Genomic DNA, 42,506 nt, shown 5'->3' with positions numbered 1-42,506 from the left:
AATAGGAGGTAATTGACTAATATAATCAGCATAATAAAATTAGAAAGTATTTTTCCACTTCTATCTTATATTTATAAATAGTATAGAAGAGAAATAGAAATGAGTACAACCCTATCGAATACTACAGCATTTATACTTGTTTTACAATTAATTAATTAGTATTCACTGTCTTTATATTAAAAACGTTATGTACATTATTAATTCTTCGTTTATATTTAATGAAAGGTACTATTGTATTTTTACACGCCATTTATATTATGGCAGAAAAGCAACAATTATTTAAGCGAAAAAACACAAAGACACAAATTATTCATAATTTATTCGAAAATTATTCACAAAAAACCATTGAAGTGTGATTTAATATACAGAGGAAGATGTCTTTTTCATGATATTTAATTAACAGTATTATTACAATTACAATAGTAGAAAACTATTGAGGTTGTCATCATATTGGAAATGCTCTTCGTTTTTTATTGCAAATATAGCATTGTCAGCTAGAATGCTTTATAGTAGTTGTAGTATCATTGTCGTATTTGTGATAAGGGATAAAGGAGGAAAAAATATGTCTAACTCGAGGGCCTTTGTTAATGCTCGTTTAGAAAACAGCAGTGGGAGCCTAGAGAATGAAGTGCCAAGGACAACAGTTTGGAAGGATTTTTTATCACTGATTAAGATAGGAATTGTAAACTCGAATCTAATAACAACCTTCACTGGTTTATGGCTTGCACTTCACTTTACAGGAAAAGGCTTTTTGAATAATTTGGATATTGTTCTCTATACTGTAATAGGATCATCACTAATTATAGCTGGCTCCTGTGCCCTAAATAATTATATTGATCGAGATATAGATCCTTATATGGAAAGAACGAAGAATAGGCCAACCGTAACTGGAAGGGTTTCACCAGCCAGAGTGGCGATATTAAGCTTTTTGTTAATCGGAATTGGTACAGGATTGCTTCTGCTCACTACTGTAACTGCCGCTTTGCTCGGTTTAGTAGGAGTATTTAGCTATATTGTTCTATATACAATCTGGTCAAAACGGAGATACGTTTCTAACACTATTATAGGAAGTATTTCTGGTGCAGCACCTCCGCTTATCGGCTGGGCTGCAGTTGATGCTAATCTTGACATTATGGCATGGGGATTATTCTTAATTATGTTTTTTTGGCAGCCTCCTCATTTTTATGCGCTTGCTATGAGAAGGTGTGAAGAATATCGTGCTGCTAATGTACCAATGCTTCCTGTTGTTAAAGGATTTAAAAGAACAAAAACCTCTATTTACTTATGGGTGGCAGGGTTATTGCCTCTTCCGTTTTTGCTTCCAGAATTAGGAATTCCTTTTCTGGTTCTCGCAACAATTTTGAACATAGGCTGGATTGCAACAGGGATTTATGCAAGAAAGTTTAAAGACGATATAAAATGGGCTACTTTAATGTTTGTATATTCACTACAATATCTGACAATTATGTTTGTAGCTATGGTTATTATCACATTAATATAAAATAGTTTTAGGGGGGGACTACATGGCTTTTTTTTATTGCTTGTGCTCCAACCCTATCAAAAAAAAACAGATATCATAATATTAGTTTCCTTTATTTAGGCATACTACATAATAATCTTTGTTAGGAAATTCTTTCTTTTCCTATATCTTAGAAAGAATTTATATATAATTTTTTCGATCAAACATTTCAAACAGAAATTATACGAAAGAGGGGTTTGATTAAGCTATGAAAAGGCTTGCAAAATGGCGTCTGGCTTCGTTGTTCGCGATTCTGGCGCTCATACTATCTGCATGTGGTAATGCGAATTTATCTACTTTACAGCCTGCAGGTGAGGTTGCACAAGAACAATATGATTTGATGGTGCTAAGTACTGCAATTATGGTAGGGGTAATTGCAATTGTAGCAGTGATTTTCATTATCGTTTTGGTGAAATTCCGTCGTAAGGACGAAAAAATTCCAAAGCAAGTAGAAGGAAGTCACGCATTAGAAATTATCTGGACAGTCATTCCGATTTTACTTGTTCTTGTTTTAGCTGTTCCAACAGTTTCAGCTACTTTTAAATTAGCTGATGTGTCTCCTATGGAAAAGAAAAATGAAGATGGCAAAACAGATGCTCTTGTAGTAAATGTACGCGCCAATTTATATTGGTGGGAATTTGAATATCCAAACGAAGAAATTATTACAAGCCAAGATCTTGTTGTACCAACCGATGAAAGGGTCTACTTTAACCTAATCGCTTCAGATGTTAAGCATTCATTCTGGATTCCAGCTGTTGGTGGAAAGTTAGATACTAACACGGATAACGTGAATAAATTCTGGCTGGAATTTAATGATGAAAAATCATCGGACGTCAATAATGTATTCTACGGGAAATGTGCTGAGCTTTGTGGTCCGTCACATGCTCTAATGGATTTTAAAGTGAAAGCAGTTCCACGGGCTGAATTCGACCAATGGGTAAGTGATATGCAAAGTGTTAAAGAGCCAATTAAGGCTACTACTGCTTCTGCACAGCAAGGGCAGGAAATCTTTAATCAAAGCTGTATCGGATGTCATGCAGTAACTCCTGCAAACACAACTCCAGAGGCAGCAAGACTAGCACCAAACTTAACAAACTTTGGTGAGCGTGAGAAGATTGCCGGCATCTTGGATCATACAGAAGAGGACTTAAAGAATTGGTTAGCTGATCCTGAAAAATATAAGCCAGCTAATAAAATGACTGGTACGTATACTGGTTCTGGTCCTAATGGTGAATTAACAGATGATGAATTAAATGCCTTAACTGAATATTTGATGGGATTAAAAGTTCAGGGGAAATAGTGTAATTGCTAAAGGGAGGTAAAATTGTGAGTACCATTGCTCAAAAGAAAGGTTTTGGTGCGGTTCTTTGGGATTATCTAACAACTGTAGACCATAAGAAAATTGCACACCTTTATCTTTTTGCTGGCGGATTCTTCTTCCTTCTCGGTGGAATAGAAGCTATGATTATCCGTATTCAGCTAATAAAACCAAATAATGATTTTGTCAGTGCTGGATTATTTAATGAAATGCTAACAATGCACGGAACAACGATGATATTTCTCGCCGCGATGCCATTGTTATTAGGATTTATGAATGCCGTCATGCCACTCCAAATTGGAGCCCGTGACGTAGCATTCCCTTTCCTTAATTCTTTAGGATTTTGGTTATTCTTCTTTGGGGGAGTATTCTTAAACCTTTCATGGTTTTTAGGAGGAGCTCCTGATGCTGGATGGACTTCCTATGCATCCTTATCGCTTGCATCTGAAGGACATGGAATAGACTTCTATGTACTTGGATTGCAAATTTCAGGTTTTGGTACGTTAATGGGTGGAATTAACTTCCTTGTAACCATTATTAATATGCGTGCACCGGGAATGACTTATATGCGTATGCCAATGTTTACATGGACGACTTTTGTTGCTTCATCGTTAATTCTATTTGCATTCCCTCCATTAACAGTAAGTATCTTTTTACTAATGTTTGACCGAATGTTCGGTTCGAATTTCTTTGATGCTTCAATGGGTGGAAATACAATCATTTGGGAGCACTTCTTCTGGATATTCGGACATCCTGAAGTTTATATCTTAATTTTACCGGCATTTGGTATTTTTTCTGAGATTATGGCAGTATTCGCAAGAAAGCGTCTTTTCGGATACTCTTCAATGGTATTCGCAACCGTACTAATCGGTTTCTTAGGATTCATGGTTTGGGCTCACCATATGTTTACAACAGGTTTAGGCCCAATTGCTAATGCGATCTTTGCCGTAGCTACAATGGCAATTGCAGTACCGACAGGAATTAAAATTTTCAACTGGTTGTTTACGCTTTGGGGTGGAAGTATTTCATTTACAACACCAATGCTGTATGCCGTGGCATTTATTCCTTCCTTCTTAATGGGTGGGGTAACTGGGGTAATGCTTGGTGCTGCCGCAGCGGATTATCAGTATCATGATACTTATTTCGTTGTTGCTCACTTCCACTATGTAATTGTAGGTGGGGTTGTGTTTGCTTTGCTTGCGGGAACACATTTTTACTGGCCTAAAATGTTTGGTACAATGCTAAATGAATTCCTTGGAAAAATTACATTCGTATTATTCTTTATTGGTTTCCATTTAACATTCTTTATCCAGCATTTCTTAGGATTATGGGGAATGCCACGACGCATTTTCACATTCCTTCCAGGTCAAGGTCTTGAAACTGGAAACTTTGTAAGTACAATTGGGGCATTCTTTATGGCTGTAGCAGTTGTAATTATGCTAATCAACATTGTTATGACAAGTGTGAAAAATGTTAAGGTTGGCAATGATCCTTGGGGTGACGGCCGAACACTTGAGTGGGCAATTTCATCTCCGCCTCCATTCTATAACTTTAAGCAACTTCCACTAGTACGTGGTCTAGATGCATACTGGATCGAGAAAATGGAAGGCAAAAAAGGCATGGTGCCTGCTGAGCCGCTAGGTGATATTCATATGCCGAATAATTCATTTATTCCTTTCGTTATCTCACTAGGCTTATTCATTGCCGCATTTGGTGCAATGTATCATGGTGATGAAGGAAATACGTGGGGTATTCCAGTATTAATTCTTGGTTTAGTGATTACTTTTGGTTCGATGCTAACACGTTCTATAAAAGATGATCATGGGTACCATATTCATAAAGAAGATTTAATGGATGATATGGATGACGATAATAAGGGGGTTAAGGCATAATGCACGCAGAAGAAAAAATGACGGTTGAAAAATGGCCTGCTTCGCCTGAACTGCAAACCCTCGAGGGGAAAAATAAGTTTTTAGGTTTTTGGTTATTCCTAGGTGGAGAGACTGTTCTCTTCGCCTCCCTCTTTGCAACATATCTTGCATTAAAAGATTCAGTCCCTAGCAGTGATATGAAATTAGCAAAGGATCTATTTGAGATTCCACTTGTTTTTGCGATGACAATGATTCTATTGACTAGTTCATTAACAAGTGTTTATGCAATGTACCATATGAAAAACTTTAATTTTAAGAAAATGCAATTATGGCTTGGCATTACAGTATTGCTTGGCTTTGCATTCTTAGGATTAGAGATTTATGAATTTAATCATTATGTTCATGAATTTGATCATAAATTTACAAGCAGTGCGTTCGGATCAGCATTCTATACATTAGTAGGGTTCCACGGAGCTCACGTTGCCTTTGGATTAGGTTGGATTATTTCATTAATGATCCGTAACAGCAAACGTGGATTAAGCCTTTACAATGCACCAAAGTTTTATGTAGCTAGTTTATACTGGCACTTCATTGATGTAGTTTGGGTATTTATTTTTACAGTTGTATATTTAATGGGAATGGTGGGATAAACTGATGACAAATGAACAATTAAACTCAGGCAACCCTCGAGTAGACATTGAATATCGCCGCAGAAAAAGTGCTGAAGAAATGAAGCATCATATTATATCTTTCTCATTAATGATTTTCTTAACGCTCGTTGCCTTCGTGGCGGTTGGGTATGAAGGATTTTCTGGATGGTTTATTGTTCCTTTCATTTTAATCCTTGCATGTGTTCAAGTAATTTTCCAGTTATATTACTTCATGCATATGAGCAATGAAGGTCATGAAGCACCAAAATTGTTTATGTATTCTGGTATGCTTATTGCTTTTGTAACAATTCTTTGCTATACGACAATTATTTGGTGGTAATAAATAGAAGGGAAATCGGCTGTCAGCCGGTTTTCTTTTTATGTTAACGAAATAGTACTAATATTAGGACTTCTTTCGAAGGGGTGATTATGCAGTGGCGATACAAATATTTGGTTTTCGAGCATTATGGAGCCCATACTATTTTATTTTTTTAGCACTTGTGCTAGTTGGTTATTTTTTAGTAACAATTAAATTTAGAAAGAAATTTGCTGACAGCGAACCGTTAAGGATAGGCCAAGCTATTCACTTTTCTATAGCTATTGTCCTTTTATATATAATAAAAGGCTCTCCAATTGATTTAATGGGTCATCTTATGTTTTATGCACATATGATTCAGATGGCAATCCTTTGCCTAGTTATCCCACAATTTATTATTTTGGGAGTACCAGCCTGGATTTGGCGTTATTTGTTTAAAAGATCAGCATTAAAAAATGTTTTTACATTTCTGACAAAGCCTGTTGTAGCCCTATTATTATTTAATGGGATATTCTCCATCTATCATATTCCTCTAGTGTTTGATTTAGTTAAAACAAGTTTTTGGCTTCACGCAGCCTATACTAGTTTATTGTTTGTTATGGGGATCATTTTTTGGTGGCCAATTGACAATAAACTTGAAGATCGTCAATCTTTAAGCGGCCTTAAGAAAGTAGGATATATATTCGCAGGCAGTGCCTTATTATTACCAGCATGTGCTTTGATCATTTTTGCTGATACTCCATTATACTCTTCTTTTTCTGATCCAGATGCTTGGGCGAAATCATTAGAGCTTTGTGTACCTGCTTCCACACTGGCAGGCTTAACTTTAAGCGGGCCAGAGATGTTTAGTTCCATGACCTTATTAAACGATCAGCAGCTAGGCGGGATTATTATGAAAATCATTCAAGAAGTTGTTTACGGTGTGGCGTTAGCGCAAATTTTCTTTAGCTGGTATCGTAAAGAGCAAGAAGAAACCGAACTTGAAAAACAGCATTCCCTTAACCCTCACATCATTGAATGATTTATGCCTCATCTATTTGGATGAGGTTTTTTAATATGTCTGTATAAATAATCACGCTACTCTATATAATATTTGAACAAATTAGGAACTTTTGCGAAAAGGGGTCTATGTTTGTTGATTATGGAGCAGAACTTTAATAGAATTAACGTTGTGAACCATTCTTATTATTAAGAGACTTTCTTAAATTTAGGTGGATGAGAATAGGGAGAATAGAAAGGAAGTTATTATGAATTATTCACTGCCAATTTTACCAACAATAAGCACGACATTTATTGTTTTGAGTGCCATTGCAGTTGCAATCGGATGGGCGCAGATCCGTCAAAGAAAAATAGAAAGCCATAAAAAGACGATGATGTTAGCCGCAGTATTCGCAATAATATTTTTTATTATTTATGCTAGCAGAACAATATTTATTGGAAATACTGCCTTCGGTGGACCTGACGAAATAAAGATATATTATACTATATTCCTAATTTTCCACATAACTCTCGCGACTATAGGCGCTGTATTAGGCATTGTAACTCTTTATACTGGTTACAAAAATAAGTTGAGTAAACATAGAAGGCTAGGACCGGTTACTAGTATCGTATGGTTTTTTACTGCCATTACCGGTGTTGCCGTTTACTTGTTATTATATGTTATTTATCATGGAGGCGAAACAACCTCTGCTATTAAAGCCATTCTAGGTTTTTGATAACAATTTTTGTAGATAATGAAAAACGGACACATGGTTGCCATGAGTCCGTTTTTCATTATTTTGCAAACTTTTCTATCTCTGAATTAAGTTCACTAAGGATTTTTTCACATTGATTTACGAGTGACTTAGGGAAAACCTCATCTTCGCCATATTCAACACCGTGAGGATAATAATATTTACCCAGCACTGGTGTCTTTAATTGAATAACGGCTTTGAAAGTGTCAACATCCCCTTCAACTGCTTGACCAAATACACGTAAATAGAAGGTTCCTTCTTTTAAATCAAATCTACGATCATATGTGACCCTTTCATAGTCCCATTGACCCTCACGGACAAGACCTTTTGAATTCATGACTTCATCTAAGCGAACTAGGTCCGCTTTCTTTTTTTCAATCCCCGTATTTTCAAACTTCATATGTATCCCTCCTAAAACAATCCATTATTAGCTGACTATAGCTAATATTAAGTCAAAATTAACAACAATTACTATCCAAATCTTATAATAGTAGAAATAGCTAGAAGATGCAATGTATACATGAAGAAAACAAATGAAATTCATCTTTTATTCACTATTTTGCATTTACAATGACTAAACAGGAAATTTTTCCTGCAGTTTTGGAGAACATAATGATTGAAAGAGAAGGAGGTTATGAATGAAGAGGATCATTAAATATTTTATTTGCCTATGTCTATTCCTTTATTATGCTCCTATGGGCAATGCTGAGGCAGAAACACAATATGTAGTTAATCGTGGGGATACCCTTTGGAAAATTGCTTTAATTAATGGAATTGAGCTTAAAACAATCATTCAAAGCAACCCACAAGTATCAAATCCGCATTTAATTTTTCCAGGACAAATAATAACAATTCCGGACCTAAAGAGAATAGAAAAGAGGATCTCATTATCTTCTTCCGAAAGAAGTCTTTTGGAGCTTACAAACACGAAGAGGGCAAATGCAGGACTGAAGCCCTTAATAGTTGATTATAACTTGACTAAAGCAGCGAGAAGAAAAGCTCTGGATATGATGGAAAAAGAATATGTGTCGCATATTTCACCAAGCTATGGAGATTCTTCAAATATGTTAAAAGCCTTTCAAATTCCATTTGAAAAGGTCCAAGAAAGTATTGGTGCAGGATATAGTTCACCAGAAAAGATTTTCACACTATGGATGAATTCTTCCGTTAACCAGTCAAAGCTATTAGATAAACTGTCTACCCATATAGGTGTTGGTCATGCAGAAGGTGGTCTTCATGGCCATTATTGGACAGTACTAATTATTCAAAGAGTAGAAGGAGGAAGTTAGATGGAGAAGATCCGTGATATTATGACTGATAAAGTTGATAGTTGTTCATTGTTAGACAATGTATTTGAAGTCGCTGTTAAAATGAAGGAATTAAATGTTGGTGCAATTCCAATTGTTGATAATGAAAAACTTGTTGGGATGATCACTGACCGGGATATCGTATTACGGTGTGTGGCTGAGAAAAATCCGCCATCTTCAAAGGTTGAAAAAATCATGAGTAAAGACTTAATAACTGTTACAAAAGATATGGATGCTCATGAGGCAGCTAGTTTAATGGCAAAGCACCAAATTAGACGATTACCTGTAGTTGAAGGAAACAAATTAGTTGGAATTGTTTCTTTAGGTGATTTTGCTGTGCACCATTTAACTGACCAAAAGGCAGGGGAAGCCCTTACTGAAATTTCCGAAGCAAGCAATGAAATTCAGCATTAAAGCATGGAACACCTTATTAGGGTGTTCTTTTTTAATATAGTAACAACTAGGAAATGAATGACGACAAAAGCAAAGTATTTTATATATAAGGACAGAGAATTATTATCCAAAATTCGTGAAATTTATTAGAATTTTCTGCCCTTTATATTAAAAAGAATGTAAATGATGTTATACTAATAATTGAGAGTTATCATATATATATAATATAAAATACAGGAAGGAGGCAAGCCTCTGAGGACCTTAATTAGGATTTTAATTATTATTTCCATTCTTCTTGCAGTAGGACTTTACTTAAATAATGATACAGTTCCTAATAATGATATTTTATTAAATGAAGTTAGTACCCAGCCAAAAGTTGATCATGATTTAGGAGAAATAGGTTCTGAAAATACCTCCGTTCTTAAGATGCCAAACGAAGGGCTAGTTAGTTTAATGGGAAAGCCCACCAGTAATATTATTAATAAGCTGGGCAAGCCTGCAAGAATTGATCCATCATTGTATGGGTTTGATTGGTGGATTTACCCTATTAATTATCATAAATATATTCAGGCTGGCATCAAAGATGATGTAATAGTTACTATTTTTGCAACTGGTACAGACATTCAAATCCCGCCATTCAAAATTGGACAGCCAGTGGCAGAACTTTATTCCTCTACAGTGTTTGATACAAATATTAGTCTTGAATATAATAATAGTTCTTATAAATTTGAACTCTCTGAAGATGATTTGAATACGCGTCCGCTAATTATGATTGGAAATGTTTATGCACAGCTTTATTTGGACAAATTTAGCGGCACTCTTTCCAGCATTCGCCTACTAGATACTGAAACTTTGATAAAACAGCATCCATACGAAATGGTCTATAGAGGAGAACTGCTTGAGGGATTTCAGGAAACGAACATAAATGAGGAAGCAGTGGAGAGAGGGAAAGAAAGACAGGTTTTTGATATTACTAATGTATTTCGAGTACGTAATGAATTGGAACCATTGGAATGGGATGAACAAACGGCTGAGGTAGCACTTGCACATAGTAAGGATATGTATGAAAGTCAGCAGTTTTCCCATATTTCAGAGGAATTTGGGGATTTGACAGATCGTTTGGAAGCAGGAAATGTCTTTTATCAAATAGCAGGGGAGAATATTGCTGCTAATTATATGGATGCACCCGCTGCTGTAGAAGGCTGGCTAAATAGTAAGGGACATCGTGAAAGTTTATTAAATGAACAGTTTACCCACTTGGGAGTAGGCGTTTATAAAAAGCATTATACGCAAAACTTTATTGAGAAATGGCAGGAATAAGCAATCATAATTTTATATTATTAGAAAGAGCTTGTTCCGAATGAACAAGCTCTTTTTATTCCATTGAATAAATTGAAAAACGATTCAACCTAATTGTTCAATTCTACTTACGAGAAAATAATCTTCCTTCCAGTTACCGAACACTCGAATCATTTCGCCTTTATTGAGTTGGGGAATGATCGACTCTTTATCAATTGGAATCATTCTTTTAACATCCCAATAAGAATGGTCTGATTTAATTTTTATATCCATTACATAAACATAGCGGTAATAAGAAAATCTTTGTTTGCTTTCATTCAAATTGACGATGGTTCCCGAAATGATTGCTTCTTCAGGGACATTTTTTAACTTAAGCCACTTTTCGTTACTTTCACGTAATTCCTTTTTTGTTAGCCAGTAAAAATAAATACAAATAATTGGAATAACAATGGCAGTAACCATTAGAACACCACCTGTTTATTTATTTCGTATAATAAAAAAACTTCCGGTAGCATGTGCAATTTTCTTGCCGTCTGATCGATATACATATGCTGACAAAACCATTGTTTTCGTGCCTTTATGATCAAGATGAGCTTTGCACTGAAGATAATCCCCTTTACCGACAGCTAAATAATGAATATTCAATTGGGTTGTTACAGCACCATAGCCATCTGGCAATAATGAATTTGCCAATGTTCCCATTGCCGTATCGATAATAGTGGCTGTAATTCCACCATGTACGATCCCAAATGAATTATATAGAAGAGGGCTAATTGGGACAGTTATTTCGCAAAGCTCGTTCGTCACCGTTTTTTCCATATGTATTAAACCGTCAACATATGAGTTGTTTATTTTCTGTTGTTTCTTTTGAAAACCGCGCAATAAATCCGTTAGAATATTTAATTCATCTGGTGTTATATTTTCTAAGCAGTCTTCTACAATCTCTCTTACTTGGTTTTTCATTTCATATTCACCTTTCAAGCATTATATTCTGTATACATATTATCATTTTTGTCTGAAGTTGAATATTTTGATTTTTAAATTGTCCTTTCACCTTTTATTCAATCTAACATAAAATAAGATAGGCATTTGTAACAAACCGAGGTGAATGAGGCAAATGACTAAAAAAAAGCTCCACCCTTCCGTTGAAAAATTCAAAGAATTCGTGAAAAGAAATCCAAAAATTGTTCAAGAAGTTCGAAAAGGAAATAAAACTTGGCAGGAGTTATATGAAGACTGGTATTTATTGGGTGAAGATGATCCGAAATGGGAAAATGTGCGATCAGAAGAGAAAGTGAAAAGCACAACAGAAGAAAAAAAATCTGATTGGATGTCCCAAATGGTAGGCTCATTGAAGAAAATGGATTCAAACCAGGTACAAGGGTATATTCAAAATCTTAATCAGGCATTAGCAGCAGTTCAAGGTGTTCTATCACAATTTCAGGGAGGCAGCCCACAGAATAAATTGACCAATTCAAATCAACCGCCTCCAAACCCATTTAAGTTTAAAAAAGACTAGGTAAAAGGGGTCCGAGATGAGAAAAGAGGTTATGGAGCATGTCAGTCAAAATAAGGATTTACAAAGGTTTTTGAGAGAGCAGCCTTTATGGTATAGGCGATTATCACGTAATCCTAATGATATCCAAGCACTTGAAATAGCCGCATTACATTATTATCAAAGAACAATCCCGCATCAAGTTGAAAAATTTACAAATAGTGTACAAATGGCCTCTATGATGATGAGTATGTTCCAAGCAATGAAATCACAAACTTAAAGAAAGCTTTCTCGTAAAACTGAGAGAGCTTTTTATTTTTGTACGTTAAGAAAGTATAAATTGTCAGCGCATAAGTTGATTCAACGTAGTTGCCAATTTTAGGAATTAAGTATAAGTGCAACTACGCATCTGTCTTCACCTTTTCAAGGCTCGCCAATCAGCGAGTTTTCTTTATAAAAAGACATGACAGGAAAGAGTAAAAATAGCTAATGAAGCAAACAATAATTCCATATGAAAGGCTTTTTTAATAAAGGGGTGTTACTCGAAGTGAAACGATTTATTTATTTATATATACTATGTTTATTCGTGGGATTAGCTGGTTGCCAAAATGACAAGCCAAAGCCAGAAACAAAGTTAAAGATTCAGCCAGTTAACATATCTAATTTTAATCATGATGTCCCTGTGTTAGCTTTAACTACAAGCAATAAGGATTTATTTTATGTTAACCATCAGGTGAAAGGAAAAAATATCTTTATTGAATGTGTAGTTCCAGGTATTACTTTTAGGGAATCAAACAATGCAAATAAAGGCTCGATTATTTTATATGTAGATGGGAAAAAGAAAGAGAAAATTTCATCAGCAGCTTTTATCGTTAAGGGAGTACCTACAGGTACACACCGAATAAAGTTAGAGGTAGTGAAGGATAATCATAAGAAGCCAATCATGAAAAAGGAGTTTTATGTAACAATCCCATAACTTTTGATTTCCGCTGTTTCGTGGTAAAATATGAAACGGAGGTGAACTGATGCTTGCTACAACTGAAAGAGTAGAAATTCTTGAGTCTGCCGAACAAATTGCTTTTATGATCATTCATTCAGTGGAGGCGGAAAGGTACCGTCAATGTTTATATAGATTAAAGACAAGCAAGGAAACACAAAGAAAAATTCGTGAGTTTGTAAATATGAAAGAGCATTACGAAGAAGTTCAGCGATTTGGAAAGTATCATCCTGAATATAAATCTGTCATGAAATCGATCCGGGAATTAAAAAGAGAGATGGATATGGATGAACATGTTTCTGAGTTTAGGAAGGCTGAAAATGACCTTCAATTTATTCTAGATGACGTAAGTGTAATAATAGGACATGCCGTTTCCGAACAGATAAAAGTCCCAACCGGAAATCCCTTTTTTGACAGCATGTCTAGCTGTGGCGGAGGCTGCGGATCGGGAGGAAGCTGTGGCTGCTCTTAATGTACATACGGCATTGGATTACTCCGATGCCGTTTTTCTTTTTTATTACAGTCATTTAGCAAATATGGCAAAGATTTTGTATTCCTATTCAAGCCCATTGAAAGATCATGTTTTTTTGTGCTAGACTTATGAAAATAGTTGTTTTTGAAGGGGAAGAAATTATGCTGGGTCAGCGGCAAGGGATTATTGTCTGGCTTTATTCTTTAAAACAGGCAAAAATGTTAAGAAGATTCGGAAATGTTCATTATGTTTCTAAAAGATTAAAATATGTAGTGTTATATTGTAATCTTGACGAAACAGAGGAAATAATGGCAAAAATAAGTGCTTTTTCATTTGTAAAAAAGGTTGAACCATCGTATAAACCTTTCTTGAAGTTGGAATTTGAGAATTCAAAGCCAGATAAAGCAAAGGAATACGATTATAAGATGGGCATATAAAAGGTGAGGGCATTAGTCCTTGCCTTTTTCAATTTTTCCATTACATGCTATTAACTGTTTTAACCTAAATAAACAGATCGAAGAAAAAAACTATTTTTTCGTCATATTTATACAAAATTCATGTACTGATGCACTCGGATTTGCTATGGTTATTATTAGGAAAGTTAGTGAAGGGGATTAGTATGTGGAAAACATTTGTTCTAATTTCTATCGTGTTAACAACAGTTATCGGAGGTATGTTGTTTTGGCAATGGAAGGCATATTCAAAGCAAAACGAATTCACAAATGAAACTTTTGAGAGAGCAGTCCAAGAAATAACTGTTAAATCGAACGCAAATGAGCTGTCTATCACACAAAAGATAACAGGACTTACAGCCGGGAATGAATATAAGGTTGAAAAGCCTGAAAGCCTTTTTCGCTGGTCATGTATCAATATTAATAATAAACCTTGCGAATCAAAGGAGGATCAGGCATTAATTTTAATCCCTGAACAGAATCAGCTCGTATTTGAATATATAATCCCGATTACAAAGGATAGTAAGGCCTTTTTACTTGAAGATTGGACCACATCTTTGTCTGAGGTTGCTGTAACAAGATCATCTATTATTATTGTTGATTCTGTTAAAAAAGGCGGTACATGGGCAGCAGGGGCAATGCTGAAGGGATTCAAAGAAATGGATTTAATTGATTATTATTATTTTGAGGGAATCGGAAGCGCTCCTGCTGTTTATTGGCAGTCTGAACCTCTCCTAGCTACAGAAAGCAAAAATGGGCTGGTTACTTATTTTAGCAATCAAGAAATTAACAATACTATTATTAAGGAGATTCAAAGTCTAAAAGATTTTCCTTACATATCTGTCATTTTTACGAATCAAATTAATGAACAGTCTAGCAAAGGTCTTTTAATTTCAAAACCAGATATTAAAGAAGATGCTTTTAAACGGAAAATATTTAACTATTTTTATGAGAAAAAATTAAAAAATCTCCCAAATGAAGAAAATTGGGTCATTGATGTTCTTACTTCCTATTCGGCTAATTTACAAGCGGGCACTGCAAAGGGCAATCAAGTTTTACTTGAAATGAAGAATAAGCTGACAGAAGAGGAAATAGGGGATTTCTTTACTGCTATTAATAGTAGTTCTAAACCTTTAACCTTACAAAATTTAGATAACTTTGTTTCTGAAATCCGAGGTTTAAGTACCCGATTTTTCACATTGAATGAAGGGAAAGTCGACTCTCTTGTTCCTCTTTATTTTTACGATTCTCGAAAAGTTGTTGTAAATGGTACTGCTAATGAAGGATTAGAGGTTATTTTTGAAGAAGGAAATAGTATGTTTCCTTTTATTAATACAATGATAGCATTAGATTATGAAGCAGAAGTTCTTACTGATAAGGAAACTATTCTTCTAAAGAAAGGGTCAAATACATACCGTTTTTTTCTAAACAGAAATATTTTTATATATAACGAAGATGATTATGGTTTATTAGAAAGACCATTAGCGGTCATTAATGGAAATATATATATGAGCGGGCAATGGATTGAAACATTGTTTAAGGTTACGATTGAAGAAGAGGATGATGAAATTATTTTTTCTTATTAAGATAACAGGTTTGGAAAAAATAAAAAACCCTGCAGAAATTCTGCAGGGTCCTTCTATATCCTCATTAAGGATAGAAGGCAAAGGGAGAGGAGAAACCGGAGGAAGAACTTATGGGGAAACGTAAGTCTTCTCCGCGGTTGGCAACAACATCCTCGAATAGATGCTGTTAATTACATTATTTCCACAATAGCTCTGGATATACACTATTAGGGATATTTTTTTCCAGTGGTCCATTAAATGGATCAATCATCATTTTTTTACACCTTGGTGGGATGAATCGAATAACATGTTGGCGACAGATAATAATTATGATAGGATAGGAAGGAAAAAATAGACAGAGTAATGATTAGTGGTGATAATGAATAATGAGAGTAGTTTCAGGAACTAGAAAAGGAAAGGCACTAAAGGCCGTACCTGGAAGTTCAACAAGACCAACAACTGATAAAGTGAAGGAAGCCATGTTTAATATGATTGGACCTTATTTTAATGGGGGAACTGTCCTTGACTTATTCGCCGGGAGCGGGGGGCTTGGCATAGAAGCTTTAAGCCGTGGCATTGAGAAGGCGATTTTTGTAGACAAGGATGGGAAAGCGATTCAGACTATTCACGAAAATGTGAATACATGTGATTTTGAGGACAGAGCAGAAATTTATCGAAATGAAGCGGAAAGAGCTTTGAAGGCAGTTATAAAAAGAGAATTATCTTTTGATATTATCTTTATGGATCCTCCTTATAAAAAACAGCAGCTTTTAAAACTGATGGAAATAATTAATACAGAAAATGTGCTTGTTGAAGGCGGAACCATTGTATGTGAGCATGGCTCTGATATTCAATTACCTGACACTGTTGGAAGACTTGAAAAGCGAAAATATGAAAAATACGGTATGATTGCGATAACAATCTATCATATGCCGATATAAATATACGAGGGGGATAATTATGGGCGGTATTGCTGTTTGCCCTGGTAGTTTTGATCCAATTACTTATGGACATCTGGATATTATTAAAAGAGGAGCAAAAGTATTTGATCAAATTCATGTTGTTGTATTAAATAACTCTTCGAAAAATCCATTATTTACTGTTGATGAAAGGTTAAAGTTAATAAAGGAAGTGACTAAGGAGATACCAAATGTGACGGTTTCTGCCTTTCAGGGCTTGCTTGTGGATTATGCGAATATGGTAAATGCAAGCGCTATTATTCGCGGTCTGCGTGCAGTTTCGGATTTTGAATATGAGATGCAGATCACTTCCATGAACCGTGTACTAAATGATAAAATTGAAACCTTTTTCATCATGACAAACAATCAATATTCTTTTTTAAGCTCTAGTATTGTAAAGGAAGTTGCCAAATATAATGGAAAGGTTTCTGAGCTTGTTCCCCCTGCTGTAGAAGAAGCACTTAAGGATAAATTTAATAAATAAAACAAACGAGCACATTTCGTGCTCGTTAATTTACATTACATTAAAGCTATCTTCCTAATCTTCTTGCAAGTAATATTGTGTAACATAGCAATGCGAAGATCGTGATAAGAGGACCGGCTTCCGAAAGACTTGTAAACCATTTATGCATCCAGGAGCCTTCACCCAAAAAGGCAACTGGCACTGCATTCGAAGGCTGTTCAGTATTGTAAAAACGCTCATATACAGGATTCCAGAGAAGGGCTGCATATAAAGCAGCAAAAAAACCATGAAATATCCGTGCAATGAAGAACGGCTTAAAATCAATATCAGTCTGTGCTAGTATACTTGCGACTTGCGCCTGAACACTAAAGCCGCTGAATGCTAAAATAAAGCTTGTAATGATTGCATGATGCATTAGAGTTGCTTCCTGAACTTGGCTGGTCAACTGACTCCCAAGAGTGATTTCAAAAATACCCGAAATAAATGGAGTGCTTAATTCAACTGGAAGACTAAATGCTGACAGGATAAATTCTAATCCGCCAGCTAAAAAGGCGGTAATTCCAAGATGGTAAAGTAATTTATTAATGACAGAAAAAAGAATAATAAATCCGCCAATCATTAATAATGTTCGAATAGACGACATGACTGCATCGCCAAGTAGCTTGCCAATCGGCCGATTATCATTAATTCTCGTACGATGAAGGACGGATAATGCATATCTAATAGAGGGCTTTCTTTGTTTCTTCTCGTTAGTCGCTTCGTTTTTACGGCCATAAAATCTCATTGAAAGTCCAACTGTAATATTGCCTAAATAATGAGCTAATGCAAGGATTACACCAAGCTTTGCATTATGGAAAAAACCGACAGACACAGCACCGAAAATAAACAATGGATTGGAACAATTAGTGAAGGAAACTAATCGTTCAGCTTCAGTTTTGGATATTTGACCTTCTTGTCTTAGTCGTGCAGTTAATTTTGCACCTGCAGGAAACCCGGATGCCATGCCCATTGCCCAAACAAACCCGCCAACACCAGGAACCTTGAATAATGGGCGCATAAGCGGCTCAAGGAGTACACCAATGAACCTGACTACTCCAAACCCTATAAGCATTTCAGAAACAATAAAAAAAGGTAAAAGGGAAGGAAATACGATTTCCCACCACATGTTCAAGCCCCTTATGGAAGCATCTACAGACTCTTGAGGAAAAGATATAAGTGATATGGCCATCATCGTTACGGATAAGGCAAGAATGATTGTTTTTATTTTAGAACGTAACACTAGGCAGAGCCTCCCTCAAAAGTTGAACTGACTGTTACTTCAAATAAGCCTTGTCCTCTATAAATCAATATACTCATAGAACAGTAAAATAGACCATAAGATTGAACATGAATCATTAATTACCTCACATTTAGGCATACAGCTCATAACACAAAGAAAAATAGCCTCGAAGGAGGAATCTTTTTGGAAAGGCCGAAAATTGGATTGGCACTTGGATCAGGAGGAGCTAGAGGGTTTGCACATTTAGGAGCTATTAAGGTATTGAAGGAAGAAGGAATTCCGATTGATTTTATAGCTGGGAGCAGTATGGGCGCGATGGTTGGATGTTTTTACGGGGCCGGATTGGATATTAACCGCTTATATAAATTAGCTAAAGCTTTTAAACGTAAATATTATCTGGATTTTACTGTTCCGAAAATGGGTTTTATTGCAGGGAAAAAAGTGAAGGAGCTTATACGTATTTTTACTCACGGCAAACATTTAGAGCAATTAGAGCTGCCGGTTAAGGTAGTTGCAACAGATTTAATGACTGGGGAAAAGGTGATCTTTGAAAAAGGTCCCATTGCTGATGCAGTTCGTGCCAGTATATCAATTCCTGGGATATTTGTTCCTGAAAAACTTAACGGTCGTCTCCTTGTAGATGGCGGGGTTGTTGACCGTGTCCCCGTATCTGTTGTAAAGGAAATGGGTGCAGATATTGTCATTGCGATAGATGTATCACATGTCAAAACAAATGCTGAAATTACATCCATTTACGATGTAATTATGCAGAGTTTGGATATTTTGCAGATGGAATTAGTCACTCATCGGGAAATTGTTTCGGATTTTATGATTAAGCCACGGGTTGAAATGTATAGTTCAAGAGCATTTACAAATATTGAAGATATCATTCGAATTGGGGAAGAAGAAACGAGAAAGCAAATTAAACAAATTAAAGAAGTAATCAACCAGTGGAAGGAGCCTGCAAGTGAATGAGAAATAAATACATTATACGTTCCTTCATGACCGCAGCAATCATTCTAATATTAAGTTCTTTTTATTCCTTACCGTACTATGTGTCTAAGCCAGGCTTAGCAAAAGAACTTGGACCAATCATTCAAGTCGAAAACGGATACGAGGAAGCAGGAAGCTTCATGCTGACGACTGTGAGGATGGGGAAAGCAAATATATATTCATATGCCATTGCAAAGCTAAACCCATATCATGAACTATATCAAATTGATGAAATCAGGAGGGAAAACGAAACGGATGAAGAATATAATGTTCGGCAGCTTCATTTAATGTCTTCTTCTAAACAGTCAGCCATTGAAACGGCATACAAGAAAGCGAAAATTCCCATTCATTATAAGTATCATGGCATTTTTGTCTTGAATGTGAAGCCTGGTATGCCTGCTGATGGAAAACTGAAAGCAGGTGACCGCATCTTTAAAGTTGATGGGAAGGAATTTGAATCCTCAGATCAATTTATTACTTATATTTCCGGAAAAAATGAAGGTGACGAAGTAGAGTTTACATTTGAACGCCAAAATAAAATAAGTGAGATCAAGATTGCGTTACAAAAACTTCAAGAGACTGGAAAAGCTGGTGTTGGGATTGCCTTAGTGGATGATAAGGAAATTGAGGTAAAGCCAAATGTAACGATAAACAGCGAGGATATTGGCGGACCTTCCGCAGGCTTTATGTTCTCGTTGGAAATATATAATCAGTTAGTGGAAGAAGATTATACGAGAGGATATAAAATTGCCGGAACTGGAACGATTAACTCAAAAGGAGTGATAGGGAGAATTGGGGGAATTGAGCTAAAAATTGTTGCTGCTGATAAAGCTGGTGCAGAAATTTTCTTTGCTCCAAAAGAAGGTGGAGCACAAGATTCTAATTATAATGCGGCAGTAAAGACGGCGAAGGATATTGGTTCAAAAATGAAAGTTGTTCCCGTTGATACATTTGATGAAGCCATTGATTATTTATATAAACTAAAATCAAAATAGCGGCATAAACCGCTATTTTTGATGTTGAATTTTTGTTATTCCAGGAAAAGCGGCGGCTGTTTAAATTCCATTTCCAACAGGCGCTGCTGGGCATTTCCTAAGGCACCCATTGAATAAATCCGGGAAGCTTTAATATCAAGTGCTAGTTGATTATTGTGCACTGAGGAAATTTTTGAAATTAAAGGCAGCTGCAGCCGTGATTTTTTCTTGTTTAAATACTGTCTCCCTTTAGAAGTCATTCCTAATAGACGCAAATATTCTGCTTTTTCAGCTTGATTATTCATTTCATTCTTTCTTGTATTTGTTAAAATATGTAAACATGCCCTTTGAAGCCTTGTCCACGTATACCTCTTCGTTTTTATTTTTTTCATAAACTCATTAAAACTATTCGATACGAGTACAGCGTCAGCAAGACGATTTTCTAGACCTTCTTCCACTTCATAAATAAAGCTTAATTCCTTCAAAGTGGAATGCAGAATTCTATATTTTAAATACGGCCAATAGGTCTCCCATTGATGAAAAAGCCCGAATTCCTGTCTATAATCAAGTAGTGCTTGATAGGATGTTTTAGGCATGTATTGTTTAAGGTCAGCCATATTACCTTCCTCTGAGAATAAGGCTTTTCTAATGCTTGTTGCACTAGCAATCGTTTCAGAAGAAAAATGAGGATCATGATAATCTGCACTCTTCCTAGACACTGTCAAAGGCTGAATAGAAGCACCTTGTTTTTGAACAGCCTTTATATATTGAAAACCCAATATATTATTAGGTTTTGACATATCAAGCAACTCTTTATGTGGGGATAGATCATGGAAAGATAAAGAAGTTGCCTTCGGATAACTATTTCCTCGTTCTAAATAATATTTCACTTGTCTTTGATAATGTTCATTATTTGTTTCAAGGAAGGTGATAGTCCGGTAAAAGCTTTCGATATCTCCTGATTCACTTCCAAAGCAAAGGGAATGACATCCTGCAGCTTCGAGAATGGAAACTGCGCCGCTTGCAAATGAATTAGCCTGCTGTGTAGCAAAGGAATATGGCAGTTCAAAAACAATATCAGCTCCGGCCTTTAATGCCATCTCTGTGCGCTTCCATTTTGATACTAGGGAGGGTTCGCCTCTTTGAAGAAAATTACCGCTCATCACCGCAATAACAACTTCAGCATCTGCAAGTTTTTTTGCTTCCTGCAGATGAAAAGCATGTCCATTATGAAAAGGATTATATTCTACAATTACGCCAACAGCATTCATTTTCATTTTGTCTCCTTACATTAGTTTAAAAGAGAGTGGGGAGGTGAAGGATAATAAAAAAGCAGAAAGGACAAAGGGTTTAAATAATCTGATAATGAACACATTATACTGTAAAGATTTTTTATTGACAAATAATTATTTGAAAGCTATAATTACCTTTGTTGCCTTGGGGTGATTTATATGAAATGGACATTAAGTCAGTTACAAAAATATCGAAGCAAGGAATTGCTCATTGATGAATTAGTTGAAGTTGACGAGATTAAAAACATTGATCCGACAATTAGAGATGCATCACCGATGAGGGTCACTGGCCGAGCGGATATTGATTCTGCAAAGGTATCCTTCCATTTAAAAATGGAAGGGAAAATAATTCTTCCTTGTTCTCGTACGTTAGTTGACGTAAGCTATCCAATTAATGTAGAAACAACTGAAACTTTTCTCTTAAAAGGTTTAGATTATGAAACCGATGAGGAAGTTCACCAAGTAATAGGTGATGTGATTGACCTAATGCCGGTCATTCATGAGATCCTGTTACTCGAGGTTCCAATGCAAGTATTCTGCGAAGATAGCAGTGAAGAAGGAGCTCCTCAGTCTGGAAAGGATTGGGAGGTCATTCAGGAGCAAGATAAAAAGGATAAAATAGATCCTCGTCTTGCTGGACTTGCTCATTTTTTTGATCATAGTGATCCTTCTTCCGATTCATAATTGGAGGAAAACTACACTCTCTAAATCTCTTTAAGGAGGTGGGACTAATGGCTGTACCTTTTAGAAGAACTTCTAAAACTGCGAAAAGAAAACGTCGTACCCATTTTAAATTACAGGTACCTGGTATGGTAGAATGCCCAAACTGTGGTGAAATGAAACTTGCTCACCGCGTATGTAAGGCTTGCGGAACATACAAAGGAAAAGAAGTTGTTAACAACTAATTTCCAATCAGATAAAAGCACAAGAACATAATGTTCTTGTGCTTTTATCGTTTTGAGCTACTATTAGAAGGAGAAAGAACAATATAAATGCTGATGGGGGATCTCATGGACTCATACATATTGGAAAAGCATGCAGATGGATTATTAGTGTTTACGATTAACAGACCAGATAAAAGAAATGCAATCAGTTATGAAATTATGGACGGTTTAGAAGAAGCCCTGTCTCTAGCTAATGAAGATGATATTAAGGTTCTGGCAATAACAGGTCAAGGGGGAAAGGCGTTTTGTTCTGGTGGGGATTTATCCGATTTCCATCGTTTAAGAACAGAGGAGGAAGCCTATGTGATGCTTAGTAGAATGTCCGATTTACTAGTCAAGCTTTTGCTGTTGCCAAAGCCTACAATTGCCCTGCTGAACGGAACTGCCGTTGGAGGAGGCTGTGAGCTAGCTTCAGCCTGTGATTTTCGTATTGCAAGTAAGCATGTTAAGGCTGGATTTATCCAAGGTTCTTTGGCTATTACTACTGGCTGGGGAGGCGGAACCTTTCTATCTGAAAGACTTTTGCCTGCGAATGCGATGAAAATGCTAATGGAAGCTCACACTTATGAAGCAGAACAATTAAAAGAACTAGGGTTTGTTCAATCTATTGTCGAGGGGGATATTCTAGAAAGCGCCCGAAAATACTTAAAAAATATACTTTGTTTAGAGTCAGATGTGTTAAAAGCCTATAAAACAATGTTTATTAATAAATGGAATGAGTCCGGGCTTCAAGAGAGAGTGAAGGAAGAGGTAAGGAGATGTGCGAAATTATGGGAGAGTGACGCACATCATCAGCAAGTAGCCAAGTTTTTGGAGAAAAAATAAGGTTTTTCTACATTCTTTATAGATAATCATTTAGGATATCAGTCTATCTTTTCTAGCATAAGCATATGTATAAATAAAAAACACTAGGAGGGATATTCTGATGTCTTCAACTCGACAAGATGCTTGGACTCACGATGAAGATTTACTTCTTGCTGAATTGGTGCTTCGCCATATTAGAGAAGGTGGTACACAGCTTCAGGCTTTTGAAAAAGTAGGGAAAAAACTATCAAGGACAGCAGCAGCTTGCGGATTTCGCTGGAATTCATTTGTAAGAAAACAATATAAATCTGGTATTGAGCTAGCCAAAAAACAGCGGAAGGAAAGAAAACACAACCCTCAAGCTGAAGAGGCAGAAAAGTTACAAGAAAATGACCACGTAGCGGATAATCTTGAAGTTCTTGCAGAAAATTCACATGGAAATGAAAAACCGTTGGAATTTGAAGATTTGATCAGCTACTTAAAAAACCTTTATCACAAAGCTGAAGAGTCCAGTTCACAAAGTGAAGATATTAAAACAAATGAAGCAAGAATTCAACAGCTTGAAAAGCAGCTGTATTATCTTGCATCAGAAAACGAACGTTTAATCAAAGAATTAAACTCAATTGAAAAGGAATACAAGTCATTAATTGAAATTATGGAAAGAGCAAGAAAAATGGTTGCAATCAAAAATGAAGATAGTCAGCAAAAAATTTAATCTGAAAAAATAAAAGCGGACAATTTTTGTCCGCTTCGTACATATGTCCGTTTTGCATATTCTATTTCACTGTCAAGGTCATTGGAGCTTTAAGCATCCCTAATTAATGAGTCTGCTCTTTAACCCCTTCTGGAAACCATACTAGAGGGTTTTCTCCACGATCTCTTTCCATGTCATAATGAACAGAAGAAAAGCCCATCTTTTGCCAAAACTCAGCTGACTTTACTCTTGGATTTGTCTTAATTGGCAGACCTAAACTTTTCGAATATTCAACAAGTGCAGTTCCATAGCCTTTATTTTGATAGTCAGGGATTACTTCTAATTTCCATAATTCTAAGTAATCTTGAGCAGGTTCGAAATATCTGTCAAAGTTTTTTTCAACTTGATAAAGGCTCATTCTTGCAACTAACTTATCCCCAAAATAAATTCCGTAAAACGGTGACTTACTATCGTTCTCAATTATATTTGCTTCCAGATCTTCAAGCATAGAAAGCTCTTGTAAGCCATATTCTTTAAATTTTTTAAACTCTTCAAGTGTTTTATAATTAATAACCAATTTTTCAACCGTGTATTCCATGAATATTCCTCCCTTTTAATCCTATAGTTATAAGTAGGATTTTTTTATCTAAATAATGTAGGCGCTTTCTTCTATTAATAATATTATATAACAATAATCAGGAAATTGTAATCAATCTGACATTTAATCTTTATATGGAAATGACTAGCGATTATTCTCATCGAACCGTTTACACGTAAAGGAGGAAAACACGGAAGGTTGTAGAAGTATACTACATGGATTATTTAACCTTTCAATGGACTTTAGATCAGCTTCTTGTTAGACATCGAGGAAGAAAGGGGAGAGCCATTAGTGAGGAAAATATTAATTGCAAATAGAGGAGAAATTGCTTTACGTATTATCAAAACCTGTCATTTAATGGGCATTGAAACTGTCGCTGTTTATTCCGATGCCGACAAGGAAATGCCTTTCGTCAAAAAGGCTGCACATGCATTTAGTATTGGAGAAGCACCGGTGAATCAATCGTATTTAAAAATGGATACGATACTGGAAATCGCGAAAAAGGAAGGAGTAGATGCCATTCATCCTGGCTATGGCTTTTTATCGGAAAATGCGGATTTCGCAAAGGCTGTACATAAGGCGGGAATCTCATTTATTGGTCCATCTCCGGATACGATTGAATTAATGGGAGACAAAATTGTCTCAAGGCGAACGATGATGGAGGCGGGTGTACCAGTAGTTCCAGGCAGTGAGGAAGGAACCTCTACACTTGAGGAAGCTTGCCGGCTCGCAGAGTTAATTGGTTATCCAGTAATGCTTAAAGCTAGCGGAGGCGGTGGAGGAATAGGCATGATACGCTGTGAAAATGAGCAAGCCCTTGCCAAATCCTTTGGGTCTACGAAAGCGCGAGCAAAAGCCTATTTTGGTTCAGAAGAAGTATTTGTTGAAAAATATATAGAAAATGCAAGGCATATAGAGGTACAAATTTTTGGAGATGATTATGGAAATAATGTCCACTTGTACGAAAGGGATTGCTCCATTCAAAGAAGGCACCAAAAAGTGGTAGAGGAATCACCATCCCCATTTTTAACTGAAGAATGTAAGGGGAAAATGTACGAGACAGCCTTAAAAGCAGCCTCTGCAGTTAACTATAAAAATGCAGGCACAATTGAATTTATTGTGGATGAGCAGGAAAATTTTTATTTTTTAGAAATGAATACAAGGCTTCAAGTAGAGCATCCTGTTACAGAACAAATAACGGGTTTGGACCTAGTGGAATGGCAAATTCTTGTTGCTAGGGGAGATAAATTACCGCTGTTGCAAAATGAAATAAGCAGATCGGGACATGCGATTGAATTTAGATTATATGCAGAAGACCCGAAAAGTTTTCTGCCTTCTCCGGGAAAAATTGAAGTGTTCCAATGGCATGCCATTAAAGGTGTCCGTGTAGATTCAGGATATGATTCAGCCTCTACTGTTACACCCTTTTATGATCCAATGATCGCAAAGTGCATAATATATAGTGAAACTAGGGATGAGGCAATAAGGAAGGCTAGCAAATTTTTTGCTGAACTTGAGTTAAAGGGAATTAATACAAATGCACCTCTTTTTAAAGAAATATTGATGGATTCAGACTTTAAAAGCGGCAATTATACGACAAGCTTTCTTTTAAATAAAACCTTTTCAGTCAATATTTGAGATGCTGTGAATGCAGTTAATTTGTTGAATTGGATGTTAAGGTTATTATTTCCCTTTTTCACTTCCGAAAAAGGGGTTCTTTGTATACATATAATTAACTCTTAATAGTAGTCTTTCTAATTACCTTTTATCATTTTTCTGTTAAAATATGACTAAATACATAGATAGTGAAGTGGATGTTATGAAAATTGCAATTATTGGCGGAGGATCATTAGGTCTTCTATTTGCCCATTATCTAAATGAATTTCATCATGTATGCTTATATGTCCGTTCAATGGAACAGGAGTTTACCTTATCATCTGAAGGATTAATTTTTGAAAAAAATGAACAAAAGATCGTTCATTCTATTAACACTGCAAAGTTTTCTGCTTGGGAAGGAAATGAAGATTTAACAATTCTTGCTGTTAAACAATATCATTTGCCCGATATTTTGCAGAGAATCGCAGACATTGCCCCCTGCTATAAAGGATCTTTCTTATTTCTGCAAAATGGTATGGGGCATATCAAATTATTGGATTCGATACAGGCGAATAATGTTTATATTGGATCTGTCGAGCATGGAGCAAAGAAGGAAAGTTTAAATCATGTTATTCATACAGGAAATGGAATTACGAGAATAGCTATATATAAGGGCCAATCTTTAAACCTTATGAATGAAATAGCAAATCAATATGTTGATCGCTTTCCGTTTGTGACAGAAAAAGATTATGAAAGCATGCTAGTAAAAAAGCTAATTGTAAATTCAGTTATTAATCCTTTAACCGCAGTTTTAAATGTTCGCAATGGTGAACTACTTGACAACCCATATTACAATAAGCTCTTTAAGCAAATGTTTAACGAAATTAGTTCTATTTTATATATGGAGAATAAAGATGAGACACTATCACATCTTGAAAATGTATGCAGGAAAACAGCTGCTAATCGTTCATCCATGCTCCAAGATTTAGATGGAAATCGACCGACTGAAGTGGATGCGATCCTAGGCTATGTGCTGGAAAAGGCAGGTGACATTGGAGTGCATGCTCCTCTTACTGAATTTTTTTATCATTCGATAAAAGGTAAGGAGTATTAAGGAAGGGAGGCGTATGAATGATATCTTTTTTATCTTCAGTCATTGCTATATTTGTTACAATTCCATTATTAGGTTATTTTCTCGTATTCATTATATGTAAGCAAGTGACAAGGCAGCATAAAAAATCAGTACACATGGCTCTAGATGTAAGTACCTTCCTGTTTATCATCTCTGTCCATTTTTTAATACTGGCAATTTGGGAACAATCGTTTTTATGGATTATTTTTTTATCCTTGCTTGTTTTAGCCATTATATTTGTCTTACTTCATTGGAAAATCAAACATGAAATAAATTTGCTGCTAGTTTTCAAAGGGTTTTGGCGATTTAATTTTCTCGTATTTTTTACGGCATATATTGTGTTAACAGTAATTGGATTAATTCAAAGCGTAAGTGGATTTGTAGCGGGAGGTTAATATAATTTTGAGCAAAGTCTTTTTCTTTTCAAATCAGACAATGCTATACTCATATGGAAACAAATGAAGATGAATAAGAATGATTGATAAGCATGTACAGCCTATTAATGAAAATTGTGGATTAGAAAGGAAGACTTAAATGGAGATTTTAAATCTCTCCTTACCGGCGACAAACCGATTTGCAACAGAATATTTAGAACAGACAAAGAATATTCAGAGATATTTTCATTATCGTTACAATGACCACTTAGATTTTGAAAAACGCCGCGGAGAATTATTGAATCGTTCATATATGAGAGAAGAACTCGCAGCTCACATTGAACAATACATGTCTAAATTCCCAGGCTCTGAAATGGTTCAGTCTTCACTCCAAAAGCTGAAGCAGGAAAATAGTACAGTTATTATTGGTGGTCAGCAGGCGGGTATACTTACTGGGCCACTTTATAGCATACATAAGATTATTTCGATCGTTAGCCTGGCGAAACAAAAGGAGCAGGAATTAAATATTCCGGTTATACCAGTCTTTTGGATTGCAGGAGAGGATCATGATTATCAGGAAGTTAATCATGTATATGTTGAAAATAACAATAAAATCGAAAAGAAAGTATATCCGGAAAAAATACGTGATAAACGAATGGTCTCTGATATTACGATCGACCGGGAACAGTGTCTCAAATGGGTGGAAGCGATTATTCAAACTTTTGGGGAAACTGAACATACGCTAGGCCTTCTGGCAGAAGCGGAAGCAGCTATCAGCAAATCTGATTCATTTGTTGATTTTTTTGCCTATCTTATTATGCAGATGTTTAAGGATACGGGTCTCTTAATTATTGATTCAGGTGACCGAAAACTTCGAAGTCTTGAAAAGGAGTTTTTTGTCAAACAAATAAACTGCTTTAAAGAGATCACGAAATCTGTATTATCCCAGCAGTCTGAACTTAAAGAAGATGGCTTTTCAAATATGATTGAAATAAGTAATGATGCTGCAAATTTATTTTATTATGACGAAGATAATTATGAAAGAATCCTCCTAGAGTATGATAAGGATAAGGATGCATTCAGCGGAAAAGACGGTTCCTTTCAAATCACCCGGCAAAGCTTGCTTGATCTCGCACAGGAGTTTCCTGAAAAGCTTAGCAATAACGTAGTAACTAGACCGATCATGCAAGAATGGCTATTTCCAACACTTGCTTTTATTGCTGGACCTGGAGAAATTGCGTACTGGGCAGAGCTAAAAATGGCGTTTGAACACTTTGATTTAAGAATGCCTCCAATCGTACCTCGTCTAAATATTACCTTCCTAGATCGCTCTATAGAATCAGATATACTTGAGCTTGGGCTTGATTTGGAAGAAGTATTAATTTCGGGTACAGAAAAGGAAAGGCTTCAGTTTCTACAATCAATTAGGGATCAGCAATTGAAAGAGCTTTTCAATAAAACAAAGCAGGAATTTCTGCAAAATTACGAAATGCTGGAAAGCTATTTAATGAAAAAAGATAGAGGCTTGGTTCCACTTCTTAAAAAGAATGAAGGCTTATTGATCAAGCAGCTGGATTTTATGGAAGCAAAGCTTGATCAGGCAGAACAATTAAAATATGACGTATTGATAAATAAGTTTGCAAGGGTAGAGAATGCCATCAGGCCACTAGGTTCACCCCAAGAACGGATGTTGAATTGTTTATTCTTTATCAATCAATATGGATTTAACTTTATCCATAACCTTTTGGAGTGCAGCTTTACATTCGATGGCACCCATAAATTAATTAAAATGTAAGCAATAAAATATTTGCCGAAAAAAGACTTTATCCCATAGGATGAAGTCTTTTTTTGTTGAAGAACAGAGAGGATTTTAAAATGGTGCAAAGATTTGTAGGGAAAAGACGAACGAAAAAATGGGAATAGCTGATATTTTCTAAAGGATTTTAAAGCCAGTCATAGAATTTTAAAAATATGTGGAGGAAAGTGGGGGAATGTGGTACATTTGAGTAAGAAAGTGGGGTTAGTGGGTATGTTCATGGGGGAGTACCATCATAACATTGATAATAAGGGCCGTTTAATTGTACCTGCTAAATTCCGTGATGGTTTAGGAGAATCATTTGTCCTAACACGCGGCTTGGATCAATGTTTGTTTGGCTACCCAATGGATGAATGGAAGCTGCTAGAAGAAAAGCTTAAAGGCTTACCGCTCACAAAAAAAGATGCTCGTGCATTTACCCGTTTTTTCTTTTCTGGTGCTACGGAATGTGAAATTGATAAACAAGGAAGAATAAATATAACCTCCCCTCTTGCTTCATATGCAAACTTGGAAAAAGAATGTGTCGTTTTAGGGGTTTCCAGCAGGATTGAAATATGGAGTAAAAGTTTATGGGAGGATTATTTCTCTGATTCAGAGGAATCTTTTGCTGAAATTGCAGAGAATATGATTGGGTTTGATATTTAACTTTATTCAGCAGAAAAAGAGGTGGACATCATGTTTGAACATACAACAGTATTACTGAAAGAAACAGTAGATGGTTTGGATATTCATCCTGAAGGCGTGTATGTTGATTGTACATTAGGCGGGGCAGGACATAGTGAATTAATATTGTCCAAGCTATCAGGTAATGGAAAGCTATATGCTTTTGACCAAGACGATACGGCTATTTTACATGCTAAGGAAAAACTTGCAAAATACGGTGATAGAATAACATTTATTAAAAGTAACTTTGAACATCTTCAAGCGGAATTGGAAAAGTTGGGAGTTCATCAAGTTGATGGGGTATTGTATGATTTAGGTGTTTCATCTCCCCAATTAGATACTCCTGAACGAGGCTTTAGCTATCATCATGATGCTCCATTAGATATGAGAATGGACATGGATGCAGATTTTTCTGCTTATGATGTCGTTAATCATTGGAGCTATGGTGATTTAGTAAAGATTTTCTTTAAATACGGAGAAGAAAAGTTTTCAAAGCAAATTGCTCGAAAAATTGAAGCTGCACGCGAACTGTCTCCAATTGAAACGACTGGCCAGCTCGTTGAATTGATTAAGGAAGCAATTCCAGCCCCCGCTAGAAGAAAAGGCGGTCACCCTGGAAAAAGAGTTTTTCAGGCAATACGTATTGCCGTTAATGACGAATTAGGCGTATTTGAGAGATCCTTGCAGCAAGCTATTGATATTTTGAAGCCTGGCGGAAGGATTAGTGTCATTACATTCCATTCACTCGAGGATAGGATTTGCAAGGTTTCATTTAAAGCTGCGAGCGAAACACCTAATCTCCCTCATGGATTGCCGATTATTCCAGATGAATTCAAACCAGTCTTAAAATTAATTACAAGAAAGCCTATCACTCCGTCTGAAGAAGAACTGGAGATGAATAATAGAGCTAGATCAGCAAAGCTTCGAATCGCTGAAAAATTATAGAAAATAATTGAAAACTAAAATAGAAACTATAACAGGAGGGATAGAATGGGAAACCTAGCGCGGAAACTCCAGCAAGAGCAAAGACATGAACAGCAAAAACAAATGGTACAAGCACCAAAGAAGGTAAAGAATCGAAATCCGTGGCTTTCACCAGGGGAAAAAATATTAGGTTTAGTTTTCACAGGGATTGTTTGTTTTGGTGCAGTTAATATTGTCTCTAATCAAGCGGCAATTTACGAAATAAATAAAGAAATTCAAGATACAAAAGTAGCTATTCAGGAACAGAATAGGGTAAATGGAGATCTTGAAATGCAAGTAAGCGAACTAAGTACATACGAACGGATTTGGGAAAAGGCGAAGGAGCTAGGGCTGAAATTAAATGAAAACAATGTTAAGGTTGTGCACGATTAATGATTAAAAAACAGCCAAATATTAACTTTGGAGCAGCAATATTATTTGTAATGTTTGGTCTGCTCTTTTTTGTCTTAGTTTACCGCTTTATCTCCATACAAATGACAGGTGAAATCCGGGGACATGTTCTAGCTGCAAAGGCGCAACAAAAATATGAAAATGAAAGAGTAATAGAAGCAAGGCGAGGGACGATATTTGACCGAAATGGAGAAGTCCTCGCTACTGATATGAACTCATATAAACTTGTTGCGATTTTAGATGAGAAAATGACCACAAATGATAAAAAGCCCCGTCACGTGATGAATCCAGAAAAAACGGCAAGAGAACTTGCAAAAGTAATTGAAATGAATGAGTCAGACATTTATAAAATCTTAACTAAATTAAAACCTGATAGTAATGAAAAGCCTTTTCAGGTTGAGTTCGGCAAAGCTGGCCGTGATTTAACAAACCAGAAGAAAAGAGAAATAGAAGAATTGAAGCTTCCTGGGATTACATTCATTAAAGATACAAAACGTTTTTATCCTAATGGTGTATTTGCTTCCCATTTAGTTGGTTACGTAGAAAAAAAAGAAACTGAAAAAAATAGAACTGATACAATAGGAATGCTCGGATTAGAGCAAAGTCTGAATGATATTTTGACAGGGGAAAATGGCAAGGTTAAATACGAAAGTGATCTTTGGGGATACCTATTGTCTGACAGTGAGGAACATGTTACCCCTGCTCGTGATGGACAGGATGTCTATTTAACGATTGATAAGAAAATCCAAACCTTTTTGGAGGATTCTTTAAATAAAGTAGATAGCGAATATAAACCAAAGAAAATTTTCGCGGTTGTGGCAGATCCGAAAACCGGAGAGATCCTGGCAATGGGGCAAAGGCCCTCATTTCACCCAATGACGAAGGAAGGGATAAGTGAAACATGGCATAATGAGATCATTGAGAATTCATTTGAACCAGGTTCAACGATGAAAATTTTTACCTTGGGAGCGGCTATTGAAGAAGGAGTTTTCAACCCGAATGATTCATTTAAGTCAGGACAATATGCCGTAGATAATAAGACAAGACCTGTTCGAGATTGGAACAATGGCAATGGCTGGGGAACCATTTCCTATTTAGAAGGGGTTCAACGCTCATCCAACGTTGTATTCGCAAAACTTGTAAAAGAAAAACTGGGCTTTGACCGCTACGAACAATATTTAACGAGTTTTGGCTTTGACCGGCCAACAGGAATTGAATTGCCGAAAGAAACAGGAGGTAAAATCGTCTATAATTGGCCATTGGAAAAAATAACAACTGGCTTTGGGCAGGGAACAGCTATTACTCCTATCCAGCAGGTTCAGGCGGCTACTGCTATCGCCAATGATGGGAATATGATGAAGCCTCATATTATTAGTAGAATTGTCGATCCTAATAGTGATGATAGAATAGTTAAAAAGACCGAGCCCGAAATTGCAGGAAAGCCTATTTCCGCAAACACAGCAAAACAAGTTAGAGATATTTTGGAAACGGTCGTATCCTCACCTAAAGGAACCGGCTTCAATTATTACAATATTGAAGGATACGATATTGCTGGAAAAACAGGGACTGCACAAATTCCTGATCCTCAAGGCGGATATTTAACTGGCCGTCAAAACTATGTGTTTTCATTTTTAGGAATGGCTCCAAAGGATGATCCTAAGTTAGTTGTCTATGTGGCAGTCCAGCAGCCTGAAATTGATATTCATACGAGTGGAGCAATTCCAGTTGCTGATATTTTTAATCCGGTTATGAAGAGCAGTCTGCAATATTTGAATATTGATCCAGTAGTGCAAACAAAACCTAATTTTGATTTAATACCTAATGTGACAGACCTAACAACCGAAGAGGCTATTAAACAATTAAATAACAAAGGGATGGAACCGATTGTAATTGGAAAAGGCAATCAGATAATAAAACAGCTTCCAGAAGCTAGCTCAAACTTGCTTTCGAAAGAAAAGGTTATGATTCGAACAGATGGGCAATTAACGATTCCGGATATGACAGGTTGGTCATTGCGAGACGTAATGAAGATTGCCAAGCTAGGAAATTTAAAGCTAAATTCTGTTGGAAATGGATATGTAAAGAAGCAAAATTTAAAACCTGGTGCATTATTTAACGAAGGTGAATATTTAATAGTAGAGTTAGAGCCTCCGATTGAAAAATACAGAGTGGACGAAGAGGAGCAAACAGTAGAAGACGAGGAAGAAACGATTGAAGTGAAAGATTAAACAAAGAACTGAAGACCATAACAAAATATATGGAGTGATAATCAAAGTTTTTGATTATTTGTCCAATGTTCTGTTGGTCTTTTTTTATTGTCTAGCTTCAGGTCCTCCGCATTTCTATTGTCTAGCTGCAGCGCCTAGGGGCTCGAGGTCATAAGTCCATCCAGCATGAAGGTAAAGAACAACCTTCCTGCTGGCTGGTCTTATGCTTGTCGCCCCTGGGCAAGGCGCCTCCGCTTTTCTTATTCTATTTAAATGGGTACAAGCATATATTGGAACGAGCCATAAACTAAGGAGGATCGTTCGTGTATGCGTGTTTCTAATGTAACAGTGAGAAAAAGGTTAACAATAGCTTTAGTCGCAGGCATGTTAATTTTTTTTATAATCGATATTCGGCTTGGATATGTTCAATTCTTTTTGGGCAACTCATTAACAGATGGTGCAAAAGAACTATGGAGCCGTGATATACCCTTCGAACCTGAAAGAGGCGAAATCGTTGACCGTAATGGGATCGCGCTTGCGACAAATGTCAGTGCACCTACAATATATGTAGTACCAAGGCAAATTAAAGACCCTCATGATGTTGCGGAAAAATTGGCTGCAGTCCTTAATGCATCTAAGGAAAAAATTTATTCAGAGATTACTAAGAAAGAAAAAGATGTAAAATTAACAGCTGGAAGAAAGATCTCCCATGAAAAGGCAAAAGAAATAAGAGCGTTGAATATAGATGGTGTTTATCTTGGTGAGGATTCAAAAAGACATTATCCATTTGGAAATTATTTGTCCCATGTTTTAGGGTTTGCCGGGATTGATAATCAAGGGTTGATGGGTTTAGAACTTTATTATGATAAAGAATTGCAGGGGAAAAAGGGATCCGTTAAGTTTTATGCAAATGCAAAAGGTGAACGAATGAATGATATGGCTGACGATTATGATCCCCCTGAGGATGGATTAGATTTAAGGTTAACAATAGATTCTAAGGTTCAGACCATTATGGAACGGGTATTAGATAATGCTCAAGCGACTTATAACCCAGATGGAATAATTGCTATCGCGATGAATCCGAATAATGGAGAAATATTAGCGATGTCAAGCAGGCCAAATTTTGATCCTGCTAATTTCCGGAATGTCTCACCTGAAGTTTACAACCGTAATCTCCCAATTTGGAGTACATTTGAACCAGGATCTACTTTTAAAATCATAACACTTGCTGCCGCATTGGAGGAAGGGAAGGTAGATCTGAAAAAAGATCATTTCCATGATCCGGGCTACGTTAAAGTGGGCGGAGCAAGATTGCGATGCTGGAAAAAAGGCGGCCATGGCAGCCAATCATTCCTTGAAGTAGTTCAAAATTCGTGTAACCCTGGCTTTGTTGAGCTTGGTGATAGATTAGGAAAAGAAACTTTATTTAAATATATAAGAGACTTTGGATTTGGTGAAAAAACAGGAATAGACCTGCAAGGAGAAGGAACTGGAATCCTGTTTAATATGGATAAAGTGGGGCCCGTTGAACAAGCAACTACTGCTTTTGGACAGGGGGTTTCAGTCACTCCCATCCAACAAGTTGCTGCCCTTTCAGCAGCTATAAACGGCGGGACATTATATACGCCATATGTAGCAAAGGAACTCATTGATCCAATAACTGGTGAAGTTGTGATGAGAAAAACTCCTACAGCTAAAAGGGAAGTAATTTCAAAAGAAACATCAGATCAAATTAGATATGCCCTTGAAAGTGTTGTGGCCCAAGGAACGGGAGGTAAAGCATTTATTGACGGGTACCGTGTGGGAGGAAAAACCGGAACAGCCCAAAAGGCCCAAGGCGGCAGATACCTTGAAAATAACCATATCGTTTCATTTATTGGCTTTGCCCCAGCAGATGATCCACAGCTAGTTGTATATGTTGCTGTAGATAATCCAAAAGGCACCGTTCAATTTGGGGGAGTTGTTGCTGCCCCGATTGTAGGAGACATTATGGAAGATAGTCTGCGTGCGATGGGAGTTAAGCCGAGGGAAAAACAAATCGAGAAAAAGCTTACATGGCCTGATGTTCCGATGATCGAAGTGCCGGATTTAGTAGGGATAACGAAAAAAGAGCTCGGAGAACTATATATTAATTTAAGAATAGATGCTAGCGGGGAAGGGAACAAAGTGGTTAAGCAAACACCAGAACCGGGAATAAAGCTTAAAGAAGGGTCCACAATAAGACTTTATTTTGGCAAGGAAGAATAAAATAATGCCATTCTAAAAAAAAGCGGGCGGCCCATTATGATACGCCGCCTGCATTTTTATTATCCATTTTTAGACTTAGTAAATTCGAATAGCTAAATGTCAATTTTTCATGTAAAATGAAAATCGTTACGATTTTTGGCTGTTTCTAATATGGCATGGATTATAGTATGTAAAGTCTATGAGTTAAGGGGATGACGAAATGAAGTTACATACGCTTTTGCATGATTTGCAGCCATACATGGCATATAGCGGAGAAAATCCTGACATCTCTTCAATAGAAAATGACAGTCGTAAAGTGGAAAAAGGCAGTTTGTTCATTTGTATTAAAGGATTTACAGTAGATGGACATGATTTTGCCTCCTCTGCGGTAAAGAAGGGTGCGGCCGCAATCATTTCCGAAAAAGAAATGAACCTTTCTGTACCGGTTATTGTTGTTCGAAATACAAGGCGTGCAATGGCGTTATTAGCCGACTCCTTTTTCAAACAGCCAAGTAAGAAACTGCATTTAATTGGGATTACCGGAACAAATGGCAAGACAACAACAAGCCATTTAATCGAAAAAATATTATCCGATTATGGCAGAAAGACTGGCTTGATTGGGACAATGTATACAAAAATAGGGGATAAAATATCGGAAGTGAAAAATACAACTCCAGATGCCCTTACACTGCAAAGGATTTTCAGACGAATGGCTGATGCTGGTGTACAATCAACAGTGATGGAAGTTTCTTCTCATGCTTTGGATGAAGGAAGGGTCCACGGGTGTGATTTTGATATAGCCGTTTTCACAAATTTAACTCAGGATCACTTGGATTTCCATAAAACCATGGATGAGTATAGAAATGCAAAAGGTCTTTTGTTTGCACAGTTAGGCAGTGCATTCCGATATAATCCTCCAAAGTATGCCGTTCTAAATAACGATGATTCTGTAACCAATCATTATATAAAAGCAACATCAGCTCATGTTTTAACATATGGGATTGATCAGCCTGCAGATTTACAAGCTGTAAATATCCAAATGACAGCTTTTGGGACATCATTTGAATTACATAGTCCATTTGGAATTTATCAAATATCTATGCAGCTAGTAGGGATATTTAGCGTATATAATGTGTTGGCAGCAATTGGTGCAGGGATAGCATCCGGCATTCCTATGAAACCGATCATTCAATCAATTGAGGAAGTGAAAGGTGTTTCTGGCCGTTTTGAGACAGTCGATGCAGGACAGAAATTTACTGTGATTGTTGATTATGCACATACGCCAGACAGCTTAGAAAATGCATTGAAAACAGTCAAGCAAATTGCTGCAAAAAGAATTTTTGTAATCGTTGGCTGTGGCGGGGACAGGGACCGTTCGAAAAGGCCATTAATGGCAAGTATTGCATGTCAGTATGGCACCGATGCTATTTTCACTTCTGATAATCCCCGTAGTGAGGATCCCCTCGCGATATTGGCAGATATGGAAGCTGGGGTAAAAGGTCAAAAATATAAAGTTATTCTTGACCGAAAAGAAGCAATTTATTATGCAATTAACATGGCAGCTGAAGGTGATGTCATATTAATAGCTGGAAAAGGGCATGAAACCTATCAGCTAATTGGAAATCAAGTTTTTGATTTTGATGACCGGCTAGTTGCAAAAGCGGCAATAGAGGAGCGATAAAATGTTATTAGCGTATGGTGATTTAGCGAAACTGTTTCCGAAAATGAAAGGAATACAGGATCATGAGCTTTTTTTTCATACGGTCGCGACAATTTCAGATGTACCCCAATTCAGAGGAGTGTTCATCCCTCTTGGCGAGAATACAGGGGAGTTGAAGAAAGCCATTGAAAATGGTGCAGTTGCTGCCCTGTGGAAGGAAGAGATGGAGATTCCCCGATATACTCCTAATCATTTTCCAATATTTTTTACTAATGACTTATTGAAAGGCTTAAAGGACATGATGGAACTATATATAGAAAAATTAAACCAACAACAAAAAACAGAACTTAAAGTGACTAATTTCCTCTTTTCAGATGAAATACTTCTTAATGAAAATAATTCAACATATGATATTGCTGTGATAGCAGAAAAAATGAAGGTAATAAATAATCTGCTCCAGGATGGAAAGGAGGGAGCAAAATGATGGAGAAAGTAATATTTTTTACAATAATAATGAGCTTTTTAGTAACAGTCCTGCTTTCTCCCATCTTTATCCCCTTCTTGAGAAGATTAAAATTTGGGCAAAGCATAAGAGAGGAAGGTCCTCAATCACATTTAAAGAAATCCGGTACTCCTACGATGGGGGGAATTATGATCCTTCTCTCGATTGCCATTACTACCATTGTGATGACAGGGAAGTTCTCTGAACCAACTGTAAAGACTTATTTGCTCTTATTAGTTACACTCGGATTTGGGCTGCTTGGTTTCCTTGATGACTTTATTAAGGTCGCTTTGAAAAGGAATCTAGGATTGACTTCAATACAGAAGTTATTAGGGCAAATTATTATTTCAATTATTTTTTATTTTGTTTTTCAGCAAAACGATTTTTCAACAGTCATTCATATTCCATTAACAAATCTTTCTTTTGATTTAGGCTGGATGTATGTTTTCTTTATCATATTTTGGCTAGTTGGCTTTTCCAATGCTGTGAATCTTACAGATGGTTTGGATGGTCTTTTATCTGGAACAGCTGCAATCGCTTTTGGAGCGTTTGCTGTTTTGGCTTGGAGTTTATCACAATTTGAAATTGCCATTTTTTCTGTAGCGGTGGCAGGTGCTGTGCTAGGGTTCCTCGTTTTCAATGCTCATCCTGCCAAAGTATTTATGGGGGATACCGGCTCCCTAGCACTTGGTGGAGCTATTGCTACAATTGCTATATTAACAAAGCTTGAAATCATTTTACTTATTATTGGCGGCGTTTTTGTAATCGAAACTTTGTCTGTTATTTTACAGGTGATTTCATTTAAAACAACAGGTAAAAGGATCTTTAAGATGAGTCCATTACATCATCATTATGAGCTAATTGGATGGTCTGAGTGGAGAGTAGTGGTGACCTTTTGGGCTGTAGGCCTGCTTTGCGCAATTCTTGGAATCTATATTGAGGTGTGGATGTAATTGAAACAGATCAATCGCTATCGTCATAAAAAAATATTAGTATTAGGATTAGCAAAAAGTGGGGTTGCTGCTGCTTCTCTTTTACATAAACTCGGTGCTTTTGTAACCGTAAATGATTACAAACCACTTTCCGAAAATCTGGAGGCACAAAGTCTGCTAGAAGAAGGAATTACTGTTATATGTGGAGAGCATCCTATAGGACTCCTTGAAGAGGGTTTTGAGCTTATCGTGAAAAATCCGGGGATTCCTTATCATAATCCAATGATTGTAGGGGCAATTGAAAAGGAGATACCTATTATTACAGAGGTTGAGCTTGCCTATCAAATTTCTGAAGCCCCGCTTATTGGGATCACAGGGACAAATGGGAAGACAACAACTACCACACTTATTTATGAAATGCTGAAGGAAGGCGGGAAGCTTCCTTTAATTGCAGGCAATATTGGTACAGTAGCATCCGATGTAGCACAGGAGGCAACTAGGGAAAATACAATTGTTATCGAATTGTCTTCTTTTCAGCTTATGGGTATAAATGAATTTAAACCGAAAATTGCTATTTTAACAAATCTTTACGATGCTCACCTTGATTATCATGGGACAAGAAATGATTATGTTCAAGCGAAAGCAAATATTACTAAAAATCAAACGAATGATGATTATTTTATCGTAAATGCTGAGCAGGATGAAGTGTTGGAGGTCGCTGCACAGTCAAATGCCACAATCATTCCGTTTTCAGTTAAAAGTAAATTAAATTCTGGTGTTTATCATGAAAACGGCTGGATTTACTTTAATAACGAAAGAATTATTGAGACAAAGGAAATCGTGTTGCCGGGTGCTCATAACTTAGAAAATATTTTTTCTGCTATTGCTGCGGCCAAGCTTTCATCAGTTGATAACGAGGCAATTTCAAAAGTACTTCGTACATTTATAGGTGTTAAGCATCGCTTGCAGTATGTTAGAGAATTTGGGGGCAGAAAATTTTATAACGATTCAAAAGCAACGAATATTTTAGCAACTCAAAATGCTATTTCCGCTTTTCATGAACCTATTATTCTTCTTGCGGGCGGTTTGGACCGTGGGAATGAATTTGATGAACTCACTCCTTACTTCAAAAACGTAAAGGCAATAGTAACCTTTGGGCAAACAGCCCCAAAAATTGAAAGAGCTGCCATTAAAGCAGGAATAAAAAACATTTTGCATGTCGATAATGTGGAAAAAGCCGTTCCTGTAGCCTATCAGTTATCTGAACTGGGAGACGTGATATTATTATCGCCAGCTTGTGCGAGCTGGGATCAATATAAAACTTTTGAGGTTAGGGGAGACATTTTTATACAAGCGGTGCATATGCTTAAGTGAGGGCTTGTACGCGAAAAAGGAAAAAACAGCTTAGGGAGTCATCTTTCGCAAAAATTGCTTCGTTTTTTACACGGCCCTAAAACTAGCATTCGAGGTGTTTTGTGTTGCCAACAAAAAGAACGACTCCCGATTTGATTTTAATCATCGTAACTTTAACATTGCTTTCAGTTGGATTAACGATGGTATATAGTGCTAGCGCTATTTGGGCAGAGTATAAATTTGATGATTCTTTTTTCTTTGCTAAGAGACAGCTGCTGTTCGCAGGGGTAGGGATAGCCGCGATGTTTTTTATTATGAATGTCGATTACTGGACTTGGAGAACTTGGGCAAAGGTTATAGTCATCATTTGTTTTGTCCTTTTAATACTTGTTCTCATACCAGGAATTGGAAATGTTAGGAATGGTTCAAGGAGCTGGATAGGGGTCGGAGCTTTTTCGATTCAGCCATCGGAATTTATGAAGCTTGCGATGATTGCCTTTCTCGCAAAATACTTATCTGAGCGCCAAAAACTAATAACGTCATTTACAAAAGGATTAATTCCCTCATTAGGGATTGTGTTTTTGGCTTTTGGATTAATCATGCTGCAGCCCGATCTAGGAACGGGGACCGTCATGGTTGGAACTTGTCTTGTTATGATATTCATTGCAGGGGGGAGAATTAGCCATTTTCTCGGTCTTGGTTTACTGGGGCTTGGAGGATTTGCAGCCTTGATCTTATCTGCTCCATATCGGATCAAACGAATAACGTCTTTTTTGGATCCATGGGAAGACCCATTGGGAAGCGGATTTCAAATTATTCAATCCTTATATGCAATAGGGCCAGGTGGGTTATTTGGATTAGGCCTAGGACAGAGCAGACAAAAATTCTTCTATCTCCCAGAACCGCAAACAGACTTCATATTTGCCATTCTTTCGGAAGAACTTGGGTTTATTGGCGGATCGTTTGTAATTTTATTGTTTTCTTTATTATTATGGAGAGGAATTAGGATTGCCCTCGGAGCTCCTGACCTATTTGGCAGTTTCCTAGCGGTTGGTATTATTGCTATGATCGCTATCCAGGTCATGATTAATATCGGGGTTGTCATTGGACTCATGCCCGTTACTGGGATTACCCTTCCATTCTTAAGCTATGGCGGATCATCCTTAACACTTATGCTTTTAGCAATCGGTGTTTTGTTAAATATTAGCCGATATTCAAGATATTAATTTTTTGACCCTGATTACAGGGTTTCTTTTTGTTTTGTCTATCGTATAGTATTTTTATTACGGTTAGATGAAAATGAATAAAATCCACTGAAATTTATTACATTTACATGTCATTATGATATCCCATTATAATCATTAGTTTTTATATAGTAGAATAGGGTGTGTGAGCCGAACGGGGGTCACCACGGCAAGAAAATAAATCAATACACTCTGCTTTGAGGTGAGCACATGAAAATAGCAATTAGCGGCGGCGGAACTGGTGGGCATATTTATCCAGCTCTTGCTCTCATAAGAGAAATACAAAAGGATAATAAGGATGCAGAGTTTTTATATATTGGAACAGTAAGCGGTTTAGAAAGTAAACTTGTCCCAAGAGAAAATATTCCGTTTAAATCAATACATATTACTGGATTTAAAAGAAAGCTTTCATTAGAAAATGTAAAAACTATTTTCCGTTTTTTAAAAGGTGTTAAGGATAGTAAGAAAATGCTTAGAGAATTTAATGCAGATGTTGTAATTGGTACAGGAGGATACGTATGCGGGCCAGTTGTATATGCTGCAGCAAAGCTAGGTATCCCAACGATCATTCATGAGCAGAATAGTGTACCTGGTTTAACAAATAAATTTCTAAGCAAATATGTCGATCGAATTGCTGTTTGCTTTGAAGAAGCAAGTAAATATTTTCCGCATGAAAAAGTCGAGTTAACCGGAAATCCGCGTGCTTCAGAGGTTATTGGGAAAGATGGAATTAAAGGGCGGCTATCCGCTGGGTTAAAAACAAATGTCCCCGTTGTATTAATCGTAGGTGGGAGCCGGGGTGCAAAACCTATTAATGAAGCAGTTCTAAAATCATTGGCGGAACTTGGTGAAAAGCCATATCAAATATTGTATGTGACTGGTGATGTTCATTTTGATGAAGTTCAAAATGAAGTTGAATTGATTGGAAATCCTGAAAATGTAATCATTAAACCGTTTATACATAATATGCCAGAAATTCTTGCAGGAACAGATTTAACAATTGCTAGAGCAGGAGCTACAACCCTCGCTGAATTAACCTC

The 42,506-nt window shown here is 36.6% G+C and carries 45 protein-coding genes (1 of these 45 only partly in view); 39 read left to right on the top strand and 6 right to left on the bottom strand.

Annotation, left to right across the window (positions count from 1 at the left end):
* Positions 1-562: 562 nt before the first annotated feature.
* The 7 genes from cyoE to V7127_RS07045 all read left to right on the top strand — a co-directional run bounded on the left by cyoE (position 563) and on the right by V7127_RS07045 (position 7,389).
* Positions 563-1,501, top strand: a complete 939-nt coding sequence (cyoE, locus tag V7127_RS07075) for a heme o synthase (protein WP_335347171.1) — start codon at positions 563-565, stop codon at positions 1,499-1,501.
* 226 nt (positions 1,502-1,727) lie between these two features.
* Entirely contained in the window at positions 1,728-2,819 is a 1,092-nt protein-coding gene (gene coxB / locus V7127_RS07070) for a cytochrome c oxidase subunit II (RefSeq protein WP_335347170.1), read from the top strand.
* A 26-nt stretch (positions 2,820-2,845) separates the two neighbouring features.
* Complete coding sequence (gene ctaD / locus V7127_RS07065) at positions 2,846-4,729, top strand: cytochrome c oxidase subunit I (protein ID WP_438823976.1); 1,884 nt, start codon at positions 2,846-2,848, stop codon at positions 4,727-4,729.
* Positions 4,729-5,358, top strand: coding sequence for a cytochrome (ubi)quinol oxidase subunit III (locus V7127_RS07060; RefSeq protein WP_335354523.1), 630 nt, complete (start codon positions 4,729-4,731; stop codon positions 5,356-5,358). Before ctaD ends, V7127_RS07060 begins: the two co-directional genes overlap by 1 nt.
* Before the next feature lie 4 nt (positions 5,359-5,362).
* Positions 5,363-5,698 carry a cytochrome c oxidase subunit IVB gene (ctaF, locus tag V7127_RS07055; protein WP_335347169.1) on the top strand — a complete coding sequence of 112 codons (336 nt, stop codon included), beginning with the start codon at positions 5,363-5,365 and terminating at the stop codon, positions 5,696-5,698.
* Between the two features lie 94 nt (positions 5,699-5,792).
* Positions 5,793-6,695, top strand: a complete 903-nt coding sequence (gene ctaG / locus V7127_RS07050; RefSeq protein ID WP_335347168.1) for a cytochrome c oxidase assembly factor CtaG — start codon at positions 5,793-5,795, stop codon at positions 6,693-6,695.
* 226 nt (positions 6,696-6,921) lie between these two features.
* Positions 6,922-7,389, top strand: a complete 468-nt coding sequence (locus V7127_RS07045) for a DUF420 domain-containing protein (protein WP_335347167.1) — start codon at positions 6,922-6,924, stop codon at positions 7,387-7,389.
* Positions 7,390-7,447: 58 nt separating this feature from the next.
* Here V7127_RS07045 and V7127_RS07040 read toward each other — a convergent pair whose 3' ends face one another.
* Positions 7,448-7,807 carry a YugN family protein gene (locus V7127_RS07040; protein WP_335347166.1) on the bottom strand — a complete coding sequence of 120 codons (360 nt, stop codon included), beginning with the start codon at positions 7,805-7,807 and terminating at the stop codon, positions 7,448-7,450.
* A gap of 238 nt (positions 7,808-8,045) precedes the next feature.
* Between V7127_RS07040 and V7127_RS07035 the strand changes: the two genes are divergently transcribed.
* The 3 genes from V7127_RS07035 to V7127_RS07025 all read left to right on the top strand — a co-directional run bounded on the left by V7127_RS07035 (position 8,046) and on the right by V7127_RS07025 (position 10,427).
* Complete coding sequence (locus V7127_RS07035) at positions 8,046-8,696, top strand: LysM peptidoglycan-binding domain-containing protein (protein ID WP_335347480.1); 651 nt, start codon at positions 8,046-8,048, stop codon at positions 8,694-8,696.
* The gene (locus tag V7127_RS07030; protein ID WP_335347479.1) at positions 8,697-9,128 is read left to right on the top strand and encodes a CBS domain-containing protein; all 432 of its coding nucleotides are present in this window, start codon (positions 8,697-8,699) and stop codon (positions 9,126-9,128) included.
* A gap of 405 nt (positions 9,129-9,533) precedes the next feature.
* Positions 9,534-10,427, top strand: coding sequence for a CAP domain-containing protein (locus V7127_RS07025; RefSeq protein ID WP_335484458.1), 894 nt, complete (start codon positions 9,534-9,536; stop codon positions 10,425-10,427).
* Positions 10,428-10,511: 84 nt separating this feature from the next.
* Here V7127_RS07025 and V7127_RS07020 read toward each other — a convergent pair whose 3' ends face one another.
* Positions 10,512-10,868, bottom strand: coding sequence for a hypothetical protein (locus tag V7127_RS07020; protein ID WP_335346939.1), 357 nt, complete (start codon positions 10,866-10,868; stop codon positions 10,512-10,514).
* A gap of 15 nt (positions 10,869-10,883) precedes the next feature.
* Positions 10,884-11,369, bottom strand: coding sequence for a PaaI family thioesterase (locus V7127_RS07015; RefSeq protein WP_335346940.1), 486 nt, complete (start codon positions 11,367-11,369; stop codon positions 10,884-10,886).
* A gap of 154 nt (positions 11,370-11,523) precedes the next feature.
* Between V7127_RS07015 and V7127_RS07010 the strand changes: the two genes are divergently transcribed.
* The 8 genes from V7127_RS07010 (at position 11,524) to coaD (ending at position 16,830) form a co-directional block, all read left to right on the top strand.
* Positions 11,524-11,925 (top strand): YlbD family protein, encoded by a 402-nt coding sequence (locus V7127_RS07010; protein ID WP_335346941.1) that lies wholly within the window; start codon positions 11,524-11,526, stop codon positions 11,923-11,925.
* A gap of 16 nt (positions 11,926-11,941) precedes the next feature.
* Positions 11,942-12,181 carry a YlbE-like family protein gene (locus tag V7127_RS07005; RefSeq protein WP_335346942.1) on the top strand — a complete coding sequence of 80 codons (240 nt, stop codon included), beginning with the start codon at positions 11,942-11,944 and terminating at the stop codon, positions 12,179-12,181.
* Between the two features lie 267 nt (positions 12,182-12,448).
* Complete coding sequence (locus tag V7127_RS07000; RefSeq protein WP_335346943.1) at positions 12,449-12,877, top strand: hypothetical protein; 429 nt, start codon at positions 12,449-12,451, stop codon at positions 12,875-12,877.
* A 49-nt stretch (positions 12,878-12,926) separates the two neighbouring features.
* Positions 12,927-13,370, top strand: a complete 444-nt coding sequence (locus V7127_RS06995; RefSeq protein WP_335354524.1) for a YlbF family regulator — start codon at positions 12,927-12,929, stop codon at positions 13,368-13,370.
* 161 nt (positions 13,371-13,531) lie between these two features.
* A complete protein-coding gene (locus V7127_RS06990) occupies positions 13,532-13,807 on the top strand; it encodes a YlbG family protein (RefSeq protein WP_335348471.1) in 276 nt (91 codons plus the stop codon).
* A 182-nt stretch (positions 13,808-13,989) separates the two neighbouring features.
* Positions 13,990-15,408: a stalk domain-containing protein gene (locus V7127_RS06985; RefSeq protein ID WP_335484456.1), complete on the top strand. Its 1,419-nt coding sequence runs from the start codon at positions 13,990-13,992 to the stop codon at positions 15,406-15,408.
* 365 nt (positions 15,409-15,773) lie between these two features.
* On the top strand, positions 15,774-16,328 hold the full coding sequence (rsmD, locus tag V7127_RS06980; protein ID WP_335346306.1) for a 16S rRNA (guanine(966)-N(2))-methyltransferase RsmD: 555 nt from the start codon (positions 15,774-15,776) through the stop codon (positions 16,326-16,328).
* A gap of 19 nt (positions 16,329-16,347) precedes the next feature.
* Positions 16,348-16,830 carry a pantetheine-phosphate adenylyltransferase gene (gene coaD, locus V7127_RS06975; RefSeq protein ID WP_335346307.1) on the top strand — a complete coding sequence of 161 codons (483 nt, stop codon included), beginning with the start codon at positions 16,348-16,350 and terminating at the stop codon, positions 16,828-16,830.
* A gap of 46 nt (positions 16,831-16,876) precedes the next feature.
* Here coaD and ylbJ read toward each other — a convergent pair whose 3' ends face one another.
* A complete protein-coding gene (ylbJ, locus tag V7127_RS06970) occupies positions 16,877-18,088 on the bottom strand; it encodes a sporulation integral membrane protein YlbJ (protein ID WP_335346308.1) in 1,212 nt (403 codons plus the stop codon).
* Positions 18,089-18,271: 183 nt separating this feature from the next.
* Here ylbJ and V7127_RS06965 point away from each other — a divergent pair, with 183 nt between their 5' ends.
* A complete protein-coding gene (locus tag V7127_RS06965) occupies positions 18,272-19,063 on the top strand; it encodes a patatin-like phospholipase family protein (RefSeq protein ID WP_335346309.1) in 792 nt (263 codons plus the stop codon).
* Complete coding sequence (locus tag V7127_RS06960; RefSeq protein ID WP_335346310.1) at positions 19,060-20,076, top strand: SepM family pheromone-processing serine protease; 1,017 nt, start codon at positions 19,060-19,062, stop codon at positions 20,074-20,076. The genes V7127_RS06965 and V7127_RS06960 overlap by 4 nt, the downstream gene beginning before the upstream one ends.
* 35 nt (positions 20,077-20,111) lie before the next feature.
* On the opposite strand, the gene V7127_RS06955 is transcribed toward V7127_RS06960, so the two are convergent.
* Positions 20,112-21,326: a nucleotidyltransferase gene (locus V7127_RS06955; protein WP_335354305.1), complete on the bottom strand. Its 1,215-nt coding sequence runs from the start codon at positions 21,324-21,326 to the stop codon at positions 20,112-20,114.
* A gap of 180 nt (positions 21,327-21,506) precedes the next feature.
* Here V7127_RS06955 and V7127_RS06950 point away from each other — a divergent pair, with 180 nt between their 5' ends.
* From V7127_RS06950 to V7127_RS06935, 4 genes are all read left to right on the top strand, one after another.
* The gene (locus V7127_RS06950) at positions 21,507-22,031 is read left to right on the top strand and encodes a YceD family protein (RefSeq protein ID WP_335347709.1); all 525 of its coding nucleotides are present in this window, start codon (positions 21,507-21,509) and stop codon (positions 22,029-22,031) included.
* Between the two features lie 47 nt (positions 22,032-22,078).
* Positions 22,079-22,252, top strand: a complete 174-nt coding sequence (gene rpmF / locus V7127_RS06945; protein WP_003348855.1) for a 50S ribosomal protein L32 — start codon at positions 22,079-22,081, stop codon at positions 22,250-22,252.
* 105 nt (positions 22,253-22,357) lie between these two features.
* Positions 22,358-23,116 carry an enoyl-CoA hydratase/isomerase family protein gene (locus tag V7127_RS06940; RefSeq protein WP_335484453.1) on the top strand — a complete coding sequence of 253 codons (759 nt, stop codon included), beginning with the start codon at positions 22,358-22,360 and terminating at the stop codon, positions 23,114-23,116.
* A gap of 100 nt (positions 23,117-23,216) precedes the next feature.
* Positions 23,217-23,810 (top strand): RsfA family transcriptional regulator, encoded by a 594-nt coding sequence (locus V7127_RS06935; RefSeq protein WP_335347707.1) that lies wholly within the window; start codon positions 23,217-23,219, stop codon positions 23,808-23,810.
* 103 nt (positions 23,811-23,913) lie between these two features.
* Here V7127_RS06935 and V7127_RS06930 read toward each other — a convergent pair whose 3' ends face one another.
* A complete protein-coding gene (locus V7127_RS06930) occupies positions 23,914-24,387 on the bottom strand; it encodes an N-acetyltransferase (RefSeq protein ID WP_335354304.1) in 474 nt (157 codons plus the stop codon).
* A 291-nt stretch (positions 24,388-24,678) separates the two neighbouring features.
* On the opposite strand from V7127_RS06930, the gene V7127_RS06925 reads away from it, so the two are divergent.
* From V7127_RS06925 to murG, 15 genes are all read left to right on the top strand, one after another.
* Positions 24,679-26,025 carry an acetyl-CoA carboxylase biotin carboxylase subunit gene (locus tag V7127_RS06925; protein WP_335354303.1) on the top strand — a complete coding sequence of 449 codons (1,347 nt, stop codon included), beginning with the start codon at positions 24,679-24,681 and terminating at the stop codon, positions 26,023-26,025.
* Positions 26,026-26,173: 148 nt separating this feature from the next.
* The gene (locus V7127_RS06920; protein ID WP_335484451.1) at positions 26,174-27,097 is read left to right on the top strand and encodes a 2-dehydropantoate 2-reductase; all 924 of its coding nucleotides are present in this window, start codon (positions 26,174-26,176) and stop codon (positions 27,095-27,097) included.
* Positions 27,098-27,114: 17 nt separating this feature from the next.
* Positions 27,115-27,510, top strand: a complete 396-nt coding sequence (locus V7127_RS06915) for a DUF3397 domain-containing protein (RefSeq protein WP_335346569.1) — start codon at positions 27,115-27,117, stop codon at positions 27,508-27,510.
* A gap of 139 nt (positions 27,511-27,649) precedes the next feature.
* Positions 27,650-29,284 carry a bacillithiol biosynthesis cysteine-adding enzyme BshC gene (bshC, locus tag V7127_RS06910; protein WP_335484449.1) on the top strand — a complete coding sequence of 545 codons (1,635 nt, stop codon included), beginning with the start codon at positions 27,650-27,652 and terminating at the stop codon, positions 29,282-29,284.
* A gap of 234 nt (positions 29,285-29,518) precedes the next feature.
* Positions 29,519-29,950: a division/cell wall cluster transcriptional repressor MraZ gene (mraZ, locus tag V7127_RS06905; RefSeq protein ID WP_066289421.1), complete on the top strand. Its 432-nt coding sequence runs from the start codon at positions 29,519-29,521 to the stop codon at positions 29,948-29,950.
* Positions 29,951-29,980: 30 nt separating this feature from the next.
* Complete coding sequence (gene rsmH / locus V7127_RS06900) at positions 29,981-30,913, top strand: 16S rRNA (cytosine(1402)-N(4))-methyltransferase RsmH (RefSeq protein WP_335346571.1); 933 nt, start codon at positions 29,981-29,983, stop codon at positions 30,911-30,913.
* A gap of 45 nt (positions 30,914-30,958) precedes the next feature.
* Positions 30,959-31,324: a cell division protein FtsL gene (ftsL, locus tag V7127_RS06895; protein ID WP_335354301.1), complete on the top strand. Its 366-nt coding sequence runs from the start codon at positions 30,959-30,961 to the stop codon at positions 31,322-31,324.
* Positions 31,324-33,570, top strand: coding sequence for a penicillin-binding protein (locus V7127_RS06890; protein WP_335484446.1), 2,247 nt, complete (start codon positions 31,324-31,326; stop codon positions 33,568-33,570). The genes ftsL and V7127_RS06890 overlap by 1 nt, the downstream gene beginning before the upstream one ends.
* A gap of 306 nt (positions 33,571-33,876) precedes the next feature.
* Positions 33,877-35,796, top strand: coding sequence for a stage V sporulation protein D (locus V7127_RS06885; RefSeq protein ID WP_335354299.1), 1,920 nt, complete (start codon positions 33,877-33,879; stop codon positions 35,794-35,796).
* A 199-nt stretch (positions 35,797-35,995) separates the two neighbouring features.
* Entirely contained in the window at positions 35,996-37,456 is a 1,461-nt protein-coding gene (locus V7127_RS06880) for a UDP-N-acetylmuramoyl-L-alanyl-D-glutamate--2,6-diaminopimelate ligase (RefSeq protein ID WP_335484443.1), read from the top strand.
* Between the two features lies 1 nt (position 37,457).
* Positions 37,458-37,919, top strand: coding sequence for a hypothetical protein (locus V7127_RS06875; RefSeq protein ID WP_335346575.1), 462 nt, complete (start codon positions 37,458-37,460; stop codon positions 37,917-37,919).
* Positions 37,916-38,890 carry a phospho-N-acetylmuramoyl-pentapeptide-transferase gene (mraY, locus tag V7127_RS06870; protein ID WP_335346576.1) on the top strand — a complete coding sequence of 325 codons (975 nt, stop codon included), beginning with the start codon at positions 37,916-37,918 and terminating at the stop codon, positions 38,888-38,890. The genes V7127_RS06875 and mraY overlap by 4 nt, the downstream gene beginning before the upstream one ends.
* Positions 38,891-40,243, top strand: coding sequence for a UDP-N-acetylmuramoyl-L-alanine--D-glutamate ligase (gene murD, locus V7127_RS06865; RefSeq protein WP_335354298.1), 1,353 nt, complete (start codon positions 38,891-38,893; stop codon positions 40,241-40,243).
* A 104-nt stretch (positions 40,244-40,347) separates the two neighbouring features.
* On the top strand, positions 40,348-41,448 hold the full coding sequence (gene spoVE, locus V7127_RS06860; RefSeq protein ID WP_335346578.1) for a stage V sporulation protein E: 1,101 nt from the start codon (positions 40,348-40,350) through the stop codon (positions 41,446-41,448).
* A gap of 228 nt (positions 41,449-41,676) precedes the next feature.
* Positions 41,677-42,506 carry the 5' portion of an undecaprenyldiphospho-muramoylpentapeptide beta-N-acetylglucosaminyltransferase gene (gene murG / locus V7127_RS06855; RefSeq protein WP_335346579.1) on the top strand. Its footprint extends 274 nt past the window's final position, so 830 of the gene's 1,104 nt are visible here — the first part of the coding sequence; it begins with the start codon at positions 41,677-41,679; the stop codon falls past the right edge of the window.

Origin of the sequence: Bacillus sp. JJ1773, from assembly GCF_036962035.1 — a bacterium.
Classification (GTDB): domain Bacteria; phylum Bacillota; class Bacilli; order Bacillales; family Cytobacillaceae; genus Cytobacillus.
Note: the sequence above shows the minus strand (reverse complement) of the source record. Positions and strands in the feature narration are given on the sequence as shown.

Bases quoted from the DNA above. Each gene is read 5' to 3' on its own strand.
- cyoE (WP_335347171.1), top strand. From the start codon at position 563: ATGTCTAACTCGAGGGCCTTTGTTAATGCTCGTTTAGAAAACAGCAGT.
- coxB (WP_335347170.1), top strand. From the start codon at position 1,728: ATGAAAAGGCTTGCAAAATGGCGTCTGGCTTCGTTGTTCGCGATTCTG.
- V7127_RS07060 (WP_335354523.1), top strand. From the start codon at position 4,729: ATGCACGCAGAAGAAAAAATGACGGTTGAAAAATGGCCTGCTTCGCCT.
- ctaF (WP_335347169.1), top strand. From the start codon at position 5,363: ATGACAAATGAACAATTAAACTCAGGCAACCCTCGAGTAGACATTGAA.
- V7127_RS07045 (WP_335347167.1), top strand. From the start codon at position 6,922: ATGAATTATTCACTGCCAATTTTACCAACAATAAGCACGACATTTATT.
- V7127_RS07040 (WP_335347166.1), bottom strand. From the start codon at position 7,807: ATGAAGTTTGAAAATACGGGGATTGAAAAAAAGAAAGCGGACCTAGTT.
- V7127_RS07035 (WP_335347480.1), top strand. From the start codon at position 8,046: ATGAAGAGGATCATTAAATATTTTATTTGCCTATGTCTATTCCTTTAT.
- V7127_RS07030 (WP_335347479.1), top strand. From the start codon at position 8,697: ATGGAGAAGATCCGTGATATTATGACTGATAAAGTTGATAGTTGTTCA.
- V7127_RS07025 (WP_335484458.1), top strand. From the start codon at position 9,534: ATGCCAAACGAAGGGCTAGTTAGTTTAATGGGAAAGCCCACCAGTAAT.
- V7127_RS07020 (WP_335346939.1), bottom strand. From the start codon at position 10,868: ATGGTTACTGCCATTGTTATTCCAATTATTTGTATTTATTTTTACTGG.
- V7127_RS07015 (WP_335346940.1), bottom strand. From the start codon at position 11,369: ATGAAAAACCAAGTAAGAGAGATTGTAGAAGACTGCTTAGAAAATATA.
- V7127_RS07010 (WP_335346941.1), top strand. From the start codon at position 11,524: ATGACTAAAAAAAAGCTCCACCCTTCCGTTGAAAAATTCAAAGAATTC.
- V7127_RS07005 (WP_335346942.1), top strand. From the start codon at position 11,942: ATGAGAAAAGAGGTTATGGAGCATGTCAGTCAAAATAAGGATTTACAA.
- V7127_RS06995 (WP_335354524.1), top strand. From the start codon at position 12,927: ATGCTTGCTACAACTGAAAGAGTAGAAATTCTTGAGTCTGCCGAACAA.
- V7127_RS06990 (WP_335348471.1), top strand. From the start codon at position 13,532: ATGCTGGGTCAGCGGCAAGGGATTATTGTCTGGCTTTATTCTTTAAAA.
- V7127_RS06985 (WP_335484456.1), top strand. From the start codon at position 13,990: ATGTGGAAAACATTTGTTCTAATTTCTATCGTGTTAACAACAGTTATC.
- rsmD (WP_335346306.1), top strand. From the start codon at position 15,774: ATGAGAGTAGTTTCAGGAACTAGAAAAGGAAAGGCACTAAAGGCCGTA.
- coaD (WP_335346307.1), top strand. From the start codon at position 16,348: ATGGGCGGTATTGCTGTTTGCCCTGGTAGTTTTGATCCAATTACTTAT.
- V7127_RS06960 (WP_335346310.1), top strand. From the start codon at position 19,060: ATGAGAAATAAATACATTATACGTTCCTTCATGACCGCAGCAATCATT.
- V7127_RS06955 (WP_335354305.1), bottom strand. From the start codon at position 21,326: ATGAATGCTGTTGGCGTAATTGTAGAATATAATCCTTTTCATAATGGA.
- V7127_RS06950 (WP_335347709.1), top strand. From the start codon at position 21,507: ATGAAATGGACATTAAGTCAGTTACAAAAATATCGAAGCAAGGAATTG.
- rpmF (WP_003348855.1), top strand. From the start codon at position 22,079: ATGGCTGTACCTTTTAGAAGAACTTCTAAAACTGCGAAAAGAAAACGT.
- V7127_RS06940 (WP_335484453.1), top strand. From the start codon at position 22,358: ATGGACTCATACATATTGGAAAAGCATGCAGATGGATTATTAGTGTTT.
- V7127_RS06935 (WP_335347707.1), top strand. From the start codon at position 23,217: ATGTCTTCAACTCGACAAGATGCTTGGACTCACGATGAAGATTTACTT.
- V7127_RS06930 (WP_335354304.1), bottom strand. From the start codon at position 24,387: ATGGAATACACGGTTGAAAAATTGGTTATTAATTATAAAACACTTGAA.
- V7127_RS06920 (WP_335484451.1), top strand. From the start codon at position 26,174: ATGACTAAATACATAGATAGTGAAGTGGATGTTATGAAAATTGCAATT.
- V7127_RS06915 (WP_335346569.1), top strand. From the start codon at position 27,115: ATGATATCTTTTTTATCTTCAGTCATTGCTATATTTGTTACAATTCCA.
- bshC (WP_335484449.1), top strand. From the start codon at position 27,650: ATGGAGATTTTAAATCTCTCCTTACCGGCGACAAACCGATTTGCAACA.
- mraZ (WP_066289421.1), top strand. From the start codon at position 29,519: ATGTTCATGGGGGAGTACCATCATAACATTGATAATAAGGGCCGTTTA.
- rsmH (WP_335346571.1), top strand. From the start codon at position 29,981: ATGTTTGAACATACAACAGTATTACTGAAAGAAACAGTAGATGGTTTG.
- ftsL (WP_335354301.1), top strand. From the start codon at position 30,959: ATGGGAAACCTAGCGCGGAAACTCCAGCAAGAGCAAAGACATGAACAG.
- V7127_RS06890 (WP_335484446.1), top strand. From the start codon at position 31,324: ATGATTAAAAAACAGCCAAATATTAACTTTGGAGCAGCAATATTATTT.
- V7127_RS06885 (WP_335354299.1), top strand. From the start codon at position 33,877: ATGCGTGTTTCTAATGTAACAGTGAGAAAAAGGTTAACAATAGCTTTA.
- V7127_RS06880 (WP_335484443.1), top strand. From the start codon at position 35,996: ATGAAGTTACATACGCTTTTGCATGATTTGCAGCCATACATGGCATAT.
- V7127_RS06875 (WP_335346575.1), top strand. From the start codon at position 37,458: ATGTTATTAGCGTATGGTGATTTAGCGAAACTGTTTCCGAAAATGAAA.
- mraY (WP_335346576.1), top strand. From the start codon at position 37,916: ATGATGGAGAAAGTAATATTTTTTACAATAATAATGAGCTTTTTAGTA.